The organism is Aeromonas genomosp. paramedia (assembly GCF_023093515.1).
Lineage (GTDB): Bacteria > Pseudomonadota > Gammaproteobacteria > Enterobacterales > Aeromonadaceae > Aeromonas.
Window position 1 is genome coordinate 1 of record NZ_JAAROG010000011.1, and the last position, 57,671, is coordinate 57,671.

The following is a 57,671-nucleotide window of genomic DNA, read 5'->3' on the forward strand; positions in this document are numbered from 1 at the left end:
CAACACAATGACGGGATACCGCCAGCAAAAGCCGAACATCGGCCTAACCGAGAGTCCGGATTTAGTTGACCACTACACTTGCCGTAGCTCTCGATCAGCAATTGATAGGCGGGGAAGATCTTCGTATAGATGGCGGCCCACTCCATCGCATCTGCCCGGTTCCAGCTGCCTTGCAGCTCGGAAGCCACCGCCGCAGTGTCCATGGGGACCACGCCCGCCTGAACCACGCGAGCCAGGGTGATCTCCTGGGCCATCTTGGAGTAGGTGCCCGAGGCATCGACGACCGCAAACACCTGATAGCCCGCGTTGACGGCGCTGATGGCAGGGAAGGCCATGCAGACGCTGGTGATGGTGCCGGCGATGATCAGCTGCTGCTTGCCGGTGGCCTTCACCGCCGCGACGAAATCGGGGTTGTCCCAGGCGTTGATCTCGCCCTTGCGCGCCACATACTGTGCGTGCGGCGCATTTTCGTGGATCTCCGGTATCAGCGGGCCATTCGGCCCTTGCGGGACAGATGCCGTGGTGATCACCGGAATATTGGCCAGTGTCGCCATCCTGGCGAGGGCGGCCGCGCGCTGGCGCAGTTCCGGCATCGGCATGTCGCCCACGGTCTGGAACAAGCCGCTCTGATGGTCGATCAGCAGCATGGCAACGTCATCTGGGTTGAGGACGGGTCTGGCGCCGCCGAAATTGGCTGGGTTGCTCATGATAGTCTCCATTTGTTGGGGCTGAGGTTCAGCGTCCGATCTGGCCAAAACGGCCACTGTTGTAGTCATTGATGGCCTGCACTATCTCTTCCTGGGTGTTCATCACGAAGGGACCGTGGCCGACGATGGGTTCATCTAAGGGGGCGCCATTGAGCAGCAGCAGCGTGGTCTCCTCCTCGACCTCGATCACCAGTTTGCTGCCACGGCGCTCCATGACGGCCAGCTCGGCGGTGCGGACCGCGTGGCGGTTGCCGAGTCGAATGGCGCCTTTGAGCACAAAGAGGGCCGTGGTGTGCCCTGGAGGCAGCTCCAGCGTCACCTGATGATGGGCCTTCAGGCGCATGTCCCAGACGTTCATCGGGGTGAAGGTGCGGGCGGGGCCGCGGGTATCGCCGAGCTGCCCGGCAATGATGCGAGCCTCTCCTGCGCCCTCTGGCAGTGCCACGCGAGGGATCTCGTTGGTGGTGATGCCCTGGTAGCCAGGAGCCGCCATCTTCTCTTTGGCGGGCAAGTTCACCCACAGCTGCACCATTTCGAAGGCGCCGCCCGTTTGGGCAAAGGCCGGGCTGTGGTACTCCTCGTGGATAAGGCCGGATGCGGCCGTCATCCATTGCACGTCACCCGGGCCTATGGTACCGCCGCCCCCCGAGGAGTCCCTGTGGGAGACGCCCCCTTCATAGACGATGGTCACCGTCTCGAACCCGCGATGAGGGTGCTGGCCGACGCCAAGTTGATGGGAGGTGGCCGGGAAATTGGCCGGGCCCGCGTAGTCCATCAGCAGGAAGGGGGACATTTCCTCTGCGATATCCTGGTAGGAGAAGATGCTCCTCACGGGGAAGCCATCGCCGACCCAGTGCCTCTCGTTGCTGCGCTTGATAAATGCCAGTTCTTTCATCTCAATGCCTCCGTTGAATCAATGGACACAGTGTAGAAAGTCGCCATTTACCGGACTAGATGGTTAAATAAGAAAACACTTTCTAATGAGTTGGAAAATGGACTTCAATCAGGTCGTCGTATTCGTCAAGGTGGTGCAAGCCGGCAGCTTCAGCGCGGCCGCGCGTCTGCTGGGGTTGCCGACCTCCACCGTCAGTCATCGGGTGGCCATGCTGGAGAAGCGTCTGGGCGTCACCCTATTGCAGCGAACCACCCGTCGGTTGCACCTGACCGATGCCGGGCAGATCTATTTCGACCACGCCTCGGCCGGCTTGGTGCATGTGCTTGACGCCGAGGCGGCGGTGACCGAAGCGCGGGAGGAGCCCTGCGGGCTGCTGCGGATCACGGCTCCCGTGGACATCGGCAACCAGATCCTGTCGTCCATCCTGGGGCAGATGCGCAGCCAGTGGCCAAAGGTCGACGTGGAGCTGGTGTTGATGAACAGCTACGTGGATCTGGTCGCGGAGGGCGTCGATGTGGCCATTCGCACCGGCCCTCTCAAGGACTCGACGCTGATCGCCAAGCAGGTGGGCATTGCGCGCTGGGCCCTGTTTGCGAGCCCCGATTACCTCGCCAGCGCCGGGATGCCAGATGCACCGCAGGCGCTGCGGCATCATGCCTGCCTGCAGTTCACGCCACTGGGCAAGGAGGCCTGGGTACTCCACGACGGGGTCGCCAACAGTGTGACCGTCTCTCTGGCCCGGCAGACACTGATCAACGATGTCGGCCTGATCATGACCATGGTGCAGGCCGGCGGTGGGGTAGCACTGTTACCCTCCTACCTGTGTCGCCAGGCCTGCGAGGAGGGGAGGCTGGTGCCTGTCCTGCCCGAATGGCATGGCAAGGCGGATCCCATCCATCTCGTCTATCCCAGGCAGCGCTTCATGCCCCCCAGATTGCGCACCTTCGTGGATCTTGCCACGCTGACCCTGCGACAATGGCTCGAATGACAGGTCGCCGATGTGGTGACGGCTGCCAGTACGCACAAAGAAACAAAGCGCCTGATGGCGCTTTGTTTCTTGATATGACGTCAACCTAGCTGAGCCAGCCTGTTGCCATGGCCAGTCGGCCGCACAGGGCCGCTAGCAGGATGCCAAGCAGGGTGCGCAGCAGCCAGATCACCACCAGCTGCCCCAGGCTCACCGGGATCTTGGTGGCCAGGATGCAAGGGATGGAGGCGGAGAAGAAGAGCACTGAACTCACCGAGACCACGGCGGTCACATAGCGCACCAGCAGATCCGCATCCTTGAGCAGGATGGCGGGCAGGAACATCTCAGCGAGCCCCGCCGAGAGCGCTCTTGCTGTCTCCAGCGGCTCCCCCAGATCCAGCAGCCAGGTGAGGGGCCACAGCAGCCAGCCAAGCAGATCGAACAGCGGCGTGTGCTGGGCCAGCAGCAGCCCCAGCAGGCCGACGGACAAGATGGTGGGCACCACGGCGGCGGCCATGTAGAGGCCATCTTTGAGGTTGTCCTGCAACTGCCTCAGCACGGGATCCGCCTGGCTGGACTGGGTGAGCCCGGAGGCGAGCGCCGCTTGCCAGCGGCTCATGCCTGCCGGCAGCGGCTCGTCGGTTTCGCCTTGGTGCGCCATGGTGCTGATGGGGGGGACCCGGGCCAGGATGGCGGTGATGACGAAGGTGATCACCAGGGTGGACCAGAAGTAGAAGTTCCAGTGCCCCATCAGGTTGAGGGTCTTGGCCACTATGATCATGAAGGCGGCGGAGACGGTGGAGAAGCCGGTGGCGATGATGACGGCTTCCCGTACCGTGTACTTGCCCGCGAGGAAGACCCGGTTGGTGATGAGCAGGCCCACCGAGTAGCTGCCGACGAAGGAGGCGACCGCATCGATGGCGGAGTGGCCCGGCGTGCGCCAGAGGGGGCGCATCACCGGCTGCATCAGCACGCCGATGAGCTCCAGCAGGCCGAAGCCGAGCAGGAAGGTGAGGGCCATGGCGCCTATGGGCACGATGAGCCCCACCGACATGGCCAGCTTGTCAAAGAGGAAGGGCAGGCGATCCGGCGTCATCAGCCAGGCGGGGCCCCAGCCTGCCACATACATGATGGCCAGCCCCAGCCCGAGCAGCTTGAACAGGCTCAGCACCCTGTCGATGGGGCGGGCGCGCCAGCGACCATCCAGCAGCGGGCTGATGGCGCCATAGGCGATCAGCAGCAGGATGAGCCCCAGGGCGAGCGGGCGCTGCGCCATCAGGAAGCCCGCCAGGTGATCCACCAGTATGGTGCTGCGCCCCGCGAGCTCGAAGGGCACGAAAAAGATGGCGATGCCGAGCACACTGGTCAGCAGCAGTTTGATGCCAGCCCCTGAGCGGGCAGGGGCGGTAAGTGCGTGTTCAGGTTCCATTTCCTCTCCTTGTGATCCACATGGTTCAACTCCCTTGATGACTACATTTGTATATACAATATCGACGCAAGCTTAAAATGGAAACAATAAATACACCAAAAAGCAACATTCGATGAGGATGGAATCCGTATGAGGCTTTTCTATGGGAGAGGGCGATGGCGGCACTGTGAGCAGCTCTCTGGCCGTGACAGAGCGGCCGCGCAGGGAGAGTCATGGCAAGAGAGGCGAGGTGGCAGGAAGGGCAGGCAGGAAGCGGGTAAATAAAGCTTTTCCATAACGACCAAAAAAGCGGAAAACCTGAGCCCGGATTTAAACATTTTCACGGCCCTCATCGAGGGAGGCTTTCTTATAACTATTTATGAAATGGTCATAAAGCCTTTGTTCATTTGACTACTTTTCGAGTATCTCATTGCGGAGTAAGATGCCACTTCAATAAAAATAAGAATTAGGAGTTCGGGTGTGAAGGCATTAGAGAAAGAAAGGATATCGCCCTATATCAGCCAGTTATACGAGTGCGGTATTAATGATTCTGACATTAAGTTGGTGGTGGACCAATTTCGCGCCGACCTGTCCGGCAGTTCATCCCTGTTTTTATTGCGGGATGATGACAAGAGCGACGGAATAAAGCTCTTCTCCAGCGGTCTGACCGAGGCCCAGCAGCAATTTTATGTGCAACACCATCGCCAGGATGTGTGGTTCAATCATTATCTGGACAAGGGCTGCCAGGGGATCGTCAGTGCCAATACCATCTCCAGCTCGGTGGGGCTGCTGGCCAGCTTCGGTGCCCAGTTTGCGGCGGGTGGCGTCTGCCGGGTGAAGGGGCGGGGTCTCAGCACCCTGTGCAGTTACCGCGGCGCCACCCAGGATGACTTCAGCAGCCGGGATCTTACCTCGTTGACAGAGATCTATTCTGGTCTGGCCGCCTGGAGCCAGCATTATTGGAACCTGCTGGCCCTGGAAACCCAGAACTATCAGCTGCAGCAACTGGTGAAAAACCATAATAAACCCAGCGCCATCATAGATGACAAGGGGCATATTCATTATTCCAATGTGGCGTTCAACCGCATCGCCGATGAAAACGTCGAGCTGCGGGCGGTCAATGGTATTTTCTCTTTGCAAAATAAGGAGCAGCAACGCCAGCTCAAGGAGACCTTGAATGGCTTTGCCTATTTGCTGCCGGGCGCCAGCGCCTATATGTCCATTCCCCGCCAGTCCAACCTCAGGCCCCTGCTGATCCAGTGCACCCTGATGAGCGGGCTCAGTCGCTTCGAGCGTTATGTGGAAGTGGTATTGCGCGATCCCGAGCACTCCTTCAACCCGGACATAGAGGCGCTGGCCAGCCTCTATCCCTTGACCATTGGCGAGAAGGAGCTGCTGGTGCTGATGAGCAAGGGCTACAGCAGCAACGACATCGCCGAACTTCGCGGCGTCAAGGTGGAAACCGTGCGTTCCACCCTCAAGGGGGTGTTCAAGAAGACCGATTGCCACAGCCAGAACGAGCTGCTGCTGCTGCTGCAATCCATCTCCTGATAGGCACCAGCTATGCTTGGAGTGAGCTGGACATAGTGCCCGGCTCGTGCCTCCCGTCGGGAGGCCTGTCGGGGGAAGCGTCATGGAATCACTCAAGGCAAGGGATTATATGCAGACCAAGCCCATCACGTTCAGCGCGGACATGATGGTGCAAAATGCGGTCACCAAGTTTCTCAACAGCCATCAGCTCGGCGGCCCCGTGGTGGACAGCCTGGGGCACCTGATTGGCTGGGTGTCCGAGCAGGACTGCATTGCCGTCATGTTGAAAGAGGCCTATCACTGCGAACAGGTGGCCCAGGTCAAGGATGTGATGCGCAAGGAGGTGCTGGCCGTGGGGCCGGACACCAGCATCCTGGATCTGGCGGAGATGATGATGGGCCAGAAGCCGAAGATCTATCCCGTGGTGGAGGAGGGTCGCCTGCTCGGGGTGATCAGCCGCCACAACGTGATGCAGGCCATTCACGCCCAGCTTGGTACCTGCTTCGTGCATCAGGCCAGGGTCTGATCCGGTTTTGCCGGATCATCGGGAGCAGGCCGGGTGCCTGCTCTTTTTATTGCCCGCCGGGGCTTTGAACCTGGCAGGTGCCGCTTTAAGGCTTGCACCGCCCCCGCTCGCTCTTTAGGATCGCTCCCAGCTAATCGATATGGCCCCTCTGGGCACTTATTTAAGGAATTCCTACCTTGTCTCTCTCTATCGAGGCGCTGCGCCGCCGTCTCTCTGCCTGCATGAACCTCGACGCCCGTCGGATCGTAAGCCGTCTGCACGGGGTCAAGAAGCTGCCGGAGGGCAAACAAGCCGCCGTGCTTGAGACCATAGCCGCCGATCTGGATGTGGCCGAGGGGCGCTACCAGTCCCGTCTGGCCGGTGTCCCGAAGGTGACTTATCCGGACAACCTGCCGGTCAGCCAGAAGCAGGCGGAGATCGCCAAGGCCATCAGTGAACATCAGGTGGTGATCATCGCGGGCGAAACCGGCTCGGGCAAGACCACCCAGATCCCCAAGATTTGCCTCTCGCTCGGGCGCGGGGTCAAGGGTTACATAGGCCACACCCAGCCGCGGCGTCTCGCGGCCCGCACGGTCGCCGCCCGCATTGCGGAAGAGATGGAGTCCGAGCTCGGCCACTACGTGGGCTACAAGGTGCGCTTTACCGATCAGGTGAGCGAGCAGACCCACATCAAGCTGATGACAGACGGTATCCTGCTGGCGGAGATCCAGCACGACCGCATGCTGACCCAGTACGACACCATCATCATCGACGAGGCCCACGAACGCAGCCTCAACATCGACTTCATCCTGGGCTACTTGAAGCAACTGCTGCCAAAGCGCCCGGATCTCAAGGTGATCATCACCTCGGCCACTATCGATCCCCAGCGCTTCTCCCGTCATTTCAACCAGGCGCCCATCATAGAAGTCTCAGGGCGCACCTACCCGGTGGAGGTGCGCTACCGCCCGCTGTTTGCTGATAAAAAGAGCGGCGACAAGAGCGAGGGGTTGGAGGAGCGCGACGAGCTGCAGGGGATCTTCGATGCGGTGGAGGAGCTTGCCCGGGAGGGGCTGGGGGATATCCTTATCTTCATGAACGGCGAGCGGGAAATTCGCGATACCGCCGATGCCCTGCGCAAGCTCAACCTGCGGGACACCGAGGTGCTGCCGCTCTACGCCCGCCTCTCCAACGCCGAGCAGAACAAGGTGTTCCAGCAACACGCCGGGCGGCGCATCGTGCTGGCCACCAACGTGGCGGAGACCTCGTTGACGGTGCCGGGCATTCGCTACGTCATCGATCCGGGTACTGCCCGCATCAGCCGCTACTCATGGCGCACCAAGGTGCAGCGCCTGCCTATCGAGCCGGTCTCCCAGGCCAGCGCCAACCAGCGTAAGGGTCGCTGCGGCCGGGTAGCGGACGGTATCTGTATCCGCCTCTACTCGGAGGAGGATTTCAACAACCGTCCAGCCTTCACCGACCCCGAGATCCTGCGCACCAACCTGGCCTCCGTCATCCTGCAGATGCTGGCGCTTGGCCTTGGCAACATGGAGGCCTTCCCCTTCGTCGAGCCGCCGGAGTCGCGTCATATCAAGGATGGCCTGACCCTCTTGAAAGAATTGGAGGCGGTCAAGGAGCTGCCTGGCACCCGGGATCAGGAGCCCAGGTTGCAGCTGACCGAAAGCGGTCGTCAGCTGTCGCGCATCCCACTTGATCCGCGTCTGGCGAAGATGGTGATCAGTGCGGCGCAAACCGGCTGTCTGAGCGAGGTGATGGTGATCACCGCGGGCCTCAGCATCCAGGATCCCCGCGAGCGGCCCATGGAGAAGAAGCAGGCCGCCGACGAGCAACACAGACGCTTTGAAGACAAGGATTCCGACTTCCTCGCCTTCGTTAACCTCTGGAACTACCTGAAAGAGCAGCAGGATCTCCTTGGCAGCAATCCGTTTCGCCGCATGTGCCAGAAGGAGTTCCTCTCTTACCTGCGGGTGCGAGAGTGGCAAGACATTCACTTCCAGCTGCGCCAGACGGTCAAAGAACTGGGCTTCAAGGCCAACCATGAACCGGCAGATTTCAAGACGGTGCATTGCGCCCTGCTGACCGGCCTCTTGAGCCATATCGGCAACAAGGATCTGGAAAAGCCCGAGTTCCTTGGCGCCCGCAACGGCCGCTTCCACCTGTTCCCGGCCTCGGGCCTGTTCAAGAAGCCGCCCAAGTGGGTGATGGCCGCAGAATTGGTAGAAACCTCGCGCCTCTACGCTCGTATCAACGCCAAGATTGAGCCCGAGTGGGTGGAGCCGCTGGCTGGCCACCTCATCAAGCTGCACCACAGCGACCCCCACTGGTCGAAGAAAAATGGCGCCGTGATGGCCAAGGAGAAGGTGACGCTTTATGGCCTGACCCTGGTCAACGAGCGCACCATCAACTTCAGCCGCCTCGATCCGGCGCTGTGCCGCGAGCTCTTTATTCGCCGCGCGCTGGTGGAGGGGGATTTCGAGACCCGCCATCGTTTCTTCAGCGATAACCGCAAGCTGTTGGCCGAGGTGGAGGCGCTGGAGCACAAATCCCGTCGGCGCGACATTCTGGTGGATGACGAGGACTTGTTCCGTTTCTACGATGCCCGCTTGCCGGAGGAGGTGATCTCCGCCCGCCACTTCGACAAGTGGTGGAAAGAGGCGCAAAAGCAGGATCCCGAGCTGCTCAACTTTGAAAAAGAGATGCTGATGAAGGGGGATGCCGCCCACATCAGCGATCTCGACTACCCCAATTTCTGGCAGCAGGGGCGACTCAAACTCAAGCTGAGCTACCAGTTTGAACCGGGGGAGGCGGCGGACGGCGTGACCTTGCATATTCCGCTGCCACTCTTGAATCAGGTGGAGGTGAAGGGGTTCGAGTGGCTGATCCCCGGGCTGCGCCATGAGCTGCTGGTGGCCCTCATCAAGTCGATGCCCAAGCCGATGCGCAAGAACTTCGTACCAGCGCCGAACTACGCCGACGCCCTGCTCGCCACCCTCAATCCCGAACAGGGGCCGCTGTTGGACGAGATGGAGCGCCAACTGCGCCGCATGACCGGCGTCACTGTCCCCCGCGAATCCTGGGACTGGGCTGCGGTGCCCGATCACCTGAAACTCACCTTCCGGGTGGTGGACGACAAACACAAGAAGGTGGCGGAAGGTAAAAATTTGGAGGAGCTCAAGGAGTCCCTGCGCGGCAAGGTGCAGGAGACCCTCTCCCAGGTGGCAGACGATGATATCGAGCAGTCCGGCCTCACCCTGTGGAGCTTTGGCGAGTTACCGCAGGAGTACAGCCAGAAGCGCGGTGGTTTTGAAGTGAAAGCCTATCCGGCTCTGGTGGATGAGAAAGATTCGGTCTCCATCCAGTTGGTAGAGAGCCCGGTGGCCCAGCAACAGCTGATGTGGGCCGGCCAGCGCCGACTGGTGCTGCTCAATGTGCCATCTCCCATCAAATACCTGCAGGAGAAGCTGCCCAACAAGGCCAAGCTCGGGCTCTATTTCAACCCGTTTGGCAAGGTGGCCGAGCTGATTGACGACTGTATCGCCTGTGGTTGCGACAAGCTCATCGAGCAGCATGGCGGGCTGGCCTGGGACGAGGCCGGTTTCGAGGCACTCAAGGAGTATGTCCGCGCCGAGCTGAATGATGCGGTGGTAGAGGTGGCCAGGCAAGTGGAAGCCGTGCTGACCCTCTCCCATGAGATCAAGAAGCGGCTCAAGGGCAAGATGCAGCTCGACACCGCCTTTGCCATGTCCGACATCCAGCAGCAGCTCGGCAACCTCATCCACAAGGGCTTCGTGACCGAGACTGGCTGGCAGCGGCTGCCTGACTTGCTGCGCTACCTGCGGGCCATTGAGCGGCGTCTGGAGAAGCTGGCCATCGATCCCAACCGGGACAGGGTCCATATGCTCAAGGTGCAGAGTGTCGAGAGCGACTACAAGGCGCTGCTCGCCAAGATCCCGAAATCCCAGCCGATCCCCCCCGAGGTGGCCAATATCCGCTGGATGATAGAGGAGCTGCGAGTCTCCTTCTTCGCCCAGCAGCTGGGGACACCTTACCCCATCTCGGATAAACGGGTGCAGAGCGCCATAGCCCAGTGCTAAGCTGCTATCTATCTGTTTTATTGGATAGAATGAAAACAGACCGGGTTTGAAGGGAAGGGAGGCCGTCATATGCTGGGGATCTGGTTGGGGGTTGCGCTGGTCAACATCAGCGGCTATCAGCCCATTGCGGAGCAAACCTGGGTGCAGCTCAACCCGGAGTACTACCCGGTGCACAGGGCCGTGCCTCCCATCTTCGTGGCCTGGCGGGGCAACCAGTTCCCGCCGCTCGAACAAAAGAAGAAGAACGGCCACTGGCAGATCCTGTTTCCCGCTCGTCTGGTGCCCCCCTTCGATCTGTTTGAAGGGGAGGCCCAGCTCTCCAAGGCCTATCTGGCCAGGCTCAAGCGCATCGATGAGATGGCCTATGGCATGGCCCCCCATTCGGCCGTGCAGCCCGTCGCCAGTGGCTCTCTCGCCCCTGAGGATCAGGGAGGGGCGGCCTTTATCGCCGAGTTCTCCTTGCCGGGTTCGAATGCGGGGAGGGGACGGATGCCCCAGAGCGAGCCGCTGCTGGCCAACCTGATGGGGCGGGCTGCGCCCATCCCCCTGGGGGCTTCCGCTCAGAGCGGTGCCGTGCAGCTCGCCACCCTCGGCCAGGGCACCGAGGGAACCACGTTGACCCTGTCCGCGACTGCGGCGGGAGGGGCGTCGCTAGTCTGTCACCAGGTGGCGGCGGGGGAGACGCTCTGGCGCATCGCCAGCCAGCTCCAGGCACAGGTGGGCAGCGGGACTGATACCTACAGCTATCTGCTGGCGCTGGTGGAGGAGAATCGCCCCGGGATGGGCAAGGGAATCAGGGTACAGACGGGCCAGCGCCTCTACTGCCCCAAGGCCGAGACCCTGGCCCAGTTTGACGCCATGAGCCCGGCCCAGCGCCAGCAGCAGTTTGCTCGTCTGGAGCAGGGGCGCTGAGGCGCGTTCGGATAAGATCCGATGCCGCTGTGGGGAGGCGCGAATGGCGAGTCGTGCGTCCCTTGTATCCACCCCGGGCCCATGCTAGTATTCGCGCTCGTTTTGCGAGGTGCTGACCGGTCGCAGTCAACACCATATATTCATCTTAAAAGAGATAACCACTATGTCTTTCGTATTCCAAGCTGAAGTCCGTTCTGACCTGGGGAAAGGTGCGAGCCGCCGCCTGCGTCATGCTGACCAAGTTCCTGCCATCGTTTACGGTGCAGGCAAAGAAGCTGTGTCCGTTACCCTGGACCACAAAAAGCTGATCTTGGCCCAAGAGAAGCCGGAGTTCTACTCCTCCGAGCTGACCCTGGTCATCAACGGTGAAGAAGTCAAAGTGAACGTGAAGGCTATCCAGCGTCACCCGGTTCGCTACAAGCTGGTTCACCTGGATTTCGTTCGCGTCTAATCGACAACGAACTTTCCTGTAAAGAGGCCACCCAATCGGGTGGCCTCTTTGTTTTTACAGCATTTTTACCCACAAAAATAAAATACTCAAACAGCACTATTGGTCTTTACTTGAAGGCATGATTGACAGCAGGACACCCGTTGTGGTGCTCTGATGTCCACAAGGTACTCGGGCAAGTCCACTTTTTTGGGGTGATGTTGACCGTTATGAAGGGAATCGTACGGGCATATTTCCTGCTGTTTTCACCTATCCTGCTGTTGGTCTTGGCGGGGGGCTATCTGCTGGGCAATGCACTGATCGAGCGCGAGCTCTACCGTGTTCGCAGCGATGAGAGCACCTTCCTGGCGCTCGCCAGTGGCCGCCTTGACGACGAGCTGGCGGTGCCGCTGCGCCATGTGCGCAGCATCTCGGAAGAACCCATCCTGCTCGAGGCGGCGGGTCGCAATGACAGTGACACCATGGCCGTCCAGTTCACCATCCTGATGCACCGCAATCCCGACTATGCCCAAGTGCGTTGGCTGGCCCCGGATGGCATGGAGCGGGTACGCATCGATCGTCAGGGCCAGCGCCTGCAGCGTGTGGCGGACGACCAGCTGCAGAACAAGGGGGAGCGTTACTATTTTCGCGACGCCATGGCGCTGCCCTGGGAGCGAGTCTACGTCTCCCCGCTCGATCTCAACGTTGAACACGGGGTGATTGATCGCCCCTTCAACCCCATGATCCGCATTGCCAAGCGCCTTCGCCTTGGGGGACGAGATCTTGGCTTGCTGCTCATCAACGTGCAGGCCGCCCGCATGCTCAAGGAGTTTGCCAACAGCAGCGGCAAGGCGGCCGATCACACCATGCTGTTCAACCAGGACGGTTATTGGCTGCGCAGCCCGGACCCGTCCCAGGAGTGGGGCTTCATGCTCGAGCGCCCGGATCTCACCCTGAAGCACGCTTCCCCCAAGGCCTGGCAGGCGTTCTGGGACACATCGAGCGGCCAGATGGAGTCTGCCGACGGACTGTGGAGCTGGACCACCCTGTACCCGGCGCAGAATCACGATCAGCTGATCTGGAAAGCCGCTTCCCTGGTGCCACGCAGTGAGCTGCTGGCCATTCGCACTCACATCTGGGGGATCATCTCGGCCACCTGCGCCATGCTGCTGCTGCTGTTCGGTGCCGGGGTGGCCGCCCTGGTGCGCAGCCGGCACAGAGAGCAACTGGCGCAGCAGGAGGCGGGCAGGCTGGCGCAGGTCAAAGGGGATTTCATCGCCAACATGAGCCACGAGATCCGTACCCCCATGAACGCCATCATGGGGCTGACCTACCTGCTCGAGCAGGGGAGGCTCGACGATGGCCAGCATGCCCTGGTGCGCAAGATCCACCAGGCCGGGCAGGCGCTGCTCGGGATCATCAACGACATCCTCGATTTTTCCAAGATTGAGTCGGGCCGGCTCGAGCTCGAGCGGGTGCCATTCAGCCTGGAAGAGGTGCTCGATCATGTGGCGGCCATCATGTCCACCTGCGTTGGCGGCAAGCACCTCGAACTGGTGGTGAGCAGCGCCCCCGAGCAGGTTTCCCATCTGATTGGGGACGCCCTGCGCCTCGAGCAGGTGCTGCTCAACCTGACCGGCAATGCCATCAAGTTTACCGAGCGCGGGGAGGTGGAGGTCAAGGTCGAGCTGGAAGCCGAGCAAGACGGCATGGCCACCTTGCTGTTTCGGGTGCGCGACACCGGGATCGGCATTCCCCCCGAGCAGCAGGCCAACATCTTCAATGCCTTCTCCCAGGCAGACTCCTCCACCAGCCGCCGTTTCGGGGGCACCGGGCTTGGCCTGACCATCAGTCGCCGCCTGGTGAACCTGATGGGGGGGGAGATCGGCGTCACCAGCGAACTGGGCAAGGGGAGCGAGTTCTGGTTCCGTGTCCGGCTGGAGCAGGTGGAGCGGCCCGAGGCCTTGAACGAGCGTCTGCAGCACATCTCGCTGCTCATCGCCGACGACAATCAGGTGACCCGCGACGCCCTGTCGATGACGGTGGGCTCCCTCGGTTGGCAGTCACGGGTGGTGGAGTCCGGTGAGCAGGCGCTGCACCACCTGTTGCACCAGGGTGAGCGCTTCGACGTGATCCTGCTCGACTGGATCATGCCGGGCATGGACGGGCTCGAGACCTGTCTGGCCATTCGCCGTGCCTTCGAGCGGCAGGAGCGCTCACCCATCATCATCATGGCGACCGCCTATTCCCAGGACGAGCTGATGCACAGCCCCGGTTCGGAGCAGGTGGATCTGGTGTTGCACAAGCCGGTGACCGGCTCCAGCCTCTACAACGCGGTGGCACGCCTCATCCACGAGAAGCGCGAGCACGTGGAGCCGCTGGAGAGCGGTCAGCGCCGTCTGCGCCTGCCGGGTGTACAGGTACTGCTGGTCGATGACAGCGACATCAACCTGGAGGTGGCGACCCGCCTGCTGCAACGGGAGGGGGCAGAGGTGATCACCGCCATCGACGGGGAGCGGGCCCTGGCTTGTCTCGCCGATCCGGCGCGGCGCATCGATCTGGTGCTCATGGACGTGCAGATGCCGGTGATGGATGGCTATGAGGCGACCCGTCGCCTGCGCCAGCTGCCGGGACGGGAGGAGACTCCCGTGCTGGCCCTCACCGCCGGGGTGTTCAAGGATCAGCGCGAGGCGGCGCTGGCCAGTGGCATGAACGATTTCATCGCCAAGCCGCTCGATGTGGAGCAGCTCATCGCGACCCTGCTGCGCTATCTCCCGGACATCGTGCTGCCGCTCGCCGTGAGCGACGAGCCACTCGCCCGGGAGCCGGTGGCCGGCATTGATATCGATACCGGACTTCGCAACTGGGGCGAAGCCTCGGTCTATCTCAAGTACCTGCGCCGTTTTCGCGATGACTACATGACGGTCGGCACCGTGTTGCCGGACTACATCGCCCAGCACGAGACCGATGCGGCCGCGAGCCTGACACACAAGATAAAGGGGGTGGCGGGCAGCCTGTCGCTCACCGATGTGGCGCGCATCAGCGCCGAGTTGAACGAGGCCATCGAGCAGGGGGGCGACACCAGTCAGCTCATGGCTCCCTTCCTCGAGGCGCTGGAGCGGGCACAACTCTCCATCGACACCTATGCCGGGCGCGAGCCGGGCGCCGTCAGCTCCCCGCTGGCCCAGGGGGAGGCGCGGGAGGTGTGCTTGCATGCCCTGCATCAGGCCCTGGTGAGCGAGGATCTGGATCTGATTGAGCCGGCGCTGAGCCAGGCCAGGAGTTACCTGCCTGGCGAGCTGGTGAGCGAGATAAGTGCGGCCCTGGAGCTGTTCGATATCCCGTTCGCCACCCGCAAGCTGGAGGATTATCTGGAGGATCGGGAGGAGCCTGCACCATGAATCGACCGCGAGTGCTGATCATCGACGACGAGCCGAGCAACCTCGGGCTGCTGCGGCAAATCCTCAAGGAGGAGTACAACCTCTTCTTTGCCAAGGGGGGTGAGGAGGGGCTGGCTGCCGTGGGGCGCCACGAGCCCGCCCTGATCCTGCTTGACGTGCGCATGCCCGACATGGATGGCTACGAGGTGTGCCGTCGGCTCAAGGCCGATCCGGCCCACGCCGGTATCCCGGTGCTGTTCATCACGGCGAGCGACAACGCAGACAGCGAGAGCCAGGGGTTCGAGGCGGGTGGGGTGGATTACATCTACAAGCCGGTCTGCCCGAGCACGGTGCGCGCCCGGGTGCGCAACCACCTCTCCCTGGTGCGTCTCGATCAGCTCGAGCGCAGCTATCGCACCGCCATCGTGATGTTGAGCGAGGCGGGTCACTACAACGACACCGACACCGGGGTACATATCTGGCGCATGGCCGCCTATGCCCGAGCCCTGGCCGACGCGCTTGGCTGGAGCCCGGAGCAGTCGGATCTGCTGGAGCTGGCGGCCCCCATGCACGACATGGGCAAGATTGGTATTCCCGATCACATCCTCAAGAAGCCCGGTCCCCTCAGCGAGGAGGAGTGGGTCATCATGCGCAGTCACCCGCGCATCGGTTACGAGATCCTGAGGCGCTCCGACGCCCCCATCTTTCGCATGGCGGCGGAGATTGCCCTGCATCACCACGAGAAATGGGACGGCTCGGGTTACCCCGCCGGCGAGAGCGGCGAGGGGATCCCCGAGGCATCGCGGATCGTGGCCATCGCCGATGTGTTTGACGCCCTGAGCGTGCGTCGCCCCTACAAGGAGCCCTGGCCACTGGACAGGGTGCTGGCCACCATGCGCGATGGCGCCGGCCAGCACTTCGATCCCCGGCTGCTCGCCTGCTTTCTCGAGATCATGCCGGAGATCTTGCGCCTCAAGAGCCAGTGGGATACCCGCGAGGAGCGGGGGGATTACCAGATAGGCTGTGTCAGGTAGGGATTGCTCACCTTCTCGCGACCCAGGGTGGAGCTGGGGCCGTGACCGGGCACGAAGACGATGTCATCCCCAAGGGGTAGCAGGGTCTCGGTGATCGACTTGATCAGGGTTGCGTGATCACCACGGGGAAAGTCGGTGCGGCCTATGCTGCCGGCAAAGAGCACGTCTCCCACCCAGGCGAGTCGCTCGGCCTGGCTGAGCAGCACTATGTGTCCCGGGGTGTGGCCCGGGCAGAAATAGACCTCCAGCTCGCACCGCCCCACCTGCACCTTGTCACCTTGCTCAAGCCAGCCATTCGGTGTAAAGGCCGGAGCATGGGCAAAGCCGAACATCTGGCTCTGCTGGGGCAGCATGTCGAGCCAGAAGGCATCCTCCCTGTGGGGCCCCGTGATGGCCACGCCGGTTTTCTCGCGAAGCTCGGCCGCCGCCCCCACGTGATCCAGATGCCCGTGGGTCAGCAGTATATGGGTCAGGGTCAGCCCCCGCCTGGCGATGGCCGCCAGCAGCTTCTGTGCCTCGCCACCGGGGTCAATCAGCGCCGCCTGATGGGTCTCGTCACACCAGATGAGGGAACAGTTCTGGGCGAAAGGGGTGACCGGGATCACCTCGAACTTCAACATGTGGGACTCTCCTGATGGGTCTGACGGGCGTGCTGCTCGGCGAAGTAGGCGAGGCAGGCCTGCTTGTCACCGCGAAACTGGATCCGCTCGCGCTTGTTGTTCAGCTGATAGAGGTACATGGGGTCATAGTATCGGGTCAGCAGCAGACGGATCCAGGCGAGGTGCAGCGCCGTATCCCCCGTGCTGGCCTGCTCCTGGAGGGCGGCCTGCATCAAGCCATCCAGCTCCCGGTGATCCTTGTCCCCGAGGCGGCGCTTGAGCCGGGCCAGGGCATCGGTCAGGTAGCCGGCAAACAGCGGCCAGCCCGTCTCGCTGTCGTACATCTCCAGATAGCGTTGCCAGAGATCCTGCACGTAATCCACCCGGATCTGCTCTGCTCGCTCCTCCTGGGGCACCTCTACCACCACCAGGGGGGCCTGGCACATGGCCTCATAGAGGTTGAGAGGCAGGGCGCAGCGACCGATGAGGCGGCTCTCGTCTTCCACCACGAAGGCATGTTCGCCCCTGTGCCGGCGCTTGAGCAGCTCTATGGCCAGCCGGTTCTCGAAGTTGATGTTGCTGGGCTGGCCCCCAGGCAACTGACCAAAGGAGGAGCCCCTGTGGTGGGCGTGTCCTTCCAGATCCACCGACTGGGCAATGTCGGCCAGCATGTGGGTCTTGCCTGAGCCTGTCATACCGGTCAGCACGTGCCAGTGGCACTGGGCGCTGGCGCTCTCCTGGGTATCGATGAGAAAGCGGCGCAGCTCCTTGTAGCCGCCGGCCACCCGCGGGCGGGTGACCCCGACCTCATGCAGCCACTGTTGCACCGTCTGGGAGCGCAGGCCGCCACGGAAACAGTAGAGCAGGGCATCGGGCTGCTGGCGCAACTGCGCCAGCCATCCTTCGATACGGGCGGCGCGCACGGCGCCCCCCACCAGCTTGTGGCCGAGTTCGATGGCCGCCGCCTGACCCTGCTGCTTGTAACAGGTGCCCACCTGGGCGCGTTCGTCATCCGTCATCAGCGGCAGACTGACGGCGTTGGGGAAGGCCCCTTCCTGGAATTCGACGGGGGCGCGCAGATCGATGAGGGGCACGTCTTCCAGGAAGATGCGCGCCAGGTTTGTTTCGAGCGGCAGCTCACTCATCGCGCAGCCCCCTGAGAGATCAGAACCGTCCGGGCAACAAATCGCAGGGCACTCATTGGATGACCTCGATAAAGCGCGCGCCATCGAGAGCCTGCAAGCGGCCAATGGGGGAGAGGCTCAGCCCGGCCTGCTCGGCAATGGCGAGGAATTCGGCCTCGGTTTCCTGACCGACGGCCACCAGCAGGCCGCCGCTGGTCTGGGGATCGCACAGTATGTTGCGGGTGCGATCGTCCATGGCATCGAGCTTGTGGCCATAGGAGTCGTGGTTGCGCAGGGTGCCGCCCGGCACACAACCCTCATTCAGGTAGTGATCCACTTCGTCCAGCAGCGGCAGCGCCTTGAAGTCGAGGCGGGCGCACACCCCTGAGCCTTCGCACATCTCCAGCAGGTGGCCGGCCAGCCCGAAGCCGGTGACGTCCGTCATGGCGTGCACGCCGGGCAGGGCCGCAAACTGCTGGCCAATCTTGTTGAGGGTGCACATGGCCTCGGGGGCCAGCTGCTCATGCTCGGGTTTGAGCTTGCCCTTCTTCTGGGCCGTGGTGAGGATGCCGATGCCAAGGGGCTTGGTGAGATAGAGCACGTCACCCACCTGGGCGGTGTCGTTCTGCTTGATGGCACCCAGCGGCACTATGCCGGTCACCGCGAGGCCGAAGATGGGCTCGGGGGCATCGATACTGTGACCACCGGCCAGGGAAATACCCGCCTCGTGACACACCTGACGACCGCCGTCGATCACCTGCTGGGCCACTTCAGGCGCAAGCGTGTTGATGGGCCAGCCGAGGATGGCGATGGCGACGATGGGCTTGCCGCCCATGGCATAGATGTCGCTGATGGCGTTGGTGGCGGCGATGCGGCCGAAGGTGAAGGGATCGTCGACGATGGGCATGAAGAAGTCGGTGGTGGAGACGATGCCCTGACCGTTGCCTATGTCCACCACGGCGGCGTCATCCTTGCTGCTGTTGCCGACGATCAGGGTCGGATCGTCAAAGCCCGGGATCTGGCTCTTCAAAATGGTGTCGAGCACCTTGGGGGAGATTTTGCAGCCACAGCCAGCGCCGTGGCTGTACTGGGTCAGACGAATGGAAGACATGCTTACCCCTTGTTTGTGCAAACAGTGCAGAGGCTCTGTTGAGCCGTCAAATGCGCGCTCAAGCGCGTGAAATTCGGGTGGCCCTGGTTGCCTTGGGAGGCTGCGATGTCACGCAAGGCTGCCGGACAGGACGGGGAAGGAGGGGCGACATGGTGCGCCAGCGCAGCCCCGCCAAGGGCCACAGGACGGGGCATTATGCCACAAATGCCCTCTCTGGTTCGAACTGGAATTCACACATAACGCAGGGGATTGGTGGGCAAAAAAGAGAGGGATCGGCCTTATGCCACGAGCTGGCGGCAAGGGATCTCCCCCTGTGTTGCCCCGAGGGCGAGCCATGCTCCCCCATCGGGGCAACGTGTGCGCAAGTGCCTTACCCGGCTTGCTCCATCGCTGGCTGGCGAGCCTTGCCGAGCCGGCGCAGGCGCCGCTGCAGTGGCCGCTCCAGCAGGGTGTAGCTCAAGGCCGAGAGGCCGATCAGCACGGCGAGCATCAGCAGGGTGGCCAGCACCCCCAGCAGCGGGCTGGTCTGGGCATACCACCACTCGGTGAGCTCCGGCGCCAGATAGTGGACAAGCTCGCAGCCGGTGAGCAGCACCAGCGCATGGAGCAAGTAGATGGAGTAGGAGAGATCCCCCAGCCAGTTGGTGATGCGGTTATCAAGCAGGCGCAGCAACGGGCTCTGGCGCTCCCTCTGGGCGGCGGCAATCCAGATCAGCAGCACGTAAGCGCCTATCAGCAACAGGGTCAGCAGCGGCGTCATGGTGAACTGCATCAAGACGAAGGGGAGGATAAAGGCGAGCAGCAGCGGCAGATCCCGCTGCATCATGGGCAAGGATTGCGCGGCTTTGACCCTTGGCAGCAACCAGAGCCCGAGCACGAATTCACTCACTCCCCGTCCCACCGCCAACACGCCGCTGGTGACATCCAGGGAGCCACGACTGTGCACGATAAAGGCCAGCACCGTCAGCGCCAGCAGGGGGGCGAGATGGCTCCAGCGACTGCGGGTGACGGCGAGGGGAATAAGCAGCGGGAACAGCAGATAGCTTATCCACTCCACGCTCAGGGACCAGGCGGCGAAGTTCCAGGTCAGCCCCTGATCCGTCACCACCTGCAGCAGCAGGAAGGAGCTTGGCAGCGCCTTTGCCGGGGTGAAGGGGGAGCCGAAGGGAGGCATGCCCTCCCACTCCCACATCTTGAACAGGGGGCCGGCATAGAAGCCCACCCCATGCCGGGCCTTGTAAAGCTCCCAGCCCACCAGCAGCAGCAGGGTCACCAGATAGAGGGGATAGACCCGGGTCAGCCGCAGCCAGAGGAAGCGGCCATAACCGATAGCGCGGGGCGTGCGGGCGAAGGCCTCCCCGTAGACGTGGGCCAGCACCAGTCCGCTCAAAATAAAGAAGAGATCGACCCAGAGGTAGCCGTTCTCGATGAGTTGGGTGTGGCCTGCGATGGACTCCATCCACTGGGGAAAGAGCAACAGGCGGGCATGGAACAGCACCACCATCAGGGCAGCTATGCCCCGCAGCGGCGTCAATAGCGGCAATGATTGATTCATGACGGGATCCTTGTGATGTTCAGCTTGGCCTGACATCGATTTTTTGTTGTGGTGCCGCCCCTCAACCCTGATGGGTCGGCTGCCTCGGCTTGGCTGCCGCAGGCGGGATCACCCTACCCAAAAGAGAGCCATACGGGTGTGACTGTCGTCATGAATGTGCGTTTATCACGCAAAAATCGCCTGCTCTCTGGGGGAAGATCAGGAGCAGACACGGGGATCTAGACTAGGAAGGTCGCCCACATGAATGCAAGGAGCACGCCCGATGAAACTCTATGCCCATCCCTTTTCGTCCTACAGCCAGAAGGTGCTGATCGCCCTCTACGAGAATGATGTCCCCTTCGATTACCTCAACCTGGAGGCGGCGACGGTGAAGGAGGAACTCGCCAGCCTCTGGCCCCTCAAGCGCTTTCCCTTGCTGGTGGAGCAGGGGCGCACCCTGATAGAAAGCAGCACCATCATCGAATATCTCCAATGCGCGCATCCCGGTCCCCGTTGTCTGGTGCCCGCAGGGGAGGAGGGGATCGAGGTTCACATGCTCGATCGCCTGTTCGACAACTATGTGATGACGCCGATGCAGAAGGTGGTGCTGGACAGGATGCGCCCGGCGGGGGATCACGATGGTTACGGCGTCGCCCAGGCCAGGGAGCTGCTGGACAAGATCTACCCCTGGCTGGACCAGCGCCTCACCGGACGCACCTGGGCGGCAGGGGAGGCGTTCACCCTGGCCGATTGTGCCGCCGCCCCTTCGCTCTTCTATGCCGACTGGGCCCATGAGATCCCGCACTCACTCACCAGGCTGCGTGCCTACCGTGCCCGTCTGCTGGGTCACCCCTCCATAGTCCGGGTGGTGGATGAGGCGAGGCCCTACCGCCACTACTTCCCCCTGGGGGCGCCGGCCCGTGACTGAGGCGGGCGCGTGATCCCGGCAGAAGGCAGCGAACCCAGCACTGAAACCGGACGGGGAATGGTCGGGAGGGGGAAGCGTGTTTTATGCATAGAAATGAGTTTTGATGCGTTTTTTTCTGATATTTTCCCGAAGATTTTCCAAGTGTCGTGATTTTATTTTCATATTTTTGCATAAAGTTAGTGGTCATCTTCACCGCTGGTGAGTGCCATCTGCCGGTGAGCATGAAGCTTGGCGAAAGGCGAGGGGGCGGGAGGAGTGGCGGCCAGTTAAGGAGAGCACAGACGGAGTGAGCCTCGTTATCTCGTGGGCGCACAAAACAGAGAAGGCCCGCTATCGTAGCGGGCCTTCTCTGTGATAGGGCTTGTCATCAAGCCCTGGTCTGGCACTGTGCCAGCGCGGGTTGGTGCGGCTTAGCGGGCACGCACCACCAACCCCTTGAGGTAGAAGCCTTCCGGATAGGCGGTCCCTATGGGGTGATCGGAAGCCTGGGACAAGAGCTCCAGGATCTGAGCATCGCGACCGGCATCGAGCGCGGCATCGGCCACTATCTTCTGGAACAGGCTCTGCTCCATCAGGCCGGAGCAGGAGTAGGTCAGCAGTACGCCACCCGGCGCCAGCAGCTGGAACGCCAGCATGTTGATGTCCTTGTAGCCGCGGCAGGCACCCAGCAGCTGGGCCTTGCTCTCGGCAAACTTGGGCGGATCCAGCACGATCACATCGAACTTCTCGCCCTTCTCGCGGTATTCCCGCAGCAGCTTGAACACGTCGTGGCGCACGAACTGGGTGGTGCTGGTATCCAGGCCGTTCAGCTCGGCGTTCTGGTGGGCGATGTCCAGGGCGTTCTGGGAGAGATCGACGTTGACCACTTCCCTGGCGCCGCCCTTGAGGGCATAGACGCCAAAACCACCGGTGTAGCAGAAGCAGTTGAGCACCCGCTTGCCTTCGGTGTATTTGGCGGCCGCCTGGCGGTTGTCACGCTGATCCAGATAGAAACCGGTCTTGTGACCGTTGCGGATGTCCACCAGGATCTTGACGCCGCCATTCTCCTCGATCACCACAGGCTCGGTCGGGGTCTCGCCATGGATGACGCCGGTGCGCTCTTTCAGCCCTTCCTTCTTGCGCACCGCCACGTCGGAGCGCTCATAGATGCTGCACTCCGGGTAGAGGGTACGCAGGGCCTGGGTGATAAGGTCCCGTTGGAACTCGGCACCGGCAGAGAGGATCTGGCACACCAGGAAGTTGGCGTAACGGTCTATGGTCAGGCCAGGCAGGCCGTCGGATTCGGCGGCGCAGAGGCGATAGCCGGTGAGGCCCTGACGCTTGATCAGCGGATCCCGGGACTCTTGCGCATATTTGAGGCGGCGGATGAAGAAGTCGAGATCGACGGTTTCGTCCTTGTCGAAGGTCCAGACCCGGGCACGGATCTGAGAGCTGCCTGACCAGGCGCCCCGGGCGAGCCACTTGCCATCGTTTGAGTAGATCTCGACGGTATCGCCATCGATGGGGTTGCCCTGTACCTTGTCGATCCCCTTGGAGAAGATCCAGGGGTGACGGCGCAGCAGGGATTTTTCGCGGCCTTTGACGAGATAGATGGAAGCGCTCATGGGTAGTTGCCGATGCTAAAAAGAGAAGGGGGCATATAGTAGGGGCTGTTGCGGTTGGTGCGCAAGCCGCGTCGCAGCGATAAATGCATAGGCGCAGCTGCTGTGGCGCCAGGCGCCATGTACCGAAGCGCCTTGTATTGCCCCGAGGGGCCTGGAAAGGGGATGAAAAAAGGCCATCTGCGAGATGGCCTTTCTGTGACACTGGGCTGGCGTCAGATCCGCAGGCCCGTCATGGCCTGGCCGAGCTCGGTGGCGGTGGCCTTGAGGCCAGTGGTGCCGGCGACCGAGGCGCTGGCGGACTCTTCCACCCGGCTGGCCTCGTGGCGCACCTGATCCAGGTTGCGGGTGATCTCTTCTGCTACCGAGCTCTGCTCTTCGCTGGAGGTGGCGATCTGGGTGCTCATCTCCAGCACGGCGTCGCTGTGGCTGCTCAGCTTGTCGATGTCCTGCCCCACTTCTGTGATGAGCTGCTGGCTGCTGGCGGCGCGTCCGACCGTCTTCTCCATGATGTCGTTGAGCGCCCCTGTGCCGGCCTGCAGCTCTTCAATCATCTGCTGGATCTCCACCGTGGCCTGCTGGGTACGGCTGGCGAGGGTGCGTACCTCGTCTGCCACCACGGCAAAACCGCGGCCCTGTTCGCCGGCCCGGGCGGCCTCGATGGCGGCGTTGAGCGCCAGCAGGTTGGTCTGCTGGGAGATGGCGTTGATGACGTTGACCACCTCGTTGATGCGGTTGGCATTGTGGGTCAGCCGCTCGACGGCGCCTGAGGCGTTGCCTATCTCGTCCGCCAGGGTACGGATGGCGGCTATGGTGCGAGCCACCCGCTGGGCGCCGTTGGCTGCCTCTTCGCTGGACTGGCGGGTCTGCAGCAGGGTGTCGTTGGCGTTGCGGGCCACTTCGCGGATTGCCGCCGACATCTGTTCCATGGCGGCGGCCAGGGAGTCCATGTGCTGGCGTTGGGCGCGGGCCAGGGTCTCTCCGTCGCTGGCGTGCTCGCGGAACTCGTCGGCGGCCATGGTGAGCGCCTCGGCGGACTCCTCCACCAGTTGCACTATCTTGTGCTGGCGATCGGTGAAGCGGTCTATGCTGCCCGCCAGGATGGAGAACTCGTCCCGCACCGGGAAGAAGTTGAGGCGGAAGGTGAGATCCCCGTTCGCCACCGTCTGCAGCGCCTTGTTGGTGGAGTAGAGGGCTCCGGAAACGAAGGTCATCAGATAGTGGGTGATGAGGGCAAGCAGGGCGGCCAGCACGGCTATGATGGTGAGGGTCGTCCCCTGTCCATCCCACATGGAAAAGTTGCCGGCATCCAGGGTGCCGCTGACAAAACCGGCCTGACCGGCCTGGGCACTATATTGAAAGCGATCGCCCTGCTGGGTCAGACCGGCACTGCCGGAGGGTGTCAGGGTGAGCTCGGCCGGCAGGGTGAGGGTGGGCTGCTGGGTGATCAACTGGGCCGTGGTCTCTACCCGTTGCTTGAGTTGATCCAGCCGGATCTGCATCTGCTGATCATGGCCGTCGGCCAGCAGGTACCAGGTGAGAAAGGCGATGAACAACAAGGGGCACCAGAAGGTGATGAGAAATTTTTCGCTGATCGTGAGGTGAATGAGATAACGGTCAACCCACCGGAATTTAACTTCTTTCATAATGGTATTGCGTCCTGCAAGGGAGAGAGTGTCGTGCTCATTATCGCCTTGGGGGAAAATTTCTTAAGGGGAAGGTGTGATAAATGGGAGAGCAATCGTTTGTCGTGCGAGTGTGGGGCCAGGTACAGGGGGTGGGGTTTCGTTACTTCACCCGGGAGCGGGCACTGCAGCTGGGGCTCAGGGGGCATGCCTACAACCTGGAGGATGGCTCTGTGGAGATCCTCATCGCCGGCCCTGAGCAGAAGGTGCAGATGATGCTGGGCTGGCTGGAGCACGGGCCCCGAACGGCCACTGTGACCAAGATGGAGTGCACCCGGGCATTGCCCCCCACGGGCTCCGGTTTTCATACCAACTGAGCAGGCAGGAGGCCGGCAGATGATGGATCAGGGCAAGGGGCTAGAGCAGGTACGCCGTCTCATGGATCAATACTGGGCCGCCACCCTGGCCCTGCGCCAGCGGGCGGGGCAGGAGGAGGTCCATGCCTACCGGATTGCGACCCGTCGCCTGCTGGCCCTGCTCGCCCTCTGGCGCCCCCTGATCCATGAGCCCGGGCTGGAGCGGCGACTGATGCGCGCGGCGGGCAGACTCTCCGCCCTGCGGGATGCCCAAGTCTATGCGGCGCACTTTGGTGGCAAGCCCCTCCCTGAGGCCATTCCCCGGGTGCCCATGCTGACGGTGCGACTGGCGCGCTGGCTGGATCGGCTGCTGCAAGTCCCTGCCGACTTCAATCCCCTGCCGCTTTTTCAGATGCATCTCGCGCTCGGTCTGGCGGATTGCCTGGCCGAGCCCGGGCTGGAGATACCCTCGGCCGGCAACAGGCTGCGGCTGCGCCACTGGCACAGGTTGCGGCTGGTCCTGAAGCAGACCCGTTATGGGGTGGAGCTGCTGGTGGGACAGGGGGAGGGCGATCCGACCTGGCTCTCCATGCTGATCGAGTGGCAGGACAGGCTGGGTCAGTTGCAGGATGCCCGGCAATGGCGCAGGCGGCTGCGTCGCCAGAAGGGGCGGAGCAAGCAAGTGCGCGCCCTGCAGGAGGCGATACGCTGCCAGTTGCGCCAGCTGGACTGTCGGCAGGCAGAGCTGATTGGGCTGCGGATGGCGTTGCTGCGCCAAGGTTAGCGGGAAGAAAAAGGGATAAAAAAGAGAGGCGCCGGGCCTCTCTTTTCAATGGGATGTCGGCTGCGCTTACTTGACGCGCATGCCTGGCTGGGCGCCTTCCTGGGGCTCCAGGATCCAGAGATCCTTGCCACCCGGGCCTGCGGCCAGCACCATGCCCTCGGACATGCCAAAACGCATCTTGCGCGGGGCCAGGTTGGCCACCATCACGGTCAGCTTGCCTTCCAGATCTTCCGGGTTGTAGGCGGACTTGATGCCGGCAAACACCTGACGGGTCTCACCGCCGATGTCGAGCTGAAGTTTCAGCAGCTTCTCGGCTTCCGGTACCGCTTCGGCCTTCTTGATCAGCGCGACGCGCAGGTCAATCTTGGCAAAATCCTCGTAGCTGATGGTCTCGCTGATGGGGTCATCTGCCAGCGGACCGGTTGCTTTTGGTGCCTGCTCCTTGGCGAGATCTTCCTTGGAGGCTTCCACCATGGCTTCCACCTTGGCAGGCTCGATGCGAGAGAACAGCGCCTTGAACGGGGCCAGCTGGTGGTTGGTCAGCGGCTTGGCCACCCCTTCCCAGCTGAGGGTCTCGCCCAGGAAGGCTTCGGCGCGCTCGGCCAGGTGCGGCATGACGGGTTTGAGGTAGGCCATCAGCACCCGGAACAGGTTGATGCCGACGGAGCAGACGTCCTGCAGCTGGGCGTCAGCCCCTTCCTGCTTGGCGATGACCCAGGGGGCCTTGTCGTCCACGTAGCGGTTGGCCTTGTCGGCCAGCGCCATGATCTCGCGGATGGCGCGGCTGAACTCGCGGGCCTCGTAGGCATCGGCGATGGCGGCGCTGGCGCTCGCGAACTCGCTATAGAGCTCGGGCTCGCTGCACACATCGGCCAGCTTGCCGTCAAAACGCTTGGCGATAAAGCCGGCGTTGCGTGAAGCCAGATTGACCAGCTTGTTGACCACGTCGGCATTGACCCGGGAGACGAAGTCTTCGAGGTTCAAGTCCAGATCGTCGATGCGGCTGTTGAGCTTGGCGGCGTAGTAGTAACGCAGGCACTCGGGATCCAGGTGCTTGAGGTAGGTGGAAGCCTTGATGAAGGTGCCCTTGGACTTGGACATCTTGGCGCCGTTGACGGTCACATAGCCGTGCACGTTGACCTTGGTCGGCTTGCGGAAACCAGCCCCCTCCAGCATGGCCGGCCAGAACAGGCAGTGGAAGTAGGCGATGTCCTTGCCGATGAAGTGATAGAGCTCGGCGTCGGAGTCCGCCTTCCAGTAGCTGTCGAAGTCGATGTCGCCGCGCTTGTCGCACAGGTTCTTGAACGACGCCATATAGCCGATGGGGGCATCCAGCCAGACGTAGAAGTACTTGCCCGGGGCGCCCGGGATCTCGAAGCCGAAGTAGGGGGCGTCGCGGGTGATGTCCCACTGCTGCAGGCCGGATTCGAACCACTCTTGCATCTTGTTGGCCATCTCTTCCTGGATGGCGCCTGAGCCGCGCACCCAGTCGGCGAGCCAGGCTTCGAACTGGGGCAGATCGAAGAAGTAGTGCTCGGAGTCCTTCATCACCGGGGTCGCACCGGAGACGGCGGATTTCGGATCGATAAGCTCGGTCGGGCTGTAGGTGGCGCCGCACGCGTCGCAGTTGTCACCGTATTGCTCCGGGGACTTGCACTTGGGGCAGGTACCCTTGACGAAGCGGTCCGGCAGGAACATGGACTTTTCCGGATCGAACAGCTGGGAGATGGTGCGGATCTTGATCTTGCCGGACTCCTTGAGGCGGCCATAGATAAGCCCGGCCAGCTCGCGGTTCTCGTCGCTGTGGGTCGAGTGATAGTTGTCGAAGCTGATGTTGAAGCCGGCAAAATCCCCCTGATGCTCCTGGGATACGGCGGCGATCATCTCCTCGGGAGTGATCCCCATCTGCTGCGCCTTGAGCATGATGGGGGTGCCGTGCGCGTCATCGGCACAGACGAAATGCACCTGATGGCCACGCATTCGCTGATAACGAACCCAGATATCGGCCTGGATGTGTTCCAGCATGTGGCCAAGATGGATGGAGCCGTTGGCATAGGGGAGGGCGCAGGTTACCAGCATTCTACGAGGATCAGTTGCCATAATACGTTCTTGATGTGCCTGTTGGGATGATACAGTGCCGAGCATGTTACCCGAATTGGGGGCGGCCTGCCTAGGGTTGTGGCCCCTGGGGCCTTGGCTGACGGCATCAGCAAGGCGTCGGCAAGCCACTGATTTGTGTGCGGTAACCGTTCACCTCAGGATAACGACAACATAATGGGGAGTTAATGGTGATTGATTCAGTAAAACAGATCCTTGCCGAATTTAAGCCGGCTGGATGGGGCCAGGATCTGGTGGCGGCCGGTTTTGTACGTGCCGTCGAGCAGCATGGGCAGACCCTGACCATCAAGCTGGTGCTGCCCTTTGCCGGCCAGACCCTGTTTGAACAGATGAAAGAAGCATTCGATGCGCAGATCAGGGCCGCCACGGGGGCCGCCATCGTCGACTGGCAGTGCGACATCGAAGTGGCGAGCATGCCCCGCGCCCAGCAACTGGCGGCGGTACAGGGCATTCGCAACATCCTGGTGGTGGCCTCCGGCAAGGGGGGGGTGGGCAAGTCCACCACCGCCGTCAACCTGGCGCTGGCGCTGCAAAAGGAGGGGGCGCGGGTCGCCATTCTGGACGCGGACATCTATGGCCCCTCCATTCCGACCATGATGGGGACCCTCAAGGAGCGCCCCCACAGCCTGGATGGCAAGCTGATGGAGCCCGTCATGGCCTGCGGTCTCAAGACCAACAGCATCGGTTATCTGGTGGCGGAGCAGGATGCCACTATCTGGCGTGGCCCCATGGCGAGCAAGGCGCTGGCACAGATCCTCCACGAGACCCGCTGGGGCGAGGTGGATTATATGGTGGTGGACATGCCCCCGGGCACGGGGGACATCCAGCTCACCCTGGCCCAGCAGGTACCCACCACGGCGGCGGTGATCGTCACCACACCGCAGGATGTGGCGCTGGCGGATGCCCGCAAGGGGATCGCCATGTTCAACAAGGTCAATGTGCCCGTGCTCGGCATCGTCGAGAACATGAGCTATCACGTCTGCAGTGCCTGCGGTCATCACGAGGCGCTGTTCGGTACCGGCGGCGGCCAGAAGATGGCAGAACAGTATCAAGTGGCGCTGCTTGGCCAGTTGCCGCTGCACATCGACATCCGCCAGGACATGGACGATGGCTGTCCCACCGTGTTCGGAACACCGGAAGGCGCTCTGGCTGAGGCCTATCTGAAACTGGCTCGTCGGGTGGGGGCCGAGCTCTATTTCAGCGGTAAACCGATTGCGACCCCGCTCTACACGGTGGCGCTGGACGAATAATCGGCTGTCGGCCGGTTGCAACAGATTTAGGGTGGGCATGGCCCACCCTTTTTTATATAATGGATCGGTTTAAACAATCCCCAGTGCTCTTCTCTTTAGGTATTTTCAATGTCTGATACTCAACATTCGTGTGTGATCATCGGTATTGCTGGTGCATCCGCATCCGGCAAGAGTCTTATCGCTCAAACCATCTACGAAGAGCTGGTGGCCGAGCTGGGCGCAGGTCAGATTGGTGTGATCACCGAGGATTGCTACTACCGTGATCAGACCCACCTGACCATGGAAGAGCGGGTCAAGACCAACTATGACCACCCCAATGCCCTGGATCACGATCTGCTGGTGCAGCATCTGACCCAGCTGGTGCAAGGGGATGCCGTCAATATTCCCCAGTACTCCTATACCGAACACACGCGCATGAGCGAAGTCACCACCTTCGCACCGCGCCGGGTCATCATCCTGGAAGGCATACTGCTGCTGACCGACAGTCGTCTGCGTGAGCTGATGGATGCCTCCATCTTCATGGATACCCCGCTCGACATCTGCCTGCTGCGCCGTCTGGTGCGTGACGTGCAAGAGCGCGGCCGTACCATGGACTCCGTCCTCAAGCAGTATCAGAAGACGGTCCGCCCCATGTTCATGCAGTTCATCGACCCGTCCAAGCAGTATGCGGACGTGATCGTGCCCCGTGGCGGCAAGAACCGCATTGCCATCGACATGCTCAAGGCGCGTATCCGCCACATGTTGATTGGTTGATATGAAACAAGCCGGGTGATGCCCGGCTTTTTTAAATGAAACTTTTGTCAGGAGAGTCGCCGAATGCGTCTTTGTGATATCGATATCGAACGCCATCTGGATGAAGGCAAGATCGTCATTGAGCCGAGGCCCGGTGTTGAGCGGATCAGTGGCGTCAGCGTCGATGTGCTGCTCGGCAACGAGTTTCGGGTGTTTCGCGATCATACCGCGCCTTATATCGACCTCGGCGGCACCAGTGCCGAGATGGCCGATGCCATCGAGCGGGTGATGAGCGAGGAGATCCACATTCCGGACGGGGAAGCCTTCTATCTGCACCCGGGTCAGCTGGCGCTGGCGGTGACCTACGAGTCCGTGACCCTGCCTGCGGACATCGTCGGCTGGCTGGACGGACGCTCCTCTCTGGCACGGCTCGGCCTCATGGTCCACGTGACCGCGCATCGCATCGATCCGGGCTGGTCCGGTCGCATCGTGCTGGAGTTCTACAACGGCGGCAAGCTGCCGCTGGCACTGCGTCCCAAGATGAAGATAGGGGCGCTGAACTTCGAGATGCTCTCCGGCGCCGCGGCCCGTCCTTACAACAAGCGGGAAAACGCCAAGTACAAGAGCCAGCAAGGCGCGGTGGCCAGCCGCATCAACCAGGACTGATGTCCGCCTTCATGCTGCTTATATAGAGGGTGCTTCGGCACCCTTTTGCCTTTTCTGCAAAGGGGAGGGGCGTGCGATACGGCGGCCAACGACCTGGAAACCTGATGGTAAAACGTGTGTAAAATCGCCAGCTTGGCGGTACGATGAGGGATGGTTGGTGTTGATTGACACCTACCCATGAGGTCTGAACGGGCTTTAATTAATCCGCGACAAGCCCGATCCCTGCTGGGCCTAAGTCATTTTCTGTCGGAATGCCCTTTTTTTTTCTTACTGAAATATTTCAACAACGGGTATGGCGCACCGAGCCTTCTGGCATAATCCGCCGCAACTCATAAACAGGTTCGTTTTTATGTTTGAAATGTTTAGTGGTTTGGGTTTGTGGTGGTCAATCGGTTTGGTATTGGCCGTTTTTTTTGTGCTGGCCTATGAGTTCATCAATGGCTTTCACGATACCGCCAACGCGGTAGCAACGGTTATCTATACCAAGGCCATGCCCGCGCACACCGCGGTAGTGGCTTCCGGCCTGTTCAACTTTGCCGGGGTCATGATGGGGGGATTGGGGGTGGCCTATGCCATTGTCCATCTGCTGCCCATCGATCTGCTGCTCGGGATGGATTCGACCCAGGGTCTGATCATGGTGTTCTCCCTGCTGTTCTCGGCCATCGTCTGGAACCTGGGAACCTGGTACTTCGGCATCCCGGCGTCCAGCTCTCACACTTTGATCGGCTCCATTCTGGGGGTAGGCGGTGCCTATGCCCTGATCAGTGATCAGCCTCTGAAAGAGGGCATCAACGTCGGCAAAGCGATCGACATCATGCTCTCCCTCATCATCTCTCCCACCGTGGGCTTCATCATTGCCGCCTTGCTGCTGTTCGCCATGAAGCGAGTCTGGCTTGGCAGCAAGATCCACAAAACCCCGGAAGAGCGACTGCTGGTGGATGGCAAGAAGCATCCGCCGTTCTGGGCCCGCCTGACCCTGGTGGCGTCCGCCATGGGGGTGAGCTTCGTGCACGGCTCCAACGATGGCCAGAAGGGCATAGGTCTGGTGATGCTGGTGCTGATCTGCATGGCGCCCGCCTACTTCGCACTGGACATGAGCAGCCGCTCCTACGATCTGGACCGCACCCAGGATGCCAACCAGCGCATCATGGAGATCTACCAGCGCAACCAGGAGCAGGTCTCCACTGTCGTGAACTTCAGCGTGCCTGCCCATGCCCAGGAAGAGTTGATGACTCACTGCGAGGCCGGTGAGGCCCTCGAGGCCATGGCCACCCTGGACAACCGTCTGGGCCAGGTGCGTACCTACGAGGAGATGAGTCTGACCGATCGCCGCGAGGTGCGCCGTCTGCTGCTCTGTATCGACGACACTGCCCGCAAGGTCTCCAAGCTGCCGCTGCCGGCCAAGGAGCTGACCGATCTCGCCAAATGGCGCAAGGACCTGACCGCCACGGCCGAATATGCGCCGACCTGGGTCATCGTCTCCATCGCCCTGGCGCTGGGTTGCGGCACCATGGTGGGCTGGCGTCGTATCGTCTACACAGTGGGCGAGAAGATAGGCTCTTCCGGCATGACCTACAGCCAGGGGATTGCCGCCCAGATCACGGCTGCTGCCTCCATCGGGGTGGCCAGCTTGACCGGCATGCCGGTATCCACCACCCATATCCTCTCTTCTGCGGTGGCGGGGACCATGGTGGCTAACAAGTCGGGCCTGCAGAGCCAGACCATCAAGACCATCTTGCTGGCCTGGGTGCTGACCCTGCCGCTTACCATGCTGCTCTCCGGCGGGTTGTTCCTGATCAGCAACAACCTGTTTGGTGGCTGATAGCCAACACATTGCATCAATGACAAAGGGCCTGCGGGCCCTTTTTTCATGGCTGGGATCCGGCCGCTGCTAGCCGTCATGCTCGGCAACCGGCAAAAACAAGCCTCATATGCCATCAAACAAGAGTGCTGATCTACTGCTAGTTCCCTGCCAACTTTCATCTTCCTCATTTACCCTCCTTGTCAGCAGGGAGGGTAAGCCGCAGCCCATCTCGCCTGTCAGGGGCTAAGCCATCGTCTCACCCTCTCATCAGGGCTTCGGCTCTCGTCCTTCATTCCTTGAATCCAGCAGTTCATGACGCTCGCCGTCGGTATGAGCGACCATGATTCCTGGCTGTGTTGCGGATGCCTTGCTTGTCCAGTGACAGGCTGGGCTTTGACGACCCTTGTCACTAAGCAAAAGGTCCGCATAGGGGGGCAAGGGCGACGCTTCCTGGCATGGCCCCTGGGGGCTTGGTTGCCCCAAGACCAAGAGGCGAGGGCGGAGCTGGCAGAGAGTATCGGCTCCCGCGTCTGCCTCGGTCTGCCGCTTGCGGTGCCTGCAAGGAGGAAGTAGAGGAGGGGGGGGGAGGATTGAGGGGCCGACCCTAGTGGCAAAAAAAAAGAGCCACACAAGGTGTGGCTCTTTTATCAGACCAGACAGGCTAGGGGATCAGGGACGACCCGCCGGGCTGGTTGCTACATTGACGGCGGCTGTGCTGCCACCGTGGCGGCCTGAGCTCGCGACTTCGCTACGCTCCAGCGGGGCCTGCTCAACCGGCTCACGGGGGGCCGGTGCGGGCACGGCTGCCGGCGTTGCCATGGGGGCAGAAGCTTTGCGGGCACGAGCCAGTACGCCAGCGCCTTTGGCAACCGGTTTGGTGGCCGGGGCGACGACAGGCTCGGGCTGTGCAACCACAGGGGCAACAGGCTCGGCGGCAGGAACGACTTCCTGCGGGGCAGGAGCAGGCTCCACCATAACGGGGACGGCTTCTACCACAGCCTGGTCAGCGATGCTGGCCTCGACCACAACCGGAGTTTCCTCGGCAACCACTTCGGCCACCGGCTCGTCAGCGACAGGCGCTGCTTCGATTGCAACAGGGGCAGGCTCGATGGCGGCAGGAGCCGCTTCGACTGCAACAGGAGCCTCAACCACGTCGGCGACCACAGGGGCGGCGACCTCGGCCACAGCCGCTTGAGCCTGCTCATGGGCCTCTTCGGCCACGGCTTCGGCGACCACGTGCTCGGTCAGGGCGGCAGAGGCTTGCAGCGCGGCTGCAACGGCCTCGGCACTCGGGATGGTGATGACAGGCACGGCGGGCTCTTCCACCTTCACCTGAGCAGCATCCGCCTGGGCGGCTGTCGTCAGTTGCACTTCGGCCTGAGGTTCATCATCACGCTGGCCACGGGCATCTTCGTTGATGCGCTTGCGACGCTGGCCTTCGATCCGCTGGCTGCGCGGAGTGCGGCGAGAGCGGCGCTGACCTTCGGTCTGCTCCTCTTGCTCACCGACCACGACCGCAGTTTCGACCAGATCAGGTGCCTGCTCGTCTACCGGCAGGGCAGGAGTGTCGGTGGCGGCGACATCGACCCGAACCTGCTTGCGCAGTTGGCGACGTTCGCGGCGCTCGGCCACTTTCTGCTCTTTTTCCTGACGCGGCTCGGCGCTGACGGCGGCGGTCTCGACGGTTTCTACCGCTTCAACCACGACCTCGGCACGGGGCTCGCGCGGAGCACGAGGTTCGCGAGCCGGGCGCGGGGCGCGGGGTTCACGTTCCTGACGGGGCTCACGGGGTTCACGGGGTTCGCGATCCGTACGCGGCTCGTTGCGTGCTTCGCGGGGCTCACGTTCCATGCGCTGTTCGCTGCGCACTTCACCACGGGCTTCACGTTCCTGACGAGGCTCGCGCTCTTTACGCGGACGACGGTTGCGGCTCTCGCCACCCTCGCGGTTGGCGGCGCCTTCACGCTTCTCGCCAGCGTCGGCCGGGGTGCGGTTGCCGCGGTTGTCATCGCGACGACCACGCTGGCCACGGCTGCGGGTTTCGTCACGTTGATGACGGTGACCCTCATCCTTGCGCGCTTCTCGTTGTGCGGCCGGTTTCTCGGCAGCAGCCTTCACGTCCGCCGGGGCTGCGTCTGAGCCGAACAGACCGGAGATGGCCTTGAACAGCTTGCCAAACAGACCCGCTTCGGCGGCGACCGGTGCCGGTGCTGCGACGGGGGCCGGGGCGGCAACAGGGGCGGCCGGTTGAGGCGCCTGGACGAAGCCTTGCAGCAGCGGTTGCTCGCGCTCGATGACCTGAGCCTGCTTGGGCTGGTAGACCGGCTTGGCAATCTCGGTCTTCAGCTCGTAGCTGGCCGCTTCCGGGATCTCGTTCTGACGGATGCGGGTCACTTCGTAGTGCGGGGTTTCCAGATGCTGGTTCGGAATGATGTAGACACGGACATCATTGCGCTGCTCCAGACTGGCGATGGAGGCACGCTTCTCGTTGAGCAGATAGGCGGCAACATCGACCGGCACTTGAGCATGAACCTGCTCTGTGTTGTCCTTCATGGCCTCTTCTTCGATGAGACGCAGGATGGACAGGGCGAGGGATTCGTTGTCACGGATGACCCCTTGACCCTGGCAACGGGGGCAGATGTGGCTGCTGGACTCGTTGAGGGAGGGGCGCAGACGCTGGCGAGACATCTCCAGCAGACCGAAACGGGAGATCCGGCCCAACTGGATGCGTGCCCTGTCCTGGTGGACAGCTTCACGCAGACGGTTTTCCACTTCGCGCTGATGGCGAACCGGCGTCATGTCGATGAAGTCGATGACAATCAGGCCCCCCAGGTCGCGCAGACGCAATTGACGGGCAATTTCGTCGGCCGCTTCCAGGTTGGTCTGCAGCGCCGTCTCTTCGATATCGCCGCCCTTGGTGGCGCGGGAGGAGTTGATATCGATGGAGGTCAGCGCTTCGGTCGGATCGATGACGATGCTGCCGCCGGAGGGCAGACGCACTTCACGCTGGAAGGCAGACTCGATTTGGCTCTCGATCTGGAAGTGGTTGAACAGGGCGACATCACCCTTGTACAGCTTCACGCGATTGAGGAAATCGGGGCGAACCAGCTCGATGTGCGACTTGGCACGCTCGAAGATGACCGGATTGTCGATCAGGATCTCGCCCACATCGCGACGCAGATAGTCACGAATGGCGCGCACGATGACGTTGCTCTCCTGGTGGATGAGCACGGGCGCGGAGCGATTCTGTGAGGCCTTGTGGATGGAGTCCCAGTGGTTGAGCAGGACGTTCAGATCCCATTCCAGCTCTTCCGGGGATTTGCCCACACCGGCGGTACGCACGATGAGGCCCATGCCGTCCGGCACGGTCAGTCCGCTCAGGGCTTCTTTCAACTCGGTCCGCTCGTCACCCTCGATACGACGGGAAATGCCGCCAGCACGGGGGTTGTTCGGCATCAGCACCAGGTAGCTGCCGGCCAGACTGATGAAGGTGGTGAGGGCTGCACCCTTGGTGCCACGCTCTTCCTTGTCAATCTGGACGATCACTTCCTGGCCTTCGCGGACCACTTCTTTGATGTTGGGACGACCCTGATAGGAGTAACCGGAGGGGAAGTAATTGCGGGCGATTTCCTTTAACGGCAGGAAACCGTGGCGCTCGGCGCCATAGTCAACAAAAGCAGCTTCAAGACTGGGTTCTACGCGGGTGATCTTACCCTTGTAAATGTTCGCTTTTTTCTGCTCGTGTCCCGGACTTTCAATATCCAAATCGTAGAGCTGTTGTCCGTCAACCAGCGCTACGCGCAACTCCTCTTCCTGAGTCGCGTTGATTAGCATTCTTTTCATTGAGTTCTCATTATTTTGTCATTTTGATTCCTCCACAGGATCCTGCCGGTGCCGGCCTCGGGTCTTCAGCATGCTTGGGCAACCTCCCGGTTGGGACATGCATGAGGCGCAAACTAAGGGCACTCTGGTTCAGCCTTCTCGAGAAGGCATGAATTAAGGATACCGGTGTGGAGACAATTAAATCGGTTCTGTTTGCGTTCTCCATGCGTTGTACCTCGCACCCGGGAACCGTCATGTTCTTGTATACACGGTGTTTCGGGATTGGGTGGCATACTTTTTGGCCACTTAGTACAAGGCTTGAACACAATGACAAAACCTTGTTTATTATCCCATTTAAACCACTTTTATAGCAAGACGCCATTTTTTAACAAAGCATGCAGCCAAGGGCTGCCAGCGGTGTTAAAATCCGCGCCATGACACAGATACATCAACAAGTGCAGCTGCTCACCATCGAAGCTGAGCATGAAGGGCAGCGCATCGACAATTTTCTCAAGACTCAGTTAAAGGGCGTCCCCAAGAGCCTGATCTATCGCATCCTTCGCAAAGGAGAGGTGCGCGTCAACAAGAAACGCATCAAACCGGAATACAAGCTCTGCTCGGGCGACGAGGTGCGGGTCCCCCCCGTGCGCGTGGCCGAGAAGAACGAATTGCCCTCTGCCAACCTCGGCAGCATCCAGCGTCTGGAGAGCCAGATCCTGTTTGAAGACGAGGCCATGATAGTGCTGAACAAGCCGTCCGGCATGGCGGTGCACGGCGGCAGTGGCTTGAGCTTTGGCGTCATCGAGGGGCTGCGTGCCCTGCGCCCGGAAGCTCGCTTCCTGGAGTTGGTGCACCGGCTCGACCGCGACACCTCCGGCGTGCTGCTGGTCGCCAAGAAGCGCAGTGCCCTGCGCAGCCTGCACGAGCAGTTGCGGGTCAAGACAATGCGCAAGCAATACCTGGCGCTGGTGCGCGGTCAGTGGCAGTCCCACGTCAAGGTGGTCAATGCACCGCTGCGCAAGAACGATCTGCAATCCGGCGAGCGGGTGGTGCGGGTCAGCAGTGACGGCAAGCCCTCCGAGACCCGTTTCCGGATTGCCCGTCAGTTTGCCGAGGCCACCCTGGTGGAATGCAGCCCGATCACCGGTCGCACCCACCAGATCCGGGTTCATACCCAGCACGCCGGTCATCCCATCGCCTGTGATGACAAATACGGTGAGGCGGCCTTCGATGAGAAGATGCGGACCTTGGGGCTCAAGCGCCTCTTCTTGCACGCCTGGAAGCTGAGCTTCACCCATCCGGCGGATGATCGCGAGATGCAGGTGGAAGCGCCGCTCGCCCCCGAGCTCGATGCCTTCCTGAACAAGCTGGCACGCTGATGCAGCACATCCGACTCGCCATTTTCGATTGGGACGGTACCCTGATGGATTCGGTGGGGCGGATCGTCGCCTGCGTGCAAGCGGCCGCCCGCGACTGCGGCGAGGGAGTGCCCGCGCCGCCGTCAATCCATCAGATCATCGGGCTCAGCCTGGAGGTCGGCATTCCCCGCCTGTTCAACCTGGCAGAGGGGAGTGAGCGAGCCCAGGCCCTGATCGCCCGGTATCGTCACCACTATCTGCATGACAAGACACCCAGTCCGCTGTTTGCCGGTGCTCGCGAGCTGCTTCATGGCTGGCAGGCGCAGGGCATTGGCCTCGCGGTCGCCACGGGCAAGTCCCGCAGGGGGCTCGACAGGGTGCTGGATGAAACGGGTTTGCGTCCTCTCTTTGCCGCCAGTCGCGGTGCGGATGAAGCCAACTCCAAACCCGATCCCCTGATGCTGGTTCAGATCCTGGCGGAACTGGGCTGTGAGCCGGCGCAGGCGGTGATGATAGGGGACTCTATCCATGACATGGCGATGGCCGAGGCCCTGCAGATGCCCCGCATCGGCGTGACCTGGGGCGTACATGACAGAGAACGCTTGCTCCGGCATGCTCCTCTTGCCGTGGTCGATACCATGGACGAGCTGAAACAACTGCTGGGCTAGCACGCACCGGGTTGATGAACACTGAGACAACAATGGGAGCCTTGGCTCCCATTGTTGTCTCTGCTTCCTGCTTCCTGCTCAGGGCAGATTGAGGCCGTGGCGCGCCAGCAGCTCGATCAGGCCGATCAGGGGCAGGCCGATCAGGGCGTTGGGATCCCGCCCTTCCAGCCCCTTGAACAACATGATCCCCATGCCCTCGCACTTGAAGCTGCCGGCGCAATCGAGGGGCAGCTCCGCCGCCACATAACGGCGCAGGGCCGCCTCGTCCAGGGAGCGAAAATGCACGGTGAAGGGCTCCACTAGCTGCTCGGCCTGGCCATTTGCGGCATCGAGTACGCACAGGCCGGTATAAAAGGTGATGCTCTTGCCCTGGGCCATCATCAGCTGCGCCACCGCATTATCCACAGTGCCGGGTTTGCCGAGGATGCGGCCGTCACAGACGCACACCTGATCCGAGCCTATGATCAGCCCCTGATCATGTTGGCGGGCGATGGCGCTCGCCTTGGCATGGGCCAGGCGGCTGACCAGTGCGTCGGCCGACTCCCCGGGCAGCGGGGTTTCATCGACCTCGGGGGAGGCACATTGGAACGGCAGGCCGAGTTTTTCCAGCAGCGCCTTGCGATAGCGGGAAGTGGAGGCGAGGATCAGAGTGGTCTGCATGTGTTGATGATATCCATTTATAAATCAATTGGTTGATTCTAACTGTGGCAGAAGGCCCACGCAAACCACCCCGAGCGCCCGTGTGCTGGCCTGGGTTTACCACGAAAAAACCGACGACATGCTGGCGACCCGAGCGCGGCGTAACAGAGGTTGATGGGGCAGGAGTGCGACATGACAAGATACGGTGTGCTGGCCCTGATGCTGCTCTCCCTCGCGAGCTGGGGACAGGAGTGGCAGCCAGAAAAGGGGGAGGGCGGCGTACAGCTCTGGACCCAGGCACGTCCTCCGTCCCCCTTTCTGGCCTTGCGCCTGGAGATGCGGGTCAAGGCGGATCCCATGGCGTTGCTGGCCGTGCTGCGAGACACGGCGCGCCATCGGGAGTGGTTGCCGTCCAGTCGCGAGGTGCGGCTGCTGGCAAGATCCGGCCCCGATGATGACCTGGTTTACACCCGCCTGGCGTCCCCTTGGCCGGTGCAGGACAGGGAGCTCATCACGCGCTCCCATCTGATCAGGCGGGCCGGTTGCGCGCTGGTGCTGGAGGTGTGGGCCGAGCCGGACGCCCTGGCGCCCCGCCCGGGTCTGTACCGGATCCGGGAGAGTGCCGGTCGCTGGGAGGCGCTGCCACAACGCGATGGCAGCACCCTGATCAGGCTCGAAAGCCATACCAACCCGGGCCGCCATTTGCCGGGCTGGCTGGTCAATCCGATGGCCATCAAGGCGGCGTTGGGCAGCTTTCAGGCCATACGCCGCCTGATGGAGGCCCAACCCAGAGCCGCGCCTCGGCAACAGTTGTTCGGTGGCGGAGGCTGTCCTGCCACGCCCTGAATCCGGTAAGAAGGTCAAGCCGGGTGCCGGGTGAGCGGGGTACGGGATGGGGGAGGGACGTGCAAGGCATAAAGGGCGCACTGATCCCGCGTTCCTGACCAAGGGGGATGACGGTACAGGATCCTGTGCGGGATCCTGCGGTTTATGGCATAATCGGCCACCGATGAACACAAGTTCCTGCATGCAGGGGCTTGTGCAGGTAAAATCATCGGCGGTAAGGACTTTTTCCTTTGACTATCCCTTGTTGGACCTATAATATTCGCGCCCTATGCAAAAGGTGAAGTTGCCCGTTAAGGTTGATCCAGTCCGTAATGCCTTGAAGCTACTCGATTATGTCGGGATAGTGGAAAAGTCGCAGATGCCCAGACTGGAAGCATCAACCGAAGGCTTGCGAAGTGATGTGGACGTCACTCTGCAGTTTGGCAAAGATGTCCAGAAGTTGACCGTTATGAAAGGCACTGCCCATGCCAAGGTCGACCTGGTTTGCCAGCGTTGTGGAGAGGCTTTCGAACACCTTTGTGAAGCTAGTTTTATTTACACTCCGCTGTTCGAGAGAACAAACGAGGAAGAGCTGCCGGAAGCTTATGAGCCCATTGAGTTGGACGAAAACGGCGAGATAGATCTTCATCAAATCCTGGAGGATGAACTCATCCTCTCGTTGCCTCAGGTGGCCATGCATCCCATGGATGTCTGCCCCAGAGGAAACATGGAGATGACCTGGGGTGATATCGAACCTGCTGATGAGCGGCCGAATCCCTTTGCAGTTCTTGAAGAGCTCAAACGTAAGTGAATTTTAGGAGTTAGCCTACCATGGCCGTACAACAGAACCGTAAAACCCGCGCCAAGCGTGGCATGCGTCGTTCCCACGATGCGCTGACCACTGCAGCCCTGACTGTTGATCAGACCAGTGGCGAAATTCATCGTCGTCACCACGTGACTGCCGATGGTTTCTACCGCGGTAAAAAGGTAATCGCTTAAGGATTGCCTTTGTCTACGCAAACTGTCGCGCTAGACATAATGGGGGGAGATATTGGCCCCTCTGAAACAGTGCCTGCCGCCGTGCAGGCACTGTCTCTTCTGCCTCAACTAAATCTTGTTCTGGTCGGTGACCAACACCTGATCGCCCCTCTGTTGCAGCAACACGGCTTGCTGACTCATCCCCGAGTTCGTCTCGTACATGCCTCCCAGGTCGTCGGCATGGGCGAAAAACCGATCGTGGCGCTGCGTACCCTGAAAGACTCCTCCATGCGGGTTGTGCTCAATCTGGTGAAAGCCGGTGAGGCCGATGCCTGCGTCAGTGCCGGCAATACCGGTGCCCTGATGGCCATGGCCAAATGCGTGCTCAAATCCCTGCCCGGGGTCGACAGGCCCGCCCTCATCAAGGCGCTGCCGACATTGAGCGGAAAGCGCACAGTGATGCTGGATCTGGGGGCAAATGTGAGCTGCGATGCCGACACCTTGCTGCAATTTGCGGTGATGGGCTCCGTCGTGGCCGAGCAGGTCGAGGGGATAGCGTCCCCCCGGGTGGCGCTGCTCAACGTGGGGGAGGAGGAGATCAAGGGCAATGACCTGGTACGCCACAGTGCCGAGTTGTTGCGCCAGTGCGCCGCGCTCAATTTTGTTGGTTTCATCGAGGGGGACAGGATCTTCAGCGGTGACAGCGACGTCATCGTCTGTGACGGTTTCGTCGGCAACGTGGCGCTCAAGACCGCCGAGGGCGTGGTGCGAATGATGGCCGAACTGGCCGGATATCCTCGCAAAAAACGCAGTTTTCTTGGTCGACTCGCCGGATTTATGTTCAAACGGCGTTTTTCTTACCTGAACCCCGACCAGTATAATGGCGCGAGTCTGTTAGGATTGCGCGGCATTGTGGTAAAAAGCCATGGGCGGGCCGAGCGCCGCGCTCTGTGTCATGCGATTCTGCTGGCCGCACAAGAAGCCAAACACCAACTTCCATTGCAAATTGCAGATCGCCTTGAATCTGTCTTTTCCGACAGGGATTTATAAAACTCTATGCATAGCAAAATTCTGGGTACTGGCAGTTATCTGCCGAGTTCGGTTCGTACCAACGCCGACCTTGAGCAGATGGTTGAAACCAGTGACGAGTGGATCGTGGAACGTACCGGGATCCGTGAACGCCGCATCGCCGGGAGCGACGAGAGCGTCGCGACCCTGTCTCATCAGGCGGCCTTGCGGGCGTTGGATGCCGCGGGTCTGACCGCCGCCGATCTGGACATGATAGTGCTGGCGACCACCAGCGCCGAGAACGCCTTCCCGGCCGCAGCCTGCGAACTGCAGGGGCTGCTCGAGGTTCCGGGGATCCCGGCCTTTGACGTGGCGGCGGCCTGCGCCGGTTTCACCTATGCGCTCTCCATTGCCGATCAGTTCGTCAAGTCCGGCGCCGCTCGCCACGTCCTGGTGGTCGGTGCCGACGTGCTCTCCCGCATGTGCGATCCGGAAGACAGGGGCACCATCATACTGTTCGGTGATGGGGCTGGGGCCGTGGTGATAGGGGCGAGCGAGACGCCCGGTATTCTCTCCACCCACCTGCATGCCGACGGCCGTTATGGCGAACTGCTCAAGTTGCCGCAGCCTCGTCGTGGCATGCCGGGGGCCGAGCTCGAAGCCTACATGTACATGAAGGGCAACGATGTCTTCAAGGTCGCGGTGACGCGCCTGAGCGAGATCGTGACCGAGACCCTGGCTGCCGCCAACATAGCTCCGAGCGAGCTGGACTGGCTGGTCCCGCATCAAGCCAATTTCCGCATCATCAACGCCACCGCCAAGAAACTCGGCATGGGGCTCGACAAGGTGATCCTGACCCTGGATCGCCACGGCAACACCTCCGCCGCCTCCGTGCCCATCGCCTTCGATGAAGGGGTACGTGACGGCCGTATCAAACCGGGCCAGCTAGTATTGCTGGAAGCCTTCGGCGGCGGTTTTGCCTGGGGTTCGGCGCTGGTTCGCCTCTGATACCAAGCGGCGCCGCGAGTCTCGGGCGCCCGCTTACCGATTTCGTCTTACCTTAAAGGAATCAATGATGACCCGATTTGCCATTGCCTTCCCGGGACAAGGCTCCCAGAGCGTCGGCATGCTGGCGGAGCTCGCCGAGCAACACGCCGTGATTAAAGAGACCTTCGCCGAGGCGAGCCAGGTGCTGGGTTATGACCTGTTTGCCCTGGTATTGAACGGTCCTGCCGAGGATCTGAACAAGACCTGGCGCACCCAGCCGGCACTGCTGACCGCCTCCGTCGCCCTGTGGCGCCTGTGGCAACAGCAGGGTGGGGCAACCCCCGCCGTCATGGCCGGTCACAGCCTGGGAGAGTATTCCGCCCTGGTGTGCAGCGGCGCCCTGGCCTTTGCCGATGCGGTCAAGCTGGTTGAACTGCGTGGCCTCGCCATGCAGGAAGCCGTGCCGGAAGGCACCGGCGCCATGGCCGCCATCATAGGTCTGGACAACGACTCCATCGCCGCCAACTGCGAGAAAGCGGCGCAAGGCCAGGTGGTCTCTCCGGTCAACTTCAACTCCCCGGGCCAGGTGGTCATCGCCGGTCACAAGGAAGCGGTCGAGCGTGCCAACGTGCTGATGAAAGAGTCAGGCGCCAAGCGTGCACTGCCGCTGCCGGTCTCGGTGCCTTCCCACTGCGCCCTGATGAAACCCGCAGCCGAAAAACTGGCCGCCGCGCTGGATGGGATCGAGATCAAGGTTCCAACCATCGCAGTCATCAATAATGTCGACGTCTCCTGTGAACAGGATCCGGCCGCCATCAAGCAAGCCCTGGTGCGCCAGCTGTTCAGCCCGGTCCGTTGGACCGAGACGGTCGAGCGGATGGCAAACGACGGCGTCACCCTCGAGATCGAGATGGGACCGGGCAAGGTGTTGACCGGGCTGGCCAAGCGCATCGACCCGCGCGTGGAAGGCATTCACGCCAACGATGTCGCCTCTTTCGAGCAGGCCCTGGCCCAAGTCAAATAAACAGGAGCAAGACATGAGTTTTACCGATAAAGTTGTGCTGGTCACCGGCGCCAGCCGTGGCATTGGTCGTGCGATTGCCGAAACTTTTGCGGCCCGTGGCGCGAAAGTGGTGGGAACCGCGACCAGCGAGAGCGGTGCCGAGGCCATCAGCGCCTATCTGGGTGAGCAGGGCTGCGGGATGGCACTGAACGTGACCAGCCAGGAATCCATCGAAACCGTCTTTGCCGCCATCAAGGAACGTTTTGGCGACATCGACATCCTGATCAACAACGCCGGTATCACCCGCGATAACCTGTTGATGCGGATGAAGGATGACGAGTGGAACGAGATCATCGACACCAATCTCACCTCCCTGTACCGTCTGAGCAAGCCGGTGTTGCGTGCCATGATGAAGAAGCGCCATGGTCGCATCATCAGCATCGGTTCCGTGGTCGGTACCATGGGCAACGCCGGTCAGGTCAACTATGCTGCCGCCAAGGCGGGCCTGGTGGGCTTTACCAAGTCATTGGCCCGTGAAGTGGCTTCCCGTGGCATCACGGTGAATGCGGTGGCCCCCGGTTTCATCGAAACCGACATGACCAAGGCGCTCAATGAAGAACAGCGTGCCGGCATCATGAATCAGGTGCCTGCCGCCCGTTTGGGTGATCCGAAAGAAATTGCTGCCGCTGTGGTATTCTTGGCGTCTGACGACGCTGCCTATATCACCGGCGAAACCCTGCATGTTAATGGCGGGATGTACATGGTGTAATCAATTTGTCGTGAGATCTGTTCAAATTTGCGATAGTACGCCGAAGTTTGGCGAATTTCGTGGTTTGACCAGCGGCAAGTCACTTGCAAACTCACGTCAATTGAATACACTACCCCAACCAGACGCAATAGCGTATTTTTAAAGGAAAATTCAGGTCATGAGCAACATCGAAGAACGCGTAAAGAAAATCATCATCGAACAACTGGGTGTTAAAGAGGAAGACGTCAAGAACGCTGCCTCCTTCGTCGACGACCTGGGCGCTGACTCTTTGGATACCGTTGAACTGGTAATGGCGCTGGAAGAAGAATTCGATACCGAAATTCCTGATGAAGAAGCCGAGAAGATCACCACTGTTCAAGCGGCCATCGACTACATCACCGCTAATCAGGAATAAGTTCCTGTTCTGAAAGAAGCGGCCCAAGGGCCGCTTCTTTTATGTTTACTCCCTTTCAAAATACCTCTCGGAGACTAGCTCAGTGTCAAAACGCAGAGTCGTGGTAACCGGCCTGGGGATGCTTTCCCCTGTGGGCAATACTGCCGAATCCAGCTGGCAAGCCCTGCTCAACGGGCAGAGCGGCATTTCTCTCATCGATCACTTTGATGCCAGCGAGTTTGCGACCCGTTTCGCAGGCCTGGTCAAAGAGTTCGATCCCGAACAATACGGCATCAACCGCAAAGAAGCCCGCAAGATGGATCTCTTCATCCAGTACGGCGTGGCGGCGGGGGTGCAGGCACTGGATGATTCCGGCCTCGTCATCAACGAAGAGAATGCGGAGCGGGTCGGCGTGGCCATCGGTTCCGGCATCGGCGGCCTGGGTCTCATCGAGCAGAACCACAGCAGCCTCGTCAACGGCGGCCCGCGCAAGCTGAGCCCCTTCTTCGTGCCATCCACCATCATCAATATGGTGTCCGGTCATCTCTCCATCATGAAGGGGCTGCAGGGCCCGAACATCGCCGTGACCACGGCGTGCACCACGGGCACCCACGCCATCGGCATGGCCGGCCGGATGATCGCCTACGGTGATGCGGACGTGATGGTCGCCGGTGGCACCGAGAAAGCCTCCACCCCCATGGGGATGGGCGGCTTTGCGGCGGCCAAGGCGCTCTCTACCCGCAACGACGAGCCGCAGAAGGCGAGCCGTCCCTGGGACAAGGATCGCGACGGTTTCGTGCTGGGTGATGGCGCCGGGGTACTGGTGCTGGAAGAGTACGAACACGCCAAGGCCCGTGGCGCCAAGATCTATGCCGAGCTGGTTGGCTTTGGCATGAGCGGCGACGCCTACCACATGACGGCCCCTCCCTCCGATGGCAACGGTGGCGCTCGCGCCATGAAGAATGCCATCAAGGATGCCGGCATAGCGCCGGAGGCGATCGGTTACATCAATGCCCACGGCACCTCCACCCCGCTGGGGGATGTGGCCGAGTTGCGTGGCATGAAAGAGGTGTTTGGCGAACATGCCAGCGCCCTGATGATCAGCTCCACCAAGTCCATGACCGGCCACCTGCTGGGGGCGGCGGGGGCCATCGAGGCGATCATCACTGTGTTGGCCCTGCGCGATCAGGTAGCACCGCCCACCATCAACCTGGACAACCCGGATGAAGAGTGCGATCTGGATCTGGTGCCCCATGTGGCCAAACCCGGCCAGTTTGAATATGCCCTCTCCAATTCGTTTGGTTTCGGCGGCACCAATGGCTCCCTGATCTTCAAACGCGTATAATTCGCTTTGGGCGAAATGATAAGGCCCGATACGACTGTATCGGGCCTTTTTTATCGGAGGGATCCCCTTGCTGATTAATGGAATACCGACAGAAGCAGTGTCCGCCAGGGATAGAGGGCTGGCATACGGGGACGGCCATTTCACCACCATGCTGGTGAAGCAGGGTGAAGTGGTCTGGTGGCCGGCACACCTGGCCAGGTTGCAGCATGCCTGCGCCAGGCTCGGGTTTGCGGAACTTCCCTGGGAGACCCTGGCCACCGAGGTGGCGCAATTGGCAGCAGGGCAGACGCAGGCTGTCGCCAAGATAGTGCTGACCCGTGGCAGCGGGGGACGGGGCTATGATGGCGCGGGATGCAATACGCCCACCCGTATCGTCTCCCTGTCACCATACCCGGACCACTACCTTGGCTGGCAGCAAAACGGCATCGCCGCCCTGGTCTGTCAGCAACAACTCGGCGATGCTCCCATGCTGGCAGGGCTCAAGACCCTGGGCCGTCTGGAACAAGTTCTGCTCAAAAGCGAACTTGCCGTGCGGGGCGGGGTCGAAGGTATAGTATTGAACAGCCGTGGATTTCTGGTAGAAGGAGTCAGCGCGAATCTGTTTTGGCGTCGTGGCAAGACGGTGTTCACACCGGATCTCACCCGCGCAGGGATAGATGGCATCATGCGCAAGCGCGTGATCATGATGCTTAAACAGATGGGCATTGAACTGCGTGTCGTGGAGGCTCCGCTGGAGTCACTGTGGCAGGCCGAAGAAGTCTGGTTGACCAATACCCTGATGGGCATAGTGCCGGTCACCAGCATTGGGGATGTGCATTATCCCAGCCCGGTATTGATCCGCCGTTTACAGGAGCGTTTGGTCATTGAAGTTTAATCGGCTCTACACCCTGCTCGCGGGGGCAGCCCTGACCGTTGCCGCCGCCGGGGGTTATGTGTATTACAAATGGCAAGAGGTGGAAACGCTCACCAACAAGGGGCCGACGCGCCTCTTTACCGTCGAAAAAGGCGCCCATGCGGCGCGCCTGATTGCCGAACTGGGGGAGGGGGAAACCAGCCCCTGGGCGGTGCGGCTCTGGCTGCGTGGCCACCCCGAACTGGTCGCCATCAAGTCTGGTACCTATGAGATCAAGGAAGGGGCCCCGCTCAAGGAGACCCTCTCCCTGTTTGCCTCCGGCAAGGAGTTTCATTTCAGCCTGACCTTTGTCGAGGGTTCCCGTTTCGAGGACTGGTTGAAGCAGCTCTCGAGCGCCCCTTACCTGGAGCGGCTGACCGTGGAGCAGAGCGAGACCGAGCTGGCGCAGGAGCTTGGCATCGACAACGGCAAGCTGGAGGGCTGGTTCCTGCCGGAAACCTACGCCTACACCACCCATGCCAGCGACATCTCCATCCTGCGCCGTGCCTATCAGGACATGAAAGCCTTCCTGCAGGAGTGCTGGGAGAAGCGGCAGGCCAATCTGCCCTACAAGACGCCCTATGAGGCGCTCATCATGGCCTCCATCATCGAGAAGGAGACAGGCCAACCGGACGAGCGGGCGCAGATCGCTTCCGTGTTCGTCAATCGGCTGCGCCTTGGCATGAAGCTGCAGACAGATCCCACCGTCATCTACGGGGTGAAGGATCGCTACGATGGCAATATTCGCCGCAGCGATCTCACCGATGTGAACCCCTACAACACCTATGTGATCGATGGCTTGCCGCCGACCCCCATCGCCATGCCGGGCAAGGCCTCCATCGAGGCGGCGCTCAACCCCAAGTCGACCGACTATCTCTATTTCGTCGCCAAGGGGGGCGGGGCCCACTATTTCTCCAAGACCCTCGATGAACACAATCGGGCGGTTCGCGAATACATATTGAAGAAACCCTAATGTCTAAATTTATTGTTATTGAAGGTTTGGAAGGGGCAGGAAAGAGCTCTGCCGTACGTTACGTCACAGACTATCTGCAACACCACGGCATCGATCGGATCGAGTGCACTCGAGAGCCGGGTGGTACGCCGCTGGCCGAGCGGATGCGCGCTATCGTCAAGGAGGTGCACGACGAGCGCCTCACCATAGAAGCCGAATTGCTGCTGATGTACGCCTCCCGGGTGCAACTGGTGGAGACCCGGATCAAGCCGGCACTGGCCGAGGGCATCTGGGTGGTGGGTGATCGCCACGATCTCTCCTCCCAGGCCTATCAGGGGGGCGGTCGCGGCATCGATGCCCAGCTCATCGGCGCCATCAAGCAGGCGGTGCTCGGCGACTTCAAGCCGGATCTGACCCTCTACCTCGATATCGATCCCGCCCTCGGTCTGCAACGTGCCCGCCATCGCGGCGAGCTCGACAGGATTGAGCTGGAGCAACTCAGCTTCTTTGAGCGCACCCGCGCCCGCTACCTGGAACTTGCGGCCAGGGATGACAGCATACTGGTTATCGACGCTAGCCAGACGCCGGATCGGGTCAAGGCCGCCATCGAGGCTGCACTGGACAGCACCCTATGTATCCCTGGCTGATCCCGGACTGGCAGGCCCTGAGCCAGACCGCCCAGGCCGGTCGCCTGGGCCACGCCTGGCTGCTGCTCGGGGATCCCGGCCTTGGCAAGGAGCAGCTTGCGGAACGATTGGCGCGCCTGCACCTATGCCAGCAGCCGGATCACGGTGAACCCTGCGGTCACTGCCACGCCTGCCAGTTGTTCGACAAGGGCCATCATCCGGATCTCGGCACTATTAGCGCCGACAGCAAGAGCATAGGGGTCGAGGCGATTCGCGAGATCTGCGGCCGCCTGCAGAGCACCTCCCAGCTGGGGCGCGGCAAGGTGGTGATCATTCCGGACGCGGAGCGGATGACGGAGTCCGCCGCCAACGCCCTGTTGAAAACCCTGGAAGAGCCGGCCGGCGACAGTCTGTTGTTGCTGATCGCATCTCAGGTTTCTCGCCTGCTGCCCACCATCCTCAGCCGTTGTCACAAGCATGTCTGTCAGCTGCCGACGGAGGGGGAGACCCTGAGCTGGCTGAGTGAACAGGGTCATCAGGCCACCCAGGCCCAGGTGCGGATCTGTCAGGGGGCGCCGCTTCGGGTACTCAGTTACCTCGAAGAGCAGCAGGATGGGGCCAGACGGACGCTGCTCGAGAGCTTCATCTCCCTGTCGCAGACACCGACCAGGGCGGCGAGTGTCTGCTCCCAGCTGGCGGAGGAGAGCCAGATCAGGTTGCACTGGTTGCAACTCTTCCTGTGCGATGCCCTCAAGACCCAGGCGGGCTGTGGCCATCACCAGCTGGCGATGCCGGATCTGGCCGTCCTCAGCGAGCAGCTGGCCGAGCGCCACTCCAGCGAAAGATTGCTGGAGGCGGAGCAGCAGCTCGTCGCCCTGAAAGCCGCCTGCCAGCCGGGTCAGCTCTCCAATCCCACCATCCATCTGATGAACTGGCTCAATCGCTGGTTATGACAAGATACAAGGTTGTCTATGTTACTCGTTGATTCCCATTGCCATCTCGACCGTCTCAGCTACGGCAGCAAGCAGACCGACATGGCCGATGTCTTGGCCAAGGCCGCGAAACTGGATGTGGGATACTTTCTCTGCGTCAGCGTGACCCAGGCGCAGTTCCCGTCCATGCTGGCGGCGATCGCTCCTTATCCCCAGGTGTTTGCCTCCTGTGGCGTCCACCCGCTCAATCAGGATCCCGGTGTGGATGCCCCCTTGCTGCTGACCCAGGCGGCGGATGAGAGAGTGGTGGCCATAGGCGAAACCGGGCTTGACTACTTCTATTCGCCGGAAAACAAAGAGGTACAGCAAGCCTCCTTCCGGGAACATATCCGGGTAGCCCGGGCATTGAACAAGCCCCTCATCATCCACACCCGGGATGCCCAGCAAGACACCTTGCAGATCATGCGCGAAGAGGGGGCCGAACAGGTGGGGGGCGTGCTGCACTGTTTCACCGAATCTCTCGAGATGGCCCAGGCAGCCATGGAGATGGGCTTTTACATCTCCATCTCGGGGATAGCCACCTTCAAGAATGCCTCGGCACTGCAGGCCGTGGTCAAGGCACTGCCACTGGAGCGATTGTTGATAGAGACGGACTCTCCGTATCTTGCCCCCGTTCCTCACCGGGGGAGGGAGAACGAGCCCGCCTTCGTGCGAGACGTCGCGCAATTTATTGCCGATCTGCGGCAGATATCGCTGGCCGAATTGGCAGAGGCCACCAGCCACAATTTCTTTGAGCTATTCAAGCTGGCGAAAAAATAACCCCAAGGAGCCCCGACAGACGGGGCTCTTTATTTAAAATCATCAGCCTGATTATCCCCGGCAATATCAATTACCCACCTCGTTATCTCTCACTCAATATCCGATACAGATCCATCTTCTGGATAACGTCTTCTCCGAATATAGAGCGAGCCTGCTTATTATCTCCGGGAGGCTGGAGGCATTGAATCAATACCCTATAAGTATCGATAATATTCATTATCGATACTTGATGGATCTGAAAGATCCTGTAAGATCCTCCTAAACTCCATATCGAATCATAGACTTACGTGGCCTATCCAACCATTTCACCACCTGCTCATCAGTCACTGCAGACGGTATTCGATCCTGCGCTCAATAGCCGGGCGCGGCGTTTCCTGCGCAGCGCAAAAGCGGATTCCACCCTCAATGCCTATCAGGCAGACACCCGTATCTTCGTATTCTGGTGCCAGTTGCATGGGCTGGATCCGCTACAAACCAGCCATCACGACATCATGAACTTTTTGGCAGATCAGGCTGACGGCATATTGGCGGACTGGGTATGGCTGGATAAAGAGGAGGGGGAGCTGCGCAACGGGGAACCTCGAAAACCGGCCACCCTGGTGCGGCGGCTCGCCGGCATCCGCTATGCCTTCAAGCAGAAGGGCATTCATCCCATGCCGACCGAGCATGCGGAAATAAAGGAGATGATGCGGGGCATAGTTCGCCTCGGGGATAACCGCAAACGCAAGACGGGAGCCCTGACCCTGCAACCCCTGACCCGGGTGCTCGACGAGATAGACACCTCCTCCCTGGCGGGGCTGCGGGATCACACCCTGCTGCTCTTGATGTTCAGCGGTGCCCTGCGCCGTTCGGAGGCGGCTCGTATCGAAGTGGGCGATCTCGACTTCGTGGGGCAGGGGATCCGGCTCCGGCTCAAGCCGAGCAAGCATCAACTCCATGAAACCGAAATCGCGCTCATTCCCGGCAAGCACTATTGCCCGGTAACCGCCCTCGGCCGCTGGTTGAAAGCGAGCCGCATAAGCCAGGGCCCGCTGTTTCGCCGCATGACCCGCTGGGGGCAGCTCACCGCAGATCCCCTGGGGCCGCAGGGCATCAACCTGATGATCAAGCGGCGAACCGGCCAGGTCATCGACGATCTCTATGTCAGTGGCCACAGCCTGCGCCGAGGCTTCATCACCTCGGCGGTGACCGCGGGCAAGCCGATGAACAAGATCATCGAGGTGACACGGCACAAGGACATGCGTACCCTGCAGGAGTATTTCGACGATGCGCACAAGTTCTCCGATCATGCCCTCGCAGGCTTGCTGTAAGATAACCGCGTCTAAGCATTTTTTATGTTAAATGCTATCTGATTGATTTGATGATATATTTCTCGCACCCCGACGCTGTGCCGGTGAAGGGTCACCATTAAGGGAAATGAGCCAGGCTCAGAAGGCGGCTCTCACCCCTGACAGGGGAGTGTCATTCCGGCGCCCTCCAGAGTGAGAGATAACAAACCCCACTCTCTTATTTAGCAAGGTCATATGAGCCAGGAAATGAAGATGAATGTGGCGCAAGACAATGCCGAGCGGCAACGCCAACACGTGAAACGCAAGCAGGAGACCCACAGCAGGCTGCAATGCTGGATCAGCAATCGCCACGCCGAGCGGTTGCAAGAGCTCGGTCAGCACCTGGAAGACAATCAGGCTTCCCTCATCGAGCAGGCGATCGATCTGCTGTACCAGCACGAGCTGGTGCCCCAGGGGAGACAGGAGAAAGCACTCGCGGAGATCAGCGAATAAAAAAAGCCAGGTACGAATTCCTTGTACCTGGCATAGGGGAATTGGCTCCTTGCAGAGCCGTGCGCTAATTGATAGGCGGATTGCCTTAAGCTTAGACAAGGCGCGAGGCATTTCAAGAAGTGACTAAAAGTTCAACCAGAGTGTGGGTTTTCCAGACTCGAACAGGTGTCAGTCCTTGAAATGGCCGTCAGCATCTCACTCGTTGAACAGGTTGTTGTCCCGCACCAGCTCACGGGGCAGGGCATTCTTGATGCGGCTCCCGACCCATTTCCCCATCCCAAGCGGGTAACCCTGATAGCGGACGATCACTTCCCCCGTTCCCGGGGCCAGCTCGGGCCAGACATCCCGTCCCATCATGAATTCACGCCCGTTGGCGGCATCCAGCTCGACACATCCCCGGGTGGCCAGGCTGCCATAGGCCAGCGCCCATTCGTGGGTGAGGCGATAACCCTTCTTGAAGGTTTCCGCCAGCTTGATGCCGATACGATCGAAGCGCAGCTTGCCCTGCACCTGCTCGAAGGCGTGGGGGAAGAGCCAGATCTCGCCATTGCGGCCAAACAGCTGGCCCCGCGCAGCGACCCCGAAGCTCGCCTCTATCTCCCGCAACATGGGCTCGGCCTCTTTCGCCGGCAGAGGGGAGAAGGGGAACTTGCCGAGCTTGCCCGGCTTGAACATGGTGTTGGGCACTGAGTGATGCTTGCTGATCCTGGCGACGAAGAAGCCCTCGCTGTCAAAGATCTGGGGCCAGACATGCAGGTAACCCTCTGGGGTGCAGGCCTGCCCGGCACCGGGGAAGAGAGAGGCCAGGGAGTCGACGCTCAGGGCGTCGCCGAACTTCTCTTGCAGCGACTGACAGACCGCCTGGTTCTCCTGCAGGCTCAGGGTGCAGGTGGAGTAGACCAGCACGCCACCGGGTTTGAGGGCGTGGAAGGCACTCTCCAGCAGCCCTTGCTGCACAGCGGCAATCTCCTCGATGCTCTCGAGACTCCAGTTGCGCAGGGCATCTTCATCCTTGCGCACCGTGCCTTCCCCCGAGCAGGGGGCATCGAGCAGGATGGCATCGAAGGTTTCCGGCAACCACTGGCCAAACACCTTGGCATCGAAATGGGTCATGCCCACGTTGGTCACGCCACAGCGCTGGATATTGGCGCTCAGCACCTTGAGCCGGCTGCTGGAAAACTCGTTGGCAACCAGCATGCCCTGGTTGTCCATCAGGGCCGCTACCTGGGTAGTCTTTGAGCCGGGCGCCGCCGCCGCATCCAGCAGCATGCCATCGAGCTTTATCCGCTCGCTGGCAAAGAGCGCCGTCACCGGCAGCATGGAGCTCGCCTCCTGGATGTAGAAGAGGCCGCACAGGTGCTCGGCGGTGTTGCCAAGGGGCACGCTCTCGTCGGCCCGGGTCAGCCAGAAGCCGGTCTCGCACCAGGGCACGGGATCCAGCTGCCAGCCCAGTGGCGACATGCGTGTCACGAAGTCGGGCACGGAGATCTTGAGGGTGTTGACCCGGATGCTGCGCCGCAGCGGCCGCCGACAGCTCGCCACGAACGCATCCATGGAGAGATGGGCCGGCATAATGTCCGCGATATGACGCAGGAAGTGTTCGGGAAGGTAGGTATTGTCGTGCACAGTGCCGTCTCGCTGACCCAAAAGAGGGGCGACATAGTACCACAGGGGTCGGAATATTCTGAATGGGCGATGGGCAAAACGAACAAGCCCGGCACTGGGCCGGGCTTGGGTCAAAGGGTCAGGACAACATCAGGGCTGGATGCGGGGGCTCCACTCCAGCCACTCCTTCTCCGCCTTGCCATAGAGCGGGTAGCTGTGGCCTGCCTTGACGGTCGGCCCCATCTCCCGCTCCGGGGTGTTGAAGGCGATGCCGCCGGCCAGCAGGCTCTGTACGGTTTCCACCTCTATGGTGCCGCCGGTCAGGCCGATGTCGGCCTTGACCCCGGACACGTTCCAGAAGCGGCTGTTGGCGCGCACCAGGTGGGCGTATTCCTGAGCGACGTTCACCTCGATCAGCACCTCGCTGCCATCCCGTGCCAGTGCCACATCGCTGACGCTGCCCACCACCATCTTGCGAAACAGCAGGGGGCTGCCGACGCTGATGCCGCTCACGGAGGGGCTCTTGAGGGTCAGGGCCAATCCAATGGGGGCGCTCTGACTCAGGGGGAAGCGCTCCTTGCCCGCGCCCTGGCCCGGGCTTGCCTCCACGAAGGCGCCCTTGATCAAGGTGTCCAGGTGGGAGACGCCCCCCAGCCCGAGCTTGGCCTGTACCAGGGTGTAGCGCGCGCCGCTCTGCAGGAAGCGGGCGGCGTACTGCCCATCCAGCTCGGCTCTGAAGCTCACCTGACCCAGGGCGGGATCCAGTTCAATCTGCTCCACCTTGCCGATGTCCACCCCACGGTAACGGATGGGGCTGCCCACCCCGAGCCCGGGGTTGCTGTCGGCGGTCAGGGTCAGGGTACGCACCTGGGTGCTGGCCTGCTCCTTGCTGTCAAACAGCTGATGACTGCTGCGGCCGGTGCCGAGCCGGTCAAATTCGATGGCCCCCCGCAGCAGGGTGGCAAGGTTGCCCATCTTGACCTGCACCCCGTCGAGCCGGATCTTGCCGTCGATGGCGGCCTTCTTCCAGAACTGGGGCTGCTGCCTGAGCAAGGGGGCGTAGACGGCGTCTATCTCCAGGGTGATGGCCACCCCGCGCTCCTCGGCTTTCAACGCCTTGACCTTGCCCGCTTCCAGCCCCAGATAGAGGACGGGGGAGCCTACACCTATCCCGTCCGCTTGCTCGGCGCGCAGTGTCCAGCGCTCGGGTCTTGCATCACGACTGCCGAGCAGGGCCAGCTCCTGACTGGGATAGAGGCGGTCGATACGCTCTCCCACGGTGGCCTGGACAAGCTTGATCCCGCCAGCCAGCCAGGCGCTCGCCGGGCTGGTCTCCACCTTGAGGCCGCTCAGATCGGCCTGGACCTGCAAGGGGGCGGCGCGATAGAAACGGGCCCGCTTCAGCAGGTGCTGATAACGCTCGTTCACCACCAGGCTGACGCTGGCATTGCCGCCGGCATCCAGGGTCAGTGCCCCCAGCTCACCTATCTGCAACCCCTTGAACCAGAGCGGGGCCCCCTCATTCAGGCCGGTGAGATCGTCCGCCTGCAGGGTCAGCTTGATGCCATCGCGCGGCTCCTGGCTCGCCAGCATCATGGTGCTGACCTTTTCCCCTGCCACATAATCGAGACGGATGGCCGGTCCGGCCAGCAGGCGATCCGCGTGCTTGACCCCGGTGGGGGAGAGGGAGACAGTCTCCCAGATCAGACGGCTCTTGCCGGTCATTCGAAATGCCTGCTCGGGGTTGATCAGCGCAGTGACGACCCGGCCCTGCTCGGTCAGGCGAATGGGGTCTATCCTGCCAATCTCTATCCCTTCATAGAGGATGGGCATGCCTTCCTTGACTGGCAGGGATCCCGCCTGGATGGTGATGCGCTCCCCTCGGGCCGCCTCGGCCAGCCCCTTGTAGAGGGTGAAATTGAGCCCCTTCTGCGCGACGGGCGACGCCTTGGGGGAGTCGAACGCTATGCCGCCGCTCAGTATGGAGGTGAGGCTGCCAGCCTCCACGCTGACACCGGCCAGACTGAAGGAGCCCTTGATGCCGCTGATGTTCCAGAAGCGGGTATCCACCTTGACCAGGTGCTCGAAGCGCGGCTCTATCACCAGATCCAGGATCACATTCTGGTTGTCCTCCCCAAGACGGGTATTGATGACGCTGCCGACCTCAAGCCCGCGGAAGTAGATCTTGGCCCCGATGCCGACCGATCCCAGGGAGTCGGCGGTCAGGTGCAGGGTGCGCCCCTGGGCCTGATAGCCGGGGGGAGGGCCGTCCAGGGCATCGAACTCGTCCTCCAGCGGGTTGTTGTCCCGACCGGGTTGCAGGTTGATGTAATTGCCGGAGACCAGGGTATCGAGACCGGAGATCTCGGTCAGCGACGCCTTGGGGCTCACCAGCCAGAAGTCGGAGCCCTTGCGGATGAGCGGGCGGGCGCGGCTGTCGACCTTGGCGAGCACGGCAATCTTGCGACCGTCCTGTGCCAGCTCCAGATCCTGGACCACCCCTATGGCCACCCCCTGATAACGCAGCTGGGTCTTGCCCGGCAGGATGCCATTGCCCTGGGCAAAGTTGATGCGAATGAGTTGACCGCTGCTCGTCCACTGCTGGTAGATGAAACCACCCGCCAGCAAGAGGGCGATGAAGGGCAACAACCAGACTGGGGATAACCAGCGATGTTTCTCAATGACGGGTTCAGCCCCGATCATACCGACTCCTTAAATTGGCTGTGATGCACAGCACATCCGATACAGAAAAAATGCATTAACGGGCCGCCTTGTCCCACAGCAGACGGGTGTCGAGCATCCGGGCCGACATCATGGTGAGGATCACCACGCCGGCGAAGGCGGTTGCCCCGGGCCCGGCCCGCACGTTGAGCAAGACCCCGCGATCTACCAGGGCCACCATCAGCGAGATCACGAACAGGTCCAGCATGGACCAGCGACCGATGAAATCGATGATGCGATACATGATGAGCTGACGCTTGCGCCGCACCGGCTTGCTGCGCTGCAACTGCCAGCAGATCCAGCCCAGCCCCAGTATCTTGCCGATGGGGACTATGATGCTCGCGGTCAGCACTATGGTGGCTATCCCTGACATCTTGCTGCGATAGAGCGCCATGATACCGCTGAAAATGGTATCGGACTGCAGTAATCCCTTGTTGTAGAAATGGGTGATGGGCAGCAGGTTCGCGGGCAGCAGCATGAAAGCGGCGAGCGCCAGCAGGCCCCATGACCAGGCCAATGAGCGGGGGATCCGCATCTGCAACGGGCTGTGGCAGCGGGGGCAGCGCATGGCTCTCTGGTAACGCACCAGCAGTCCGCAGGTGTGGCAGCGGCAGAGCCCGAGTTCACGGGCGCTGGTCGGTATCATGATCCGGCTCCTGCGAGGCGCTTTGCAGCGGTATCCGCTCCCAGTAGGGGGCGGGGTCGAAGAGGATGAGCAACGTCATGTTGAGCAGCATCAATATGCCCAGGCTGAGCAGACCGCCCCCCAGGCGCACGTCGGCGATGTCGATGAGCTTGAACAGGGCGACCAGCAGGCTGACGATGTAGACCTCCAGCATGGCCCAGTGCCGGAACACCTCCACGGCCTTGAGCGTCGGGGCCAGCATGTGCCAGCGCTTGGCAAGGCCGGAGGCGAGCGCAAAGATGCCGAGCAGCAACCCCACCGGCGCCAGCACGGCGCACCAGAGCACCAGGCTCGCCACCCAGAGCTCGCCCTCCTCAAACAGCATCAGAATGCCTTTGAGCAGGTTGGCATCGGAGTTGACCCCCGCCAGGCGCAGGTAGAGCAGGGGTTCGAAGAGGGCGGAGGGGAGCAGCAGGAAGCCGGTGATGGTGAGGGCCATCAGCTGGGAAGGACGAAAAGCATAGCGCCCATAGAGATGCTGGTGACAGCGTGGACAATGGGCGTGACGACGCAGGGGCAGCAGCTTGCGTTCGATCAGCAAGTCACACGCCGGGCAGACGATCACGGAGTGGGGATCCGACATACGATTCAACCTGTTGAAGGAATTGATAAAATTTACCCTAAAACGCCTTCGCTGTCTTGCCGCAGCTCTGCCTCTGGCCAAGAAAAGATGGCCCGGCCGGCCAGCACCCAGGGCCATGGAGAGAAACACGGGACCTTGTTGCCACATAAGGGACGCCCGATACGGTGATGGGCGCGGTGGCGGATCCTGAG

General features: G+C 61.4%; 49 protein-coding genes. 33 read left to right on the forward strand and 16 right to left on the reverse strand.

Going from position 1 to position 57,671, the window contains the following annotated elements; genetic code table 11:
* Both HB860_RS06555 and HB860_RS06560 read right to left on the reverse strand, forming a co-directional pair.
* On the reverse strand, positions 1-707 hold a 707-nt coding region (locus tag HB860_RS06555), incomplete at its 3' end, for a hydrolase (RefSeq protein ID WP_247626115.1).
* Positions 708-735: 28 nt separating this feature from the next.
* Positions 736-1,602 carry a pirin family protein gene (locus tag HB860_RS06560; RefSeq protein ID WP_247626116.1) on the reverse strand — a complete coding sequence of 289 codons (867 nt, stop codon included), beginning with the start codon at positions 1,600-1,602 and terminating at the stop codon, positions 736-738.
* A gap of 97 nt (positions 1,603-1,699) precedes the next feature.
* On the opposite strand from HB860_RS06560, the gene HB860_RS06565 reads away from it, so the two are divergent.
* A complete protein-coding gene (locus HB860_RS06565; protein WP_247626117.1) occupies positions 1,700-2,590 on the forward strand; it encodes a LysR family transcriptional regulator in 891 nt (296 codons plus the stop codon).
* A gap of 85 nt (positions 2,591-2,675) precedes the next feature.
* Here HB860_RS06565 and HB860_RS06570 read toward each other — a convergent pair whose 3' ends face one another.
* Positions 2,676-3,998 (reverse strand): YjiH family protein, encoded by a 1,323-nt coding sequence (locus HB860_RS06570; protein ID WP_247626118.1) that lies wholly within the window; start codon positions 3,996-3,998, stop codon positions 2,676-2,678.
* A 459-nt stretch (positions 3,999-4,457) separates the two neighbouring features.
* Between HB860_RS06570 and HB860_RS06575 the strand changes: the two genes are divergently transcribed.
* The 7 genes from HB860_RS06575 to HB860_RS06605 all read left to right on the forward strand — a co-directional run bounded on the left by HB860_RS06575 (position 4,458) and on the right by HB860_RS06605 (position 15,877).
* On the forward strand, positions 4,458-5,528 hold the full coding sequence (locus HB860_RS06575; RefSeq protein WP_139434553.1) for a helix-turn-helix transcriptional regulator: 1,071 nt from the start codon (positions 4,458-4,460) through the stop codon (positions 5,526-5,528).
* Positions 5,529-5,610: 82 nt separating this feature from the next.
* On the forward strand, positions 5,611-6,033 hold the full coding sequence (locus HB860_RS06580) for a CBS domain-containing protein (protein WP_106886806.1): 423 nt from the start codon (positions 5,611-5,613) through the stop codon (positions 6,031-6,033).
* A 176-nt stretch (positions 6,034-6,209) separates the two neighbouring features.
* Positions 6,210-10,124 (forward strand): ATP-dependent RNA helicase HrpA, encoded by a 3,915-nt coding sequence (gene hrpA / locus HB860_RS06585; protein ID WP_247626119.1) that lies wholly within the window; start codon positions 6,210-6,212, stop codon positions 10,122-10,124.
* A gap of 69 nt (positions 10,125-10,193) precedes the next feature.
* A complete protein-coding gene (locus HB860_RS06590; protein WP_247626120.1) occupies positions 10,194-11,036 on the forward strand; it encodes a hypothetical protein in 843 nt (280 codons plus the stop codon).
* Positions 11,037-11,199: 163 nt separating this feature from the next.
* A complete protein-coding gene (rplY, locus tag HB860_RS06595; RefSeq protein WP_041205748.1) occupies positions 11,200-11,487 on the forward strand; it encodes a 50S ribosomal protein L25 in 288 nt (95 codons plus the stop codon).
* 206 nt (positions 11,488-11,693) lie between these two features.
* Positions 11,694-14,864, forward strand: a complete 3,171-nt coding sequence (locus HB860_RS06600) for a hybrid sensor histidine kinase/response regulator (RefSeq protein ID WP_247626121.1) — start codon at positions 11,694-11,696, stop codon at positions 14,862-14,864.
* Positions 14,861-15,877, forward strand: coding sequence for a response regulator (locus HB860_RS06605; RefSeq protein WP_247626122.1), 1,017 nt, complete (start codon positions 14,861-14,863; stop codon positions 15,875-15,877). The genes HB860_RS06600 and HB860_RS06605 overlap by 4 nt, the downstream gene beginning before the upstream one ends.
* On the opposite strand, the gene HB860_RS06610 is transcribed toward HB860_RS06605, so the two are convergent.
* The 4 genes from HB860_RS06610 to HB860_RS06625 form a co-directional block, all read right to left on the reverse strand.
* Positions 15,853-16,497, reverse strand: a complete 645-nt coding sequence (locus HB860_RS06610; RefSeq protein WP_247626123.1) for an MBL fold metallo-hydrolase — start codon at positions 16,495-16,497, stop codon at positions 15,853-15,855. The genes HB860_RS06605 and HB860_RS06610 overlap by 25 nt on opposite strands.
* Complete coding sequence (mnmH, locus tag HB860_RS06615) at positions 16,491-17,621, reverse strand: tRNA 2-selenouridine(34) synthase MnmH (protein ID WP_247626124.1); 1,131 nt, start codon at positions 17,619-17,621, stop codon at positions 16,491-16,493. The genes HB860_RS06610 and mnmH overlap by 7 nt, the downstream gene beginning before the upstream one ends.
* A gap of 52 nt (positions 17,622-17,673) precedes the next feature.
* Positions 17,674-18,711, reverse strand: a complete 1,038-nt coding sequence (gene selD, locus HB860_RS06620; RefSeq protein ID WP_247626125.1) for a selenide, water dikinase SelD — start codon at positions 18,709-18,711, stop codon at positions 17,674-17,676.
* Positions 18,712-19,081: 370 nt separating this feature from the next.
* On the reverse strand, positions 19,082-20,266 hold the full coding sequence (locus HB860_RS06625) for an acyltransferase family protein (RefSeq protein WP_247626126.1): 1,185 nt from the start codon (positions 20,264-20,266) through the stop codon (positions 19,082-19,084).
* Positions 20,267-20,528: 262 nt separating this feature from the next.
* Between HB860_RS06625 and HB860_RS06630 the strand changes: the two genes are divergently transcribed.
* Positions 20,529-21,173, forward strand: coding sequence for a glutathione S-transferase family protein (locus HB860_RS06630; protein WP_247626127.1), 645 nt, complete (start codon positions 20,529-20,531; stop codon positions 21,171-21,173).
* A gap of 410 nt (positions 21,174-21,583) precedes the next feature.
* On the opposite strand, the gene HB860_RS06635 is transcribed toward HB860_RS06630, so the two are convergent.
* Both HB860_RS06635 and HB860_RS06640 read right to left on the reverse strand, forming a co-directional pair.
* Positions 21,584-22,777, reverse strand: a complete 1,194-nt coding sequence (locus tag HB860_RS06635) for a class I SAM-dependent methyltransferase (protein ID WP_247626128.1) — start codon at positions 22,775-22,777, stop codon at positions 21,584-21,586.
* 212 nt (positions 22,778-22,989) lie between these two features.
* On the reverse strand, positions 22,990-24,420 hold the full coding sequence (locus HB860_RS06640; RefSeq protein WP_247626129.1) for a methyl-accepting chemotaxis protein: 1,431 nt from the start codon (positions 24,418-24,420) through the stop codon (positions 22,990-22,992).
* 83 nt (positions 24,421-24,503) lie between these two features.
* Between HB860_RS06640 and HB860_RS06645 the strand changes: the two genes are divergently transcribed.
* Entirely contained in the window at positions 24,504-24,776 is a 273-nt protein-coding gene (locus tag HB860_RS06645) for an acylphosphatase (RefSeq protein WP_025326966.1), read from the forward strand.
* Between the two features lie 19 nt (positions 24,777-24,795).
* Positions 24,796-25,539, forward strand: a complete 744-nt coding sequence (locus HB860_RS06650; protein ID WP_247626130.1) for a CHAD domain-containing protein — start codon at positions 24,796-24,798, stop codon at positions 25,537-25,539.
* A gap of 66 nt (positions 25,540-25,605) precedes the next feature.
* Here the strand turns inward: HB860_RS06650 and metG are convergent, their stop codons facing one another.
* The gene (gene metG, locus HB860_RS06655; protein WP_247626131.1) at positions 25,606-27,639 is read right to left on the reverse strand and encodes a methionine--tRNA ligase; all 2,034 of its coding nucleotides are present in this window, start codon (positions 27,637-27,639) and stop codon (positions 25,606-25,608) included.
* A 185-nt stretch (positions 27,640-27,824) separates the two neighbouring features.
* Here metG and apbC point away from each other — a divergent pair, with 185 nt between their 5' ends.
* The 4 genes from apbC to HB860_RS06675 all read left to right on the forward strand — a co-directional run bounded on the left by apbC (position 27,825) and on the right by HB860_RS06675 (position 32,127).
* The gene (gene apbC, locus HB860_RS06660; protein WP_247626132.1) at positions 27,825-28,907 is read left to right on the forward strand and encodes an iron-sulfur cluster carrier protein ApbC; all 1,083 of its coding nucleotides are present in this window, start codon (positions 27,825-27,827) and stop codon (positions 28,905-28,907) included.
* Between the two features lie 108 nt (positions 28,908-29,015).
* Positions 29,016-29,660 carry a uridine kinase gene (gene udk, locus HB860_RS06665; RefSeq protein ID WP_139434523.1) on the forward strand — a complete coding sequence of 215 codons (645 nt, stop codon included), beginning with the start codon at positions 29,016-29,018 and terminating at the stop codon, positions 29,658-29,660.
* A gap of 63 nt (positions 29,661-29,723) precedes the next feature.
* On the forward strand, positions 29,724-30,305 hold the full coding sequence (dcd, locus tag HB860_RS06670; RefSeq protein ID WP_247626133.1) for a dCTP deaminase: 582 nt from the start codon (positions 29,724-29,726) through the stop codon (positions 30,303-30,305).
* A gap of 349 nt (positions 30,306-30,654) precedes the next feature.
* Positions 30,655-32,127 carry an inorganic phosphate transporter gene (locus HB860_RS06675; protein WP_139434519.1) on the forward strand — a complete coding sequence of 491 codons (1,473 nt, stop codon included), beginning with the start codon at positions 30,655-30,657 and terminating at the stop codon, positions 32,125-32,127.
* A gap of 651 nt (positions 32,128-32,778) precedes the next feature.
* Here HB860_RS06675 and rne read toward each other — a convergent pair.
* Positions 32,779-35,952 (reverse strand): ribonuclease E, encoded by a 3,174-nt coding sequence (gene rne, locus HB860_RS06680; RefSeq protein ID WP_247626134.1) that lies wholly within the window; start codon positions 35,950-35,952, stop codon positions 32,779-32,781.
* Between the two features lie 413 nt (positions 35,953-36,365).
* Here rne and rluC point away from each other — a divergent pair, with 413 nt between their 5' ends.
* Together rluC and HB860_RS06690 are read left to right on the forward strand one after the other, a co-directional pair.
* Positions 36,366-37,310, forward strand: coding sequence for a 23S rRNA pseudouridine(955/2504/2580) synthase RluC (rluC, locus tag HB860_RS06685; RefSeq protein WP_247626135.1), 945 nt, complete (start codon positions 36,366-36,368; stop codon positions 37,308-37,310).
* Positions 37,310-37,957 (forward strand): HAD-IA family hydrolase, encoded by a 648-nt coding sequence (locus tag HB860_RS06690; RefSeq protein WP_247626136.1) that lies wholly within the window; start codon positions 37,310-37,312, stop codon positions 37,955-37,957. Before rluC ends, HB860_RS06690 begins: the two co-directional genes overlap by 1 nt.
* 78 nt (positions 37,958-38,035) lie before the next feature.
* On the opposite strand, the gene HB860_RS06695 is transcribed toward HB860_RS06690, so the two are convergent.
* Positions 38,036-38,617 carry a Maf family protein gene (locus HB860_RS06695; RefSeq protein ID WP_247626137.1) on the reverse strand — a complete coding sequence of 194 codons (582 nt, stop codon included), beginning with the start codon at positions 38,615-38,617 and terminating at the stop codon, positions 38,036-38,038.
* Positions 38,618-38,788: 171 nt separating this feature from the next.
* On the opposite strand from HB860_RS06695, the gene HB860_RS06700 reads away from it, so the two are divergent.
* The 16 genes from HB860_RS06700 (at position 38,789) to HB860_RS06775 (ending at position 51,886) form a co-directional block, all read left to right on the forward strand.
* A complete protein-coding gene (locus tag HB860_RS06700) occupies positions 38,789-39,442 on the forward strand; it encodes an START domain-containing protein (protein WP_241672727.1) in 654 nt (217 codons plus the stop codon).
* Between the two features lie 268 nt (positions 39,443-39,710).
* Positions 39,711-40,232 (forward strand): 23S rRNA accumulation protein YceD, encoded by a 522-nt coding sequence (gene yceD, locus HB860_RS06705; RefSeq protein ID WP_025326977.1) that lies wholly within the window; start codon positions 39,711-39,713, stop codon positions 40,230-40,232.
* A gap of 20 nt (positions 40,233-40,252) precedes the next feature.
* Complete coding sequence (rpmF, locus tag HB860_RS06710) at positions 40,253-40,420, forward strand: 50S ribosomal protein L32 (RefSeq protein ID WP_005300935.1); 168 nt, start codon at positions 40,253-40,255, stop codon at positions 40,418-40,420.
* A gap of 9 nt (positions 40,421-40,429) precedes the next feature.
* Positions 40,430-41,449, forward strand: coding sequence for a phosphate acyltransferase PlsX (gene plsX / locus HB860_RS06715; protein WP_041205769.1), 1,020 nt, complete (start codon positions 40,430-40,432; stop codon positions 41,447-41,449).
* Positions 41,450-41,455: 6 nt separating this feature from the next.
* Complete coding sequence (locus tag HB860_RS06720) at positions 41,456-42,415, forward strand: beta-ketoacyl-ACP synthase III (RefSeq protein WP_139434511.1); 960 nt, start codon at positions 41,456-41,458, stop codon at positions 42,413-42,415.
* A gap of 67 nt (positions 42,416-42,482) precedes the next feature.
* Positions 42,483-43,418, forward strand: a complete 936-nt coding sequence (gene fabD, locus HB860_RS06725; RefSeq protein ID WP_247626138.1) for an ACP S-malonyltransferase — start codon at positions 42,483-42,485, stop codon at positions 43,416-43,418.
* A gap of 13 nt (positions 43,419-43,431) precedes the next feature.
* Complete coding sequence (gene fabG, locus HB860_RS06730; protein WP_025326981.1) at positions 43,432-44,166, forward strand: 3-oxoacyl-ACP reductase FabG; 735 nt, start codon at positions 43,432-43,434, stop codon at positions 44,164-44,166.
* A 157-nt stretch (positions 44,167-44,323) separates the two neighbouring features.
* Positions 44,324-44,560 (forward strand): acyl carrier protein, encoded by a 237-nt coding sequence (gene acpP, locus HB860_RS06735; protein ID WP_005300909.1) that lies wholly within the window; start codon positions 44,324-44,326, stop codon positions 44,558-44,560.
* Between the two features lie 82 nt (positions 44,561-44,642).
* Positions 44,643-45,884, forward strand: coding sequence for a beta-ketoacyl-ACP synthase II (gene fabF, locus HB860_RS06740; protein ID WP_025326982.1), 1,242 nt, complete (start codon positions 44,643-44,645; stop codon positions 45,882-45,884).
* 67 nt (positions 45,885-45,951) lie between these two features.
* Positions 45,952-46,758 (forward strand): aminodeoxychorismate lyase, encoded by an 807-nt coding sequence (gene pabC / locus HB860_RS06745; RefSeq protein ID WP_247626139.1) that lies wholly within the window; start codon positions 45,952-45,954, stop codon positions 46,756-46,758.
* Entirely contained in the window at positions 46,748-47,749 is a 1,002-nt protein-coding gene (gene mltG, locus HB860_RS06750; protein ID WP_247626140.1) for an endolytic transglycosylase MltG, read from the forward strand. Before pabC ends, mltG begins: the two co-directional genes overlap by 11 nt.
* Complete coding sequence (gene tmk / locus HB860_RS06755) at positions 47,749-48,375, forward strand: dTMP kinase (protein WP_247626141.1); 627 nt, start codon at positions 47,749-47,751, stop codon at positions 48,373-48,375. The genes mltG and tmk overlap by 1 nt, the downstream gene beginning before the upstream one ends.
* Positions 48,360-49,307: a DNA polymerase III subunit delta' gene (gene holB / locus HB860_RS06760; RefSeq protein ID WP_247626142.1), complete on the forward strand. Its 948-nt coding sequence runs from the start codon at positions 48,360-48,362 to the stop codon at positions 49,305-49,307. The genes tmk and holB overlap by 16 nt, the downstream gene beginning before the upstream one ends.
* A gap of 18 nt (positions 49,308-49,325) precedes the next feature.
* Positions 49,326-50,105: a TatD family hydrolase gene (locus HB860_RS06765; protein WP_139434493.1), complete on the forward strand. Its 780-nt coding sequence runs from the start codon at positions 49,326-49,328 to the stop codon at positions 50,103-50,105.
* A gap of 287 nt (positions 50,106-50,392) precedes the next feature.
* Positions 50,393-51,415: a site-specific integrase gene (locus tag HB860_RS06770; protein ID WP_432612672.1), complete on the forward strand. Its 1,023-nt coding sequence runs from the start codon at positions 50,393-50,395 to the stop codon at positions 51,413-51,415.
* Positions 51,416-51,628: 213 nt separating this feature from the next.
* Complete coding sequence (locus HB860_RS06775) at positions 51,629-51,886, forward strand: RepB family protein (RefSeq protein ID WP_247626143.1); 258 nt, start codon at positions 51,629-51,631, stop codon at positions 51,884-51,886.
* Between the two features lie 195 nt (positions 51,887-52,081).
* Here the strand turns inward: HB860_RS06775 and rsmF are convergent, their stop codons facing one another.
* The 4 genes from rsmF to HB860_RS06795 all read right to left on the reverse strand — a co-directional run bounded on the left by rsmF (position 52,082) and on the right by HB860_RS06795 (position 57,480).
* Positions 52,082-53,512, reverse strand: a complete 1,431-nt coding sequence (rsmF, locus tag HB860_RS06780) for a 16S rRNA (cytosine(1407)-C(5))-methyltransferase RsmF (RefSeq protein ID WP_247626144.1) — start codon at positions 53,510-53,512, stop codon at positions 52,082-52,084.
* A 129-nt stretch (positions 53,513-53,641) separates the two neighbouring features.
* Entirely contained in the window at positions 53,642-56,194 is a 2,553-nt protein-coding gene (locus HB860_RS06785; RefSeq protein WP_247626145.1) for an MlaD family protein, read from the reverse strand.
* Positions 56,195-56,249: 55 nt separating this feature from the next.
* Positions 56,250-56,858 carry a paraquat-inducible protein A gene (locus HB860_RS06790; protein WP_247626146.1) on the reverse strand — a complete coding sequence of 203 codons (609 nt, stop codon included), beginning with the start codon at positions 56,856-56,858 and terminating at the stop codon, positions 56,250-56,252.
* A complete protein-coding gene (locus HB860_RS06795) occupies positions 56,836-57,480 on the reverse strand; it encodes a paraquat-inducible protein A (RefSeq protein ID WP_247626147.1) in 645 nt (214 codons plus the stop codon). Before HB860_RS06795 ends, HB860_RS06790 begins: the two co-directional genes overlap by 23 nt.
* Between the last annotated feature and the right edge of the window lie 191 nt (positions 57,481-57,671).

Bases quoted from the DNA above. Each gene is read 5' to 3' on its own strand.
- HB860_RS06635 (WP_247626128.1), bottom strand. From the start codon at position 22,777: ATGAGCGCTTCCATCTATCTCGTCAAAGGCCGCGAAAAATCCCTGCTG.
- holB (WP_247626142.1), top strand. From the start codon at position 48,360: ATGTATCCCTGGCTGATCCCGGACTGGCAGGCCCTGAGCCAGACCGCC.
- HB860_RS06790 (WP_247626146.1), bottom strand. From the start codon at position 56,858: ATGATACCGACCAGCGCCCGTGAACTCGGGCTCTGCCGCTGCCACACC.
- HB860_RS06690 (WP_247626136.1), top strand. From the start codon at position 37,310: ATGCAGCACATCCGACTCGCCATTTTCGATTGGGACGGTACCCTGATG.
- acpP (WP_005300909.1), top strand. From the start codon at position 44,324: ATGAGCAACATCGAAGAACGCGTAAAGAAAATCATCATCGAACAACTG.
- HB860_RS06625 (WP_247626126.1), bottom strand. From the start codon at position 20,266: ATGAATCAATCATTGCCGCTATTGACGCCGCTGCGGGGCATAGCTGCC.
- HB860_RS06590 (WP_247626120.1), top strand. From the start codon at position 10,194: ATGCTGGGGATCTGGTTGGGGGTTGCGCTGGTCAACATCAGCGGCTAT.
- HB860_RS06775 (WP_247626143.1), top strand. From the start codon at position 51,629: ATGAGCCAGGAAATGAAGATGAATGTGGCGCAAGACAATGCCGAGCGG.
- tmk (WP_247626141.1), top strand. From the start codon at position 47,749: ATGTCTAAATTTATTGTTATTGAAGGTTTGGAAGGGGCAGGAAAGAGC.
- selD (WP_247626125.1), bottom strand. From the start codon at position 18,711: ATGTCTTCCATTCGTCTGACCCAGTACAGCCACGGCGCTGGCTGTGGC.
- rne (WP_247626134.1), bottom strand. From the start codon at position 35,952: ATGAAAAGAATGCTAATCAACGCGACTCAGGAAGAGGAGTTGCGCGTA.
- HB860_RS06650 (WP_247626130.1), top strand. From the start codon at position 24,796: ATGATGGATCAGGGCAAGGGGCTAGAGCAGGTACGCCGTCTCATGGAT.
- HB860_RS06645 (WP_025326966.1), top strand. From the start codon at position 24,504: ATGGGAGAGCAATCGTTTGTCGTGCGAGTGTGGGGCCAGGTACAGGGG.
- udk (WP_139434523.1), top strand. From the start codon at position 29,016: ATGTCTGATACTCAACATTCGTGTGTGATCATCGGTATTGCTGGTGCA.
- HB860_RS06795 (WP_247626147.1), bottom strand. From the start codon at position 57,480: ATGTCGGATCCCCACTCCGTGATCGTCTGCCCGGCGTGTGACTTGCTG.
- rpmF (WP_005300935.1), top strand. From the start codon at position 40,253: ATGGCCGTACAACAGAACCGTAAAACCCGCGCCAAGCGTGGCATGCGT.
- metG (WP_247626131.1), bottom strand. From the start codon at position 27,639: ATGGCAACTGATCCTCGTAGAATGCTGGTAACCTGCGCCCTCCCCTAT.
- HB860_RS06640 (WP_247626129.1), bottom strand. From the start codon at position 24,420: ATGAAAGAAGTTAAATTCCGGTGGGTTGACCGTTATCTCATTCACCTC.
- HB860_RS06630 (WP_247626127.1), top strand. From the start codon at position 20,529: ATGAAACTCTATGCCCATCCCTTTTCGTCCTACAGCCAGAAGGTGCTG.
- dcd (WP_247626133.1), top strand. From the start codon at position 29,724: ATGCGTCTTTGTGATATCGATATCGAACGCCATCTGGATGAAGGCAAG.
- HB860_RS06560 (WP_247626116.1), bottom strand. From the start codon at position 1,602: ATGAAAGAACTGGCATTTATCAAGCGCAGCAACGAGAGGCACTGGGTC.
- fabG (WP_025326981.1), top strand. From the start codon at position 43,432: ATGAGTTTTACCGATAAAGTTGTGCTGGTCACCGGCGCCAGCCGTGGC.
- HB860_RS06675 (WP_139434519.1), top strand. From the start codon at position 30,655: ATGTTTGAAATGTTTAGTGGTTTGGGTTTGTGGTGGTCAATCGGTTTG.
- rluC (WP_247626135.1), top strand. From the start codon at position 36,366: ATGACACAGATACATCAACAAGTGCAGCTGCTCACCATCGAAGCTGAG.
- rplY (WP_041205748.1), top strand. From the start codon at position 11,200: ATGTCTTTCGTATTCCAAGCTGAAGTCCGTTCTGACCTGGGGAAAGGT.
- HB860_RS06570 (WP_247626118.1), bottom strand. From the start codon at position 3,998: ATGGAACCTGAACACGCACTTACCGCCCCTGCCCGCTCAGGGGCTGGC.
- HB860_RS06580 (WP_106886806.1), top strand. From the start codon at position 5,611: ATGGAATCACTCAAGGCAAGGGATTATATGCAGACCAAGCCCATCACG.
- mnmH (WP_247626124.1), bottom strand. From the start codon at position 17,621: ATGAGTGAGCTGCCGCTCGAAACAAACCTGGCGCGCATCTTCCTGGAA.
- HB860_RS06600 (WP_247626121.1), top strand. From the start codon at position 11,694: ATGAAGGGAATCGTACGGGCATATTTCCTGCTGTTTTCACCTATCCTG.
- yceD (WP_025326977.1), top strand. From the start codon at position 39,711: ATGCAAAAGGTGAAGTTGCCCGTTAAGGTTGATCCAGTCCGTAATGCC.
- HB860_RS06700 (WP_241672727.1), top strand. From the start codon at position 38,789: ATGACAAGATACGGTGTGCTGGCCCTGATGCTGCTCTCCCTCGCGAGC.
- HB860_RS06565 (WP_247626117.1), top strand. From the start codon at position 1,700: ATGGACTTCAATCAGGTCGTCGTATTCGTCAAGGTGGTGCAAGCCGGC.
- HB860_RS06785 (WP_247626145.1), bottom strand. From the start codon at position 56,194: ATGATCGGGGCTGAACCCGTCATTGAGAAACATCGCTGGTTATCCCCA.
- HB860_RS06695 (WP_247626137.1), bottom strand. From the start codon at position 38,617: ATGCAGACCACTCTGATCCTCGCCTCCACTTCCCGCTATCGCAAGGCG.
- HB860_RS06605 (WP_247626122.1), top strand. From the start codon at position 14,861: ATGAATCGACCGCGAGTGCTGATCATCGACGACGAGCCGAGCAACCTC.
- HB860_RS06610 (WP_247626123.1), bottom strand. From the start codon at position 16,497: ATGTTGAAGTTCGAGGTGATCCCGGTCACCCCTTTCGCCCAGAACTGT.
- fabD (WP_247626138.1), top strand. From the start codon at position 42,483: ATGACCCGATTTGCCATTGCCTTCCCGGGACAAGGCTCCCAGAGCGTC.
- HB860_RS06765 (WP_139434493.1), top strand. From the start codon at position 49,326: ATGTTACTCGTTGATTCCCATTGCCATCTCGACCGTCTCAGCTACGGC.
- HB860_RS06720 (WP_139434511.1), top strand. From the start codon at position 41,456: ATGCATAGCAAAATTCTGGGTACTGGCAGTTATCTGCCGAGTTCGGTT.
- apbC (WP_247626132.1), top strand. From the start codon at position 27,825: ATGGTGATTGATTCAGTAAAACAGATCCTTGCCGAATTTAAGCCGGCT.